We start from the raw sequence: 54,415 nt of genomic DNA, 5'->3' as shown, positions 1-54,415 counted from the left end.
AACTCGCGGACGAACATCGTCCGGGCGCGCTGGGAGCCGCCGCTCTCCCACGTGAACTGGAGGGTCCCGCCCGCGGCGTCCATCAGGGTGCCGAACTCGCGGTCGCGGAGCGCCTCGGAGTTCACCAACACGAGGACTAAGGCGTCCCACTCGTAGGCCGCCTTCTTCAGCCCCTTCATCACCATGGCGACGTCGCTCCAGTCGGTGTCGTCGGAGACCATCGAGACGAGGTCGGTGACGGAGTCGATGCAGACGAGGCTCCGCTCGCCGTGCTTCGAGAGGTAGTCGCCGAACGCGGTGAGCACGTCCTCGTACTCCCCGCGCTCGCCGAGCTCGGTGATCGAGGTCGTCGCCGTCTCGTACCAGTCGCGCGGCACCGGCGACAGCTGGAAGTACTCCGCCGAGAGGTCCCGGAAGGAGATCCCGTCGACCGCCGCGTCGACGATCTCGTCGGCCATCGTGTACCCCATCTCCCGGGTGATCGCCTCGGTGTCGGCGGTAAAGGAGAGGTAGTGGACCGACTCGGGCAGGGTCGCGTCGTCGTCGACGTCGCCGTAGTAGAGGTCGAACAGCTCCTCGTCGGCGTGCGCCAGCGAGTTCATCGCCGCGCTGGTGTACGCGAACTCCCGCGCGCCGGCGCCCGCCTCGCCGGCGAGCAGCACGACGCTGCCGGACGGCGCCCCGCCGCCGAGGATGGAGTCGAGGCGCGCGACCCCGAACGGAACACTGGACATGCCTTACGCCCCGTCGCCGCGGGGCTTAGTGTTACCCCTCTCCGGGTCGGCAGACGGCGGGTCCGCCCCGCCCGCCGCGTCGATCCGCGCCCCTTCGTTCGACGCCCGGACGACCGACACCTCGCCGTCGACGCCGGCCCGATCGAGCGCGCGCTCGCCGGCCGCCAGCGCCGCGTCCGCGCGGGCCGCGTCGGTGACGCCGTAGACGGTCGGCCCCCACGAGGACTGGCCGGCGCCGAACACCGACGCGGCGCCCGACAGCGAGTCGACGACCGCGCCGACGGGCGGCCGGTACACGCCGCCCTGCTCGTCGGCGTACCACGCGCCGTTGAGCCGCCCGATCTCCGCGACCGCGGCCCCGAACGCCTCCGCGTCGCCCGTCGCGACCGCGGGGAGGACGCGCCGGGTGACGGTCCCGCCGATCCGGTCGGCGAGGGCCGGGTCCGCGCGCTCGACCGCGGCGCGCATCGCGTCGTCCTCGGCCGGTCCGCTCCGGCCGGCGTCCGCGCCGGGCTCGACGAGCAGGAACCGCCAGTCGTCGGGGACTTGGTGGCGGGCGGCCACCGGCGGCACGGTCCACTCGCCGTCGGCGGGGCGGTCGGTGGTGAACCGCGCCGTCGGGTGCCCGGCGTCGAGGACGAACCCCCCGTCCTCGAACGTCGCGACGCCCACGCCGGAGCGCCCGCCGCGGCCGAGGGCCGGGGCGCGCTCGCGCACCCGCGCCGGCTCGCCGTGGGCGGTCGCGACCGCGGCGAGCGTCGCCGCCGCCAGCCGCGTCCCGCTGCCGAGGCCGGCGTGCCGCCGGAGCGACTCGCGGACCGCGACCCGGGCGCCGTCGACGCCGAGCAGGTCGGCGGCCGCGGTCGCGTACCCGCGGACGTCGTCGCGCACCGCCGCGGCGGATCCGGTCGACTCGGCGGGGGTCCCCGCGGCCTCGTCGACCGTCACGCGGACCGCCGAGGCCGGCTCCGCGTCGACGACCGCGCGGGGCGCCGCGAGTCCGACGCCGAGGGCGCCGTACAGCCGCTCGTGGGAGAGGCTGAGGTTACAGAAGCCGAAGTGGAGTCGGGCCCCGACGCTCGCGCGTGCCATCTCGGCCACCCTTCGGGGCGGACGGATAAATGGCCCGTGACCGTGGCCGGAGTTGCCTCGGTACGCGAGGACGGGCGCGAGCGAGCCGGAGCGCGCGTCGGCGCCGTGGTCGCCGAGGCGCCGCGGTCGCCGAGGCGGCCGAACTGGTGCGCTTTTGAACGCGGGGGACCTCGGTCCGCGTATGACCGAAACGCTCAGGCTCGCGACCCGCGGGTCGGACCTGGCCCTCCGGCAGGCCGAGACCGTCCGCGAGGCGCTGTCGAGCCGGCGCCGCGACGTGGAACTCCGGCAGGTGGAGACGCGCGGCGACCAGATCCCCGACGAACTGATCCACCGACTCGGGAAGACGGGCGCGTTCGTGCGCGCTCTCGACGAGGAGGTGCTCGCCGGCGACGCCGACCTCGCGGTCCACTCGTTGAAGGACCTCCCGACCGAGGAGATGGCGGACCTCGTCGTCGCGGGCGTCCCCGAGCGCGCCCCCTCCGGCGACGTGCTCGTCCACCCGGAGGGGCTGGGCATCGAAGACCTCCCGTCGGGCGCCGTCGTCGGGACCGGCTCGCTCCGCCGGGGCGCGCAGATCCGCGCGGCCCGCCCGGACCTCACCGTCGAGCCGATCCGCGGCAACGTCGACACGCGGCTGGAAAAGTTGCTCGCGCCCGGCCTCCAGGCGGAACACGAGCGCCGCCTGATCGCGTCGGGCGAGGAGAGCGCGCTGACCGCCGAGGGGGACGGCGGGGGCGACGCGGACGGCGAGAGCGCCGACGGGGAGGACGCGGACGACGAGGTCGACGAGGAGTTCGAGCGCACCGTCGAGGAGTGGTTCGACTCGCTGTCCGACCTCGAACGCTCGGCGATGGAGCGTAAGGTCGAGACGGAGTACGACGCGGTCGTCCTCGCGGAGGCGGGGCTGCGCCGCTCGAACCTCTTCTACGAGGTGGAGACGACGCGGCTCCCGCGCGAGGAGTTCGTCCCCGCGGCCGGCCAGGGCGCCATCGCGGTCACCGCGAGCGACCCGGACGTGGTCGAGGCGGTCCGCGACGCGGTCGACCACCAGCGGACCCGCGTGGCGGTCACCGTCGAGCGGACGGTCCTCGGGGAGCTCAACGGCGGCTGCGTGGCGCCGATCGGGGTCGCCGCGATGGTCCAGGGCGAGCACGTCCACGTCCGGGCGCGGGTGCTCTCGACGGACGGCACCGAGGAGGTGGCCGGGACCCGCGACCTGCCGATCCGGTCGCACGCGACCGCGGCGGCCGAGTTCGCCGCGGACCTCGCCGACCGCGGCGCCGACGACCTGATCGCCGAGGCGCGCGAGGAGGCGGAGACCGATGACTGACGGCGGCGCGACCCCAAGGGAGGACGCCGAGGAGCCGCCGACGCGACGACGCGACGACGGCGTCGGCACCGTCTTCCTCGTCGGCTCCGGGCCGGGCGACCCGGACCTGCTCACCGTCAAGGCGAAGCGCCTGATCGAGTCGGCCGACGTGGTCCTCCACGACAAGCTCCCCGGCCCCGAGATCCTCGGCGAGATCCCCGAGGAGAAGCGGGAGGACGTGGGGAAACGCGCCGGCGGCGAGTGGACGCCCCAGGAGTACACCAACCGGCGCATGGTCGAGCTGGCCCGCGAGGGGAACCGCGTCGTTCGGCTGAAGGGCGGCGATCCGTTCGTCTTCGGGCGCGGCGGCGAGGAGGCCGAGCACCTCGCGGCCGAGGGGGTCCCCTTCGAGGTCGTCCCCGGCGTCACCTCGGCCATCGCCGGCCCCGCGGTCGCCGGGATCCCGGTGACCCACCGCGACCACGCCTCCTCCGTATCGTTCGTCACCGGTCACGAGGACCCGACGAAGGAGGAGTCGGCGGTCGACTGGGCGGCGCTCGCCGCGACCGGCGGGACCATCGTCGTGCTGATGGGCGTCGGGAAGCTGCCGGCGTACACCGCGGAGCTCCGCGACGCCGGCCTCGGCGGAGACACGCCCGTCGCCCTCGTCGAGCGCGCCACCTGGCCCGACAGCCGCGTCGCGACGGGCACGCTCGACACCATCGTCGACGTCCGCGACGAGGCGGGGATCGAACCGCCCGCGATCACCGTGATCGGCGACGTGGCCGCGACCCGCGACCGCGTCGTGGCCTTCCTCGAAAACGCCGACTCGGCCCCAGTTCGGTCGCCGGGCGAGGGGCGCGGCGGCGACGCGACCGGTGGTGACGGGGCGTGATCGGGGGCGCCGACCGCCCGCGCGTGGCCGTCTTCCGCCCGGCCGACGAGCGGATCGAGTCGGCCGTCGAACTGCTCCGCGAACTCGGCGCGGAGCCGGTCCCGGACCCCATGCTCGAAGTCGAGCCGACGGGCGCGGTCCCGGCCGACGCGCCGCTCGTCGTGCTCACGAGCAAGACCGGTGTCGAGCTCGCCGCCGAGGCCGGCTGGGAGCCCGGCGACGCGGACGTCGCCGCGATCGGGCCGGCGACCGCCGCGGCCGCCCGCGAGGTCGGTTGGACGGTGGACGTCGTCCCGGAGGAGTACACCTCGGCCGGGCTCGTCGCCGCGCTGGAGGCGCGCGTGGCGGGCGAGCGCGTCGTCGTCGCTCGCTCGGACCACGGGAGCGACGTGCTCCTCGACGGCCTGCGCGAGGCCGGCGCCGACGTGACCGAGACCGTGCTCTACCGGCTCGCGCGTCCGGACGACGCCGGTGACTCGGCCGAGCTGGCCGCGACCGGCGACCTCGACGCGGTCGCGTTCACCTCCTCGCTCACGGTCGACAACTTCCTCGCGGCGGCCGCCGACCGCGGCGTCGACGAGGCGGCCCGCGCCGGGCTGACGGACGCGGTCGTCGGCGTCATCGGCCCGCCGACCGCGGAGACCGCTCGCGACCGGGGCCTCGGCGTCGACGTCGTCCCCGACGAGGCGTCGTTCGAGGCGCTCGCGGCCGCGGTCGTCGACGCGCTCGACGAGGGGACCGGCCGGCGGAACTGATCCTCTCGGGCGGGCGACCGGCGCCGCCGGGATCGCTCGCACGCGAGTCGAATCTCGTTGGCGGATAACCGACGCTAGGGGCGTCGCCGGCCGACCGGCACCGACGGCCCCTCCGATCCGCGGGCCCGCACGGAGCGGCCGTCGGATCGCTCCGTCGTACGGATTCAAGTATCTGATACGATAATCGGAGAGTGTGGTTTATAGCCAAGCACGTGGGAGGTCGTGTCATGGAACCGAGCGAGCGCTGGCTGCTGCGGGTCGAGGACGAGGTCCTCGTGGTCGAGTTCCCTCACGGGACTGGGCTGAGCCCCGCGGACGGCGAGGCGCTCCTCGATCGCTGGCGGACCGCGACCGATCCCGACGCGATCGACGCCGTCGTGATCGTCGTCCGGACCAGCAGGCCGTGCTCCGACGCCGGCCGGCGGGCCCTCCGCGAGTCCGCGCAGATCGCGGTCGCGCGCGGCGTCGACCGCTTCGCCGTCGTCGGGCAGCGCTCGAAGCGGCGTTTCCTCAAGCGGACCATCGACGTCGAGGGGGTCGACACCGAGGCGTTCAACGACGACGACGCCGCGATGCGGTGGGCGCAGTCCCCCTCCGCGGTCGCCTCGTCGGCGGAGCGCCCCTCGTAGGTCGCCGGCCTCCCCGCGCTTCTCACGACGCGAGAGCGACGGCGACGAGGCTACGGTTCGGCGACGTCGATGCCGGCCGTCTCGGCCACGCGCTCCGCGTGGCGCGTCGCGCGCTCGCGGACCGCGGCGGCGTCGGTCCCGACGTGTTCGCCGTCGGCGTAGCGGACCTCGCCGTCGACCATCGCGAAGGTCACGTCGTCGCCGTGCGCGGCGTACACCAGATGCGAGAGCGGGTCGTGGATCGGGGTCGCCCGGGTCAGGTCGGTCGCGATCCCGATCACGTCGGCGCGGTGCCCCTCGCGGAGGGCGCCGAGGCGGTCGAAGCCGGCGGCGCGGGCGCCGTTCTCGGTCGCCATCTCCAGCACGGTCGCGGCCGGGAGGCGCGTCGGATCGCGGGCGTCGACCTTGCCGAGGAGGCTCGCCTGCCGCATCTCCGTGAACGGGTCGAGCGTGTTGTTACACGGCGGGCCGTCGTTGCCGAGCGCGACGGGGATCCCGCGGTCGAGGTAGTCCTGGACCGGCGCGATTCCCGAGGCGAGCTTCATGTTCGAGGAGGGGCAGTGCGTGACGACCGTCCCGGTGTCGGCGAGCACCTCGCGCTCGCGCTCGTCGGTGTGGACGCAGTGCGCGAGCGTCACGTCCGGGCCCGTCAGCCCGACCTCGTCGAGCCAGAGGACGTTCCGCTTCCCGGTGTCGGCCTCGACGGTCGCTATCTCGTCCTCGTTCTCGCTGGCGTGGGTGTGGATCGTCACGCCGTCGTAGCGGTCGGCCAGCTCGCGGCAGCCGCGCAGGCAGGTCTCGGTACAGGTGACGGCGAACCGCGGCGTCACCGCGTAGCGGACGCGGCCGGCGGCGGCGCCGTGGTACTCGCGGATGAGGGCCTCGCTCTCGGCGAGCGCGGCGTCGGTCTCCTCCAGCAGCCCGTCGGGAGAGTCCCGGTCCATCAGCACCTTCCCGAGCCGCGCGCGGATCCCGGTCTCGATCGCGGCCTCGAACGCCTCGTCGGCGTGGTTCACCGAGAGGTGGTCGACGACGGTCGTCGTCCCCGATTCGAGACACTCCAGGTACCCCAGCTCGGCGGCCGCCCGAGTCGCCTCGGCGTCCATCGCGGCCTCCATCGGGAGGACGGCGTCGAAGAGCCAGTCGAGGAGGGCGGCGTCGTCGGCGATCCCCCGACCCAGCGACTGGACCGAGTGGATGTGGCCGCCCACGAGGCCGGGCGCGACGAGGTCGAACGTCCGCCGCTCGTGGTCGGGGTAGCGGTCGCGGAGGTCGGGCTCCTCGCCGACCGCGGCGATCGTGTTCCCCTCGACGACGACGGCGCCGTCGGGGATGACGGTCTCGGAGTCGGCGACGACGGTTCCGGCGATCAGCATGTCCGTCCGTTCCTGACGGTCGACCGGTAAGAGGCTGTCCCTCGGCGCCTCGGGCGATCGCGTCCCGTCGACGCGACCGAACGAGGCCGTTTAGCCGGCGGACGCGGCCGGCGCGTGCCTGCGAGCGGCCGCCCTCGGCGGCCGCGAGGAGCACACGCGAGGGACGCCGCGAACGCGAGCGGCGCAGCCGCGAAGCGTGAGCGGCGAGGTTGGGGAGGTGTGAGGCTGCGGTGCTGTGTGGGGCGGGTGGGACTCGAAGGGGCAGTCGCGAGGGCGGCGCAGGCGTTCACGAGAGCTCCGCTCTCGTGAGCCAATCAGAACGCAAAGCGTTCTGATGACGAGGTAAGGCCCGCAAGGAGGGAGCGATAGCGACCGACTGAGGACCGCAGCGAGCGTGCGCCGCCCTCGCGACTGGGGCTTTGGAGGTGTTCGCCGTCGGTCTGCTATCGATCGGTAAGGGACCACTCGCGGGAGTGTCTCCGAAATCGACCGTTAGAACTCGTGATCCGACCTATTCCAGTCGCTTGTCGCGGAACGCACGGATCACGTCCTGCCGCGCGATGATCCCGACGATCCGGCCGTCGTCGTCGACGACGGGCACGCGATTAATATCCGGATCGTCGCCGACGAGCAGGTCGAGCACGTCGTCGACGCTCGCATCCGGCGTCACCGTCGCCACGTCGGCGCTCATCACCTCGGAGATGGGGCGGTCAGCGTTGCGGATCAGGTCCACGCCGAGGTCGAGGTCGGCCCACGGGCGCTTCACCTGATACGAGAGCGTGTCCACGAACGGCGGGAGCCCGATGGGGATCCACAGCGTCTCGTCGTCGGGCTCGAAGAGGTCGACGAGGTCTGACTCGGTGATCACGCCCGCAACCCTGTCGTCGTCGTCGACGACCGGGAAGCCGCTGAACGCGTAGCGGGCGAACCGCTTGAACACCTCGGCGACGTCGTCGTCGGGCGAGACGGTCTTCACGTCCGGCTCCATCAGGTCGCGGGCAGTCAGGGACATACCGGACGGTCACCGCGGGAGGCCGTAGGCGTTTCGCCCCTGGGACCGGGGCGCGGGCGCCGGGCGCGGCGGCCGACGCAACGGACTTAGGGGACGGACCCGCACTTCGGGGCGTGTACCGGACGGGTCACGTCGGGGCCTCGCTCGTCGTCTACGCCCCGCTCGGGTTCCTCGTCACCGCCCTCGCCTCGATAGAGGTCGGCGCCGCCGGCGCCGTCGGCGTCGCCTCGCTGGCGATGGTCCCCGACCTCGACACGCGAGTTCCCTTCGTCAAACACCGGGGGATCACCCACACCGTCTGGTTCGCGCTGCTCGTCGGGATCGCCTTCGGGGCCGCCGGGCTGGCGGTCGGTCTCCGGAGCGGACTCGTCGAGGCGATGCTGTTCGGCGGCGCAGGCTTCCTCTTCGGCGTCGTGACGATCGGTTCGCACCTCCTCGCGGACGCGCTCACGCCGATGGGGGTCCGACCGTTCGCGCCCCTGCGAGACACGAAATACACGCTCGACCTGGTCACCGCGGCGAACCCGCTCGCGAACTACGCGCTGCTGGGGCTCGGCGTTGCCGTCGCCGCGGCCGCGCTCGTCGCGGGCGAGGCGGTTCCGGCGTAACGGAATCTCCGTCTGACGGCGCCCCCTCGCCGTCCGTCGCTGTCGCGTCCATCGCTGTTGCACGACCACTCGAATGCGATCCACATCTGTCGAGCTTCGACCGGTCGCCTAAACACCTGTACAAATCGCACACATACCGTGGAACGTTCCCGTGAACCCGGCCCCCGGAGCGCGGTGCGGCGCTCGCGCCGAGGCCGGGACGGTCGACGCGGGAGAGTCCGAGCAGCGGCGGGCCTGATGGCGTCTCGGCCGGTCGTCGTCGGACGGCGCCCGTGCTACGGGGGCAGCGGGAGTAGTGTCGACAAGACGAGAAGTGGCCGGGGTGGGCTCCGAACCCACGATCTCCGCATGTCCCAGGTCCGAGGCTCGGCGGAGCCACGGGAAGGACGCGGACGCTTCCAAGGCGTCACCGCACCGAATCTCCGAACCCTATGAGTGCGGCGCTATGTCCAGCTAAGCCACCCGGCCTCACCATTTCGTACCGCGATGAGACTCTTTAACCTTCCCATCCGTCGGAGGGTTGTGAACCGATCGCAGATCGCCGCGGGCGGCCGCTTCCACGCCGTTCGCGCGGGCGCCGACGGCGATTTCGCGCGCGGGTCGGGCGGTGATCGGCGGTCAGAGCGCGCTCGCGGACGCGGCCGCGACGGACAGAGTCGCCGCCCGCTCGCGGCCGACCCAGCGGATTTATGCCGGGCGCGGCGTATCCCGGGCGTATGAGCCTCCCCGAACTGCTCGCGGCGACCGTCGGCGACGAGGACGTCGTCGCCGAGGTGCCGCTGGGCGGCGACGATCGACTCGCGGTCACGCCCACCCGGACCCTCGTCTTCCGCGGCGACGGGCTCCTGTCCGACGAGTCCGTCGACGAGTACGGCCACGACGTCGAGCGGATCGACGTCTCGACGGGCCGCCGCAAGGCGAAGATCACCCTCGGGTACGGCCTCGACGGCGACGAGACGCTCTCGGTCCCCGCCAAGCGCGTCGACGACGTCCTCCACCCGGTCCTCGCCGGCGTCCTCTCGGCGAGCGGCGTCACCGGCCCCGGCGAGACGGTCGTCCGCACCTTCCGCTTCTCGGAACTCACCCTCATCGTCACCAGCGAGCGGCTTGTCAAACACGTCGGCTCGGCCGTTTGGGACGCCGACTTCGAGGAGTTCCACTACGAGGACATCACCGGCCTCGACTTCGAGGAGGGGACCGTGGCCACCGCGGTCGTCCTCGTCCACGGCGGCCGCTCGGAGCGGTTCAAGGCCCCCAACGAGTCCGCCCGGGCGGTCCGGGAGACGCTCGCCGACGCGGTGTGTTCGTTCCACGGCGTCGACAGCCTCGAAGAGTTCCGCGTCGCCGCCGCCGAGGCCGAGGAGCCGGCCGCGGACGCCGAGCCGAGCGGCACGACCGACTTCGGCGAGGGGCCCGACCCGCTCTCGGCGTCGCCCGCCGCCGACGCCGAGGCCGACGCGGAGGGCCCCGAGGCGGGAGACGCGGCCGGCGCCGGCCGGTCGACCGAGACGGACTCCGCCTCCGGAGACGACGGCGCCGACTCGGCCGAGACCGCGGCCTCGACGGCGGCGGGGTCGGCGTCGGGCGACGATCCGCTGGACGCGGACCCCCTCGCCGCGGACGCGAGCGTCGACGACGCCGCGAGCGACCCGCTGGACGCGGACGCGACGGAGCCGGCGTCGGCCGCCGAGGGGATCGACTCGGAGGGCGCCGGCGAGGCCGCGTCGGCGGTCGGCGCCGAGGGGCGCTCGGCGGACGCGGCCGGCACCGAGTCGGCGGCCGGGGACCCCGTCGGCGACGCCGACACCGTCGCGACCGAGGGCGACGCGGAGGGCCCGATCCGCGGGGAAGACGCCTTCGACGGGTCGCCGTTCGAGAGCGCCGGGGTCGAGGACGCCGACCTCGCGAGCGAGGTCGCGGCGCTGCGCCGCACCGTCGAGGCGCAGTCCGAGCGCCTCGACCGGCAGTCGGCGCTCATCGAACAACTGATAGAGGAGCTCCGCCGAGGGCGGTGAGGGACCGCCCCGCTCCCGCGGCCCGGGTCCCCGGAGCGGGCGCGCCGATTCTCCCGACTGAGACTCGCGTCGGAGCCGTTATCCGACCGGCGGCGAACGGACGACCGTGATCGGCGGACTCGGCGCTCGGGTCGGAGCGGTGCTGAGCGACATCTCGACCACTGAGGGACGGCTGGCGGTCACCGCCGCCATCGGCCTCGGGACGCTCGCGGTCGGGTGGCTGTTGCTGCCGAAGGCCGTCCGCGCCGGCGAGCGGACCGCCGCGAGCTGGATCGAGCGGCTCCTCGACGAGCGGACGGCGGAGTCGACCGAGGGCGCAATCGAGACGTTCCGCGAGGGGGTCCCGACCTCGTTCATCCTGCGGCTGTCGGTCGGGCTCTTACAACTCGCGCTGTTCGCGCTCGCGGGCGTCGCCGTGTTGACGCTGTGGGGGCGTTTCGAACTCGTGGTCGCGGTGTTGCCCGTCGCTGAGAACGCCGCCAGGGTCGGCGCGCAGGTCGTCGTCACGGCGGTGCTGCTCGGCGGCGCCTACGTCGTCAGCGACGTGGTGGAGACGTACGTCGGGGAGCTGTCGGCGGACAGCGACCGGATCACGGCCCACCAGGAACAGCTGCTCACCCGGCTCGCGCAGGTCGGGCTGCTGGTGCTCGCCGGGATCACGGTCCTCGGCATCTGGGGCGTGAACCTCGGCGGCCTCCTCGTCGGCGCCGGGTTCCTCGGGATCGTGCTCGGGATGGCGGCCCGGCAGACGCTGGGGTCGCTCATCGCCGGCTTCGTGCTGATGTTCGCCCGCCCGTTCGAGATCGGCGACTGGGTCGAGATCGGCAGCGAGGAGGGGTTCGTCACCGACATCACGATCATAAACACCCACATGCGGAACTTCGACGGGGAGTACGTCGTGGTGCCCAACGACCTCGTCGCCAACCAGGCGATCACGAACCGGAGCCGCGAGGGGCGCCTCCGGATCCACATGGAGGTCGGGATCGGGTACGACGACGACCCCGACGAGGCGGCCGAGATCGCCGAGGACGTGCTCGACGGGATCGACACGATCGCGAACAACCCGCAGCCGTACGCGATCCCGTCCGGGTTCGGCGACTCGGCGATCCTCCTCGACCTCCGGTTCTGGATCGACCCGCCGACCCCGCAGGCCCGGTGGCGCTCGAAGGCGATCGCGGTCGAGCGGATCCAGGAGCGCTTCGCCGACGCCGGCATCTCGATCCCCTACCCGCAGCGGACCGTCTCGTACCCGCCCGAGACGGCGGAGGCGGAGGAGACGGTCGAGCGCGTCGAGCGGATCGACGAGGACGGCGACGGCCGTTCGCGGGACGGGTCGGTGTGAGAACGGTCGGCGTGCGTCGGCCCGCGGCCGCGCTTACAGGTCTTCCGACGGCCCCGTGTAGCCGCTCGGCAGCTCCGAGCCGCGGCCGGTGAAGAGGCGCTCGAACCGCTCGATGCGCTCTAGGACGTAGCTCAGCGCCGCCGTGAGCGAGTCGGCGCCGATCGACAGGAGGTGGCGCGCGCCCTTCGTGCGGTCGGCGTGGTAGAAGCTGACCTCGCCTTCCGGCTCGGTGTTCCGCTCCGGCATCACCACGAGGTCCTGTCTGCTCGGATCGTGCCTGAAGACGAGTACGTCCGTGAGCGAGTCCGCGCCGTAGGTGACCACGTCGTGGCGGACGCTCCACTTCTGTGGCGTCTCCTCCGCGAGCGCGTCCGTGTCGACGACGTTCCGCATCGTCGTCGCCGTCGAGACGCGCTCCAGGCCGGATCCGCGCCGCTCCCGAAGCCACGCGAGGATCCGCTCCACGACGTCGCGGAGGCCGCCGGGGCCCGAGAACCGGCCCGCCGACCGCTCCGCCGGCAGCGACCCCCGCGTCACGTCGGTCCGCTCTCCCATGCGAGTACCCCCGGTCCCATCGTGTTAATAGGTATCGGTCAGGGGCCCCGTTCGGACGCCGAGCGACCCGGGTTCCTCACCGGTCCCGCCCGAACCCGGCCGCGAACGTCGCCGCGTCGACGGAGAGGACGGTCGGTCGGCCGTGCGGGCAGGCGTACGGCCGGTCGCACTCGCCGAGGCGGTCGAGCAGATTCCGGAGGTCGCCGTCGCCGAGGGCGGCGAAGTCGCCCCGCTTCAGCGACGGGTGACACGCGAGGTCGGCGAGGAGGTCGTCGCGCGCGTCCCGCGCCGTCCCGGAGCCGGCCGCCGAGAGCGCCGCGAGCGCGTCGCGGAAGGCGTCCGCGTCCGCTGTCCGGCCGAACGGCGCGGGGACGCTCCGAAGCCGTCGCGTGCCGCCCCCGAACGGCTCGGTCTCGAAGCCGAGCGCGGCGAGGTCGTCTGCGTGCGCCCGCGCGGCCGCCGCCTCGTCGGTCGACAGCGAGACGGTCGCGGGCGGGTCGAGCGTCGCGGTCGGCACCGGATCGCCGTCGAAGGCGCGGGCGAGGCGCTCGTAGTTCACGCGCTCGTGGGCGGCGTGGCCGTCGATCACGAGGAGTTCGTCGCCGGACTCGACGAGGACGTAGAGGTCGCGGAAGACGCCGATCGGCTCGGCGTCGGCGAAGGCGCCGGCCCGCGAGCCGTCCCCCTCGCCGACCGGTTCGAGGGCGCTGTCGAGGTCGGTGGCGACGTCCGCGGCGCGGCGGAGGTCGGCGCCGGTGAGCGCGTCCGCGACGACCGACGCCACCGCGTCCGCGACCGCGTCGGCGTCGCGCAGCCCCACTTCCCGCTTCGCCGGGTGGACGTTCGGGTCGACGCGCTCGGGCGGGAGCGACACGTCGACCGCGGCGACCGGCTCGCGGCCGTCCGGGAGGAGGCGGCCGTAGCCCTCGCGGACCGCGGTCGCGATCCGGTCGTTCCGGACCGGGCGGCCGTTCACCGAGACGCGGACGTGGTCTCGCGTCGCCCGGGTGACGGAGGGGTACGCCAGCGCGCCCGAGACCCCGACCGAAGTCCCCTCCGCGTCGGCACTCGCGTCGACGGTCGTCGACCGGCTCGCGGCCTCGCGGTCGTACACGCCGAGGAGCGCGTCGGTGCGGTCGGTACCGGGCGTCGACAGCGTCGCCGACCCGTCGTGGTCGAGCGAGAAGGCGACCGAGGGGTTCGCCAGCGCGTAGTCGGCGACGAGCGAGGAGATCCGCGCGAACTCCGCGCTCGCGCCCCCGAGCGACTCCCGCCGGGCGGGCCGCGTCGCGAAGAGGTCCTCGACGACGACCGTCGTCCCGCGAGCGCGGCCCGCGGGTTCGACCTCGACGCTCGGCGTCGCGTCCGGCCCCTCCGGGCCGCCCGGGGGCGGGGCGGTCCCGTCGACGACGACCCGCGTGCCGACCCCGTCGCCGGGGCTCGTCACGAGTTCGAGCCGGGCGGCCTCGGCGATGGCCGCGAGCGCCTCGCCGCGGAAGCCGAGCGAGTCGGCCCCGACCGGGTCGCCGTCGGGCGCCAGCTTGCTCGTCGCGTGGCGCTCGACGGCGCGGGCCGCGTCCGCGCGGGCCATCCCGCGGCCGTCGTCCGCGACGCGGATCCGGTCGGTGCCGTCGCCGTCGACCGCGATTTCGATCCGAGAGGCGCCGGCGTCGAGCGCGTTGTCGACGAGCTCGCCGACGACCCTCGCCGGTCGGGTGACGACCTCGCCGGCCGCGATCCGGTCGACGGTCGCCCGGTCGAGCCGGCGGACGCGACCCTCCTCGTCGCCCGGGTCGCCGGCGCCCGAGGCGCCGTCGCCGCCCGCGGCGCCCCGAGCGGCGTCGCGCTCACCCGTCATCGTCGGCGCGCGACTGGAGGTCGTGGAGGGCGTTCAGCGCCTCGATCGGCGTCATCCGCGCGAGGTCGAGGTCGCGGAGCGCCGCGGCGAGGTCGGGGGACGAGCCGGGCGCAGCCTCGCCGTCGGCCTCGTTCGACGACTGTGCGCGGTCGCCCTCGGTGGGGGTCTCGGCGGCGGAGTCGCTCGCCGCTGGACCGCCGCCGTCGCGCTGCTCCGACGCCTCCTCCGCGAGGAACTCCCGCAGCGACGCGTCGCCGTCGCGGTCCCCGTCGTCGGGCCCGCCCTCGTCGGCCGCCGCCGCTTCGTCGGTCGGACCCTCGGGCTCGGGTCCGCTCGGGTCACGGCCCCGCTCCGCCTCCTCCGCGGCGACCAGGTCGCGGGCGCGGTCGACGACCGGCCCCGGGACCCCCGCCAGCTCCGCGACCTCGACGCCGTACGACGACGAGGAGGCGCCGGGGACGACCCGGTGAAGGAACGTCACGTCGCCGTCCTCGCGGGTGGCGGTGAAGTGGAGGTTGAAGACGCGCTCGCGCTCCTCGGCCAGGTCCGTGAGACCGTGGTAGTGAGTGGCGAAGAGGGCGGTCGCGCCGAGCTCGTCGTGGAGGAACTCCGCGGCCGCGCGGGCGATGGCCCGCCCGTCGGTGGTGGCCGTGCCGCGGCCGACCTCGTCGAGGAGGACGAGCGAGTCGGCGCCCGCGTCGTGGAGGATCTCCGTCAGCTCGCTCATCTCGCGCATGAACGTCGACTGGCCGCCCGCGATGTCGTCGGAGGCGCCGACGCGGGTGAACAGCCGGTCGAACACCGGGAGCGACGCCGCCTGCGCGGGGACGAACGACCCCGTCTGCGCGAGCACGACCGCGAGCGCGACCGACCGCATGTACGTCGACTTCCCGCTCATGTTCGGCCCCGTGATCACGGCGACCGAGCCGCGCGGGAGGTCGGCGTCGTTGGGGACGAAGGAGTCCTCGGTCCGCTCGACGACGGGGTGTCTGCCGCCCTCGATCGCGACGCCGCCGTCCGGGTTCGCGCGCAGCTCGGGCCGGACGTAGTCGCCCTCGACCGCGACCGTCGCGAGCGAGGTCAGGGCGTCGAGCTCGGCGAGCGCGTCCGCGAGCCCCTGGATCCGCTCGGTTTCCGCCGCGACGCGCTCCCGGACGTCGACGAACAGCTCGTACTCCAGGGCGTCCGCCCGCTCCGCGGCGCCGACGATCTCCTCTTCCCGCTCCTTCAGCTCCGGGGTGACGTAGCGCTCGCTGTTCTTCAGCGTCTGCCGGCGCCGGTAGTCGTCGGGGACGCGGTCGAGGTTCGCGTCGGTCACCTCGATGTAGTAGCCGTGGACCTGGTTGTGGCCGACCGACAGCGAGTCGATCCCGGTGCGCTCGCGCTCGCTCGCCTCCAGGTCGGCGACCCACTCGCGGCCCTCGCGCTCGGTGGCGCGCAGGTCGTCGAGGTCGCCGTCGAACCCCTCGCGTATCACGCCGCCCTCGGTGATCTCCTGGGGCGGGTCGGCCGCGATCGCCGCGTCGATCAGGTCGCGGACCTCGGTCAGCTCGTCGAGCCGGTCGCGGAGGTCGCCGAGGTGGTCGGTGCGTGGGAGTGCCGGGCCGTCGGCGTCCGCGTCGGTCGATCCGTCGGCGTCCGCGTCGGCCACCCCGTCGGCGTCGTCCCCCGTCTCGCGCTCCCCCTCCGCTCCCGCGAGCGTCGCCTTCAGCTCGGGGACGACCGCGAGCGTTCGGTGGAGCGAGCGCAGGTCGCGGGCGTCCGCCCGGCCCCGCGAGACCCGGCTCACCAGCCGTTCGAGGTCGTAGGCGGTCGCGAGCGCGTCGGCGACCCCCTCGCGGGCGAGGCTCCGGTCCGCGAGCTCGCCGACCGCGTCGTGGCGGCTCCGGACCGCGTCGGCGTCGACGAGCGGGCGCCGGAGCCAGCGCTCTAGGCACCGCCGGCCGAGCGCGCAGTTCGTCTCGTCGAGCGCGTCGAACAGCGTGTCGCTCGCGCCCAGCCCGCGGTTCTCGAACAGCTCCAGGCTGCGCTGAGCGGCCGCGTCGAGCCGGAGCCGGTCGCGGGGGTCGTACCGCCGGATCCGGGTGACGTACCCGAGCGGCCCGTCGTCGCCCTGGGTGTACTCGGCGTACGCTAGCACCGCGCCGGCCGCCCGCAGCTCCGCGTCCGCGTCGAAGCGCCGCTCGGGCGCCGGGAGGTACGGCTCCAGGCGCTCGGCCGCCCGCCGCCGGTCGAACGCGCCGTCGTCGTACTCGTGAGTCGTCCAGCCGCGCTCGGCGTCCGCGGGGTCGAACGCGGGGGCGTCCGGTCCGGCGATGAGCTCCGCCGGCGCGATCCGGTCGAGCTCGCCCGCGACCGCGTCCCGGTCGCCCGAGGTGACGAGGCACTCGCCGGTCGAGACGTCGACGGCGGCGAGGCCGACGGTCTCGGAGGGGGAGTCGGCCCCACCGCCGGCCCCGCCGCCCCCGTCGGCCGCCACCGCCGCGACGTAGTTCGTCGTCCCGGATTCGAGCAGGTCGTCCTCGACGACGGTGCCGGGGGTGATCACCTCGGTGACCGCGCGGTCGACGAGGCCGGACGCCTGCTCGGCGTCCTCGACCTGGTCGCCGAGCGCGACGCGGTAGCCCGCGTCGAGCAGCGATTCGAGGTACGGCGCGGCGTTGTCGATCGGGATCCCGGCCATCGGGTAGTCGCCCGTCGAGTCGGACCGCTCCGTCAGCGTCACCTCGCAGACGCGCGCGACGGTCTCGGCCGCCTCGCAGAACGCCTCGTAGAAGTCGCCGACCTGGAACAGCACCAGGGCGTCCTCGTGGGCGGCACAGAGGTCGGCGTACTGCGAGAGCATCGGCGTGAGCTCCTCGCGGGCGGCCGCGATCCCGGGCGGCAGCCCCGTGGCCGTCTCTCGGTCCGCCGGTTCCATACCCCGAGTCCGGGCGGCCGCGGGCATAAACGGTGCGGAGCGGCGCGGACCGCTCCGGTCGAGCCCCCGCCGCCGGCGAGAGCCTTACAGTCCTCCGCCCCCGAGTACGGCCGTGACGAATCGAACGATCGTCGTGGGGCTCGCCGGGGCGTTCGTCGGCATGACGGCGCTGCTCGTGATCGGCGGGATCGTCCTCCACCCGATCGCGCTGGCGCTGGCGCTGCCGTTCGGCGCCGTCTCCTACTTCCTCTGGTACCACGCCACCGGGCGCCTCCACGACCAGGCCCGGCGGTCGGCCGAGGCGGCGGGCCCGACGGAGCGCCAGCGCGCCAGGCAGCGCGCCCGCGCCGAGGCCAACCGGGAGCGCGCGTACCGCGCCGCCGGCACCGACGGCGGTCGCGGCGCGACCGGGCGGCGAGCGGGCGCTCGCGGACCGGGCGGGGCCCGCGACCCTCGCGACCGCGCGCCGACGGCCGACCGAATGACCGAGCGCGAGGCGTACGAGACGCTCGGGCTCGACCGCACGGCCGACAGCGAGGCGGTCCGGCGGCGGTACCGCGAGCGGGCGAAGCGGCTCCATCCGGACGGCGAGGACGGCGACGAGGAGGACTTCAAGGAGCTCAACGAGGCGTACGAAGTCCTGAAGGGGTGACGCGGAGCGCGCCCCGCGGCGGCCCGAGAGCGCGACGGTCCGGGAGCCTGACGGAGACGCCGCGGCTCACGCCTCGTCGCTCGCGGCGGCGACCGCCCGCTCCGCCTCGTCGAGGTCGGCCCGCGTGTTGACGTTCGCGAAGGTGCGGTCGGTCGTCAGCGACCGGATCGCCTCGTCGTCGACGACGGCCTCACGCACTCGATCCACCATCGCGAGCACCTTCCGCTCGCCTTGGTCGAGCGCGCGGTCGCAGGCCTCCGCGGCCGGTTCGGTCGCGTAGACGGCCTGCGTCGTCTGGAACCAGCGGTCGTCGAGCCGCGGCAGTACCGCCTCGACGTCGGGCTCTCCGGCCAGTTCGCGCAGCGCCGCGAGGAACGACGGGTCGACGAACGGCATGTCGCAGGCGACGACGGCGGCGTACGGGTCGGTCGCCGCGCGGCAGGCGTTCCGGATCCCCGCCAGCGGGCCCAAGTCGGGCTCCTCGTCGAGCGCCCAGCGAACGGGGAGCGTGACTCCCGACAGCGCCTCGGCGAGCGCCTCGCGCTGGTCGGGGCGGCAGTTGACGACGAACTCGTCGACGACCGGGTCGCCGCCGCTCGCGCGGTCGGCGCCGGGGGGCACCGGGTCGTCGGCCCCCGCGAGCCGGTCCGCGACGCGGCGGATCATCGGCACGCCGGCGATCGGCGCGACGGCCTTGTCGGCGTCGCCGAAGCGCGTCGAGCGGCCGCCGGCGAGGATGGCTCCCGTGGTCACGGCCGCGGCTTGGACGGCGGGGGACTTCGCGGTTGCGGTGGTCGGGGGACGGGGCGGTGGCGGGGCGGAAGGCAGCGCCCGGGCCGGCGGGAGCGCCCCGAATTCGTTCGGGCCGGGAACGCCGCGCTCGACGCTCCATCCGCCCGAAAGCGACCCGTTAAGTGGCCGGCGCCCCAACCGATATCCATGCCAGAGGCAACGGATCTGGAGGAGCTGAAGCGGGGGACCGAGCTGGTCAAGCGCGGCTTCGCGCAGATGCAGAAGGGCGGCGTGATCATGGACGTCGTCAACCGCGAGCAGGCCCGCATCGCGGAGGACGCCGGCGCGGTCGCCGTGATGGTCCTCGAACACGTCCCGGCGGACATCCGCAAGCGCGGCGGCGTCGCGCGGATGCCCGACCCCGAGCGCGTCCCGGAGATCATCGACGAGGTGTCGATCCCGGTGATGGGCAAGTCCCGGATCGGCCACCGGAAGGAGGCGGAGATCCTGGAGTCCCTCGGCGTCGACATGATCGACGAGTCGGAGGTGCTGACGCCCGCCGACGACGAGTACCACACCGACAAGCGCGACTTCACCTCGCCGTTCGTCTGCGGTGCCCGGAACCTCCCCGAGGCGCTGCGCCGCATCCGCGAGGGCGCGGCGATGATCCGGACGAAGGGCGAGGCCGGCACCGGCGACGTGAACCAGGCCGTCAAACACCAGCGCACCATCAAGAACCAGATCCGCACGCTCACCGGCCTCAACTACGAGGAGCGCGAGAAGTGGGCCCGCGAACACGGCGCCCCGCGCGACCTGGTCCACGAGACGGCCGAGGCCGAGCGGCTCCCGGTCGTCAACTTCGCGGCCGGCGGTATCGCGACGCCCGCCGACGCCGCGCTGATGATGTACCACGGCTGCGACGGCATCTTCGTCGGCTCCGGCATCTTCGGCGCGGAGGACCCCGAGGCGATGGGTACCGCCGTCGTCGAGGCCGTCAACAACTGGGACGACCCCGACGAGCTCGCCCGGATCGCGAGCGGCACCGGGAAGGGGATGAAGGGCCAGTCCAACGAGGACATGAAAGAAGAGGAGAAGCTCCAGGGCCGCGGCGTTTAAGTAGCCGATTCCGATTGGGGTGGCGGCTTTCATATACCAACTGCTGTGGCGCGTGCCGGTGAGCGGCCGCCATCGGCGGCCGTGAACCGCACGCGCGAGGGACGCCGCGAGCGACCGGAGGGAGCGAGCGGCAGCGAGGCGCGACGCGCCTCTGGCAGCCGGCGGCGCAGCCGCCGGCGACGAGGCTGGGGAGGCGTGAGGTGCTGTGCGGGGCGGGACGCAAAGGGGCAGTCGCGAGGGCGGCGGAGGCGACGCAAGGACCGCAAGGAACGAGCGGAGCGAGTGACTGAGGACCGCAGCGAGCGTGCGCCGCCCTCGCGGCTGGGGCTTTGGAGGTGTTCGATACCGACCCGCAATCAACGAATTATATGCGAACGATCGAGTTTATTTCGACCCGCTCGTTCGCGTCGACAGCCGACTAACGATCACTCCGACCGCGTACCCGACGAGGCCGACGACGACCGCGAACTGTAGCCCGAGTCTGACACCGATTTCGATCCCGCCGAGCAGTTCCCCACGCGCGGATTGGTACCCGTATCCCATCATTCGCGGGTACGAGTACCGGCCCGCGCCCGTCCAGTTACCCGTGAGATAGCCGACGAGCGGGGGGAAGGCGAACCACCAGAACCCGACGAGCCACAGCGAGCCGACGGTCGGAACGAGGCCCGCACCCGCGATCCCCGCCGCGACGGCGATCCCGAGCGCAAGCGCGATCCACCAGAGGGAGATCCCGGTGTTCAGTCCGACGGCGAACCCGACGGAGGCGAGCAGGAGGAGCCCGACCACCGCCAGCGGGAGCGCCGTCCTCGCCGGAGAACCACCGATGAGATGCGGAGACAGGCAGACATCTCGGAGGGCCATAATCGCTGATTGTCCCGCCGCGCGCAAAAGCCGTTTGGGCCGGAAGTCGGTCGGACCACGGGGAGGGCGGTCAACGAAGTCGCCGGGGACGCCGCTCACCGCACGTCGTCGTCGTACACCCACGCCCCCAAGACCTCCTCGTCGCCGTCGCGACGCCAACGGACCGTCACGAGGTCCGGGAACCGGATCCGTATCCGCAGCGTCTCCCCGTTGATCGCGTCGTCGGGTCCGAGGTCGTCGTCCAGTTCGGCCCACGCGACGGTGTCGTTCTCGCCCGCCTCGTAGTCCACGCTGACATTCGTGACGAACACGTCCCCGGCGCGGAGCCGTTCGGTCCCGCCGGTGTGTTCGATCACCAGTCTGCTCGCCACGTCGTCTGCCCTCTGATGCTCGAACGCGAAACAGGCGAGCTCCTCGCAGTCCGTCAGTTCGCGATACCCGATGGCACCGAATCCGACCGCGCCCGCGCCGAGGAGGAGGACCGCTCGTCGCTTGGGGGACATGGCTAGGGCCGGGACGCGGCGATACATGGGCGTTTTGCCTGAGTCATCGACTCTTATAAATAGCTGATAGTGAATCGACGGGGAACACCGCCAAAGCCCCAGCCGCTCGGCTATACGTGATCGCTCACTCTGCGGTGAACTCCTCCAAAGCCCCAGCCGCGAGGGGGTCGCACACTCGCTGCGCTCCTCGCTCGCTTCGCTCGCTGCGGTGCTTACGTCGTCTGCGACCCCCTCGCGGCTGCCCCTTTGAGTCCCACCCCGCACGGCGACCGCAGCCTCACGCCTCCCCAGCCTCGGCGGACGGCCCGGCGCGGGCAGAGCCGCGCCGGGCCGCCGCCTCCCTCGCGGGCGGCTCGCGCCCTCCGGGCGCTCGCCGGCGCGCCGTTCGGAGTTTAAATGGTCGAGACGATTCGGATTATCGGGCACCCCACAGAATCAGTTCCGCAGCGCCTCGACCGGGCGCTGGTTGGCCGCCTTCCACGCGGGGTACGCGCCGCTGACGAGCCCGACGCCGACGCCGAACACGAGCGCGAGGAGGAGGTAGTACCCGTTCGTCGGGTCGATCACGAGCGCGGCGTCGACGGCGGGCGTCGCGAGGACGAGCCCGGCGACGAGCAGGACGGTGAGGAGGGTGCCGGCCGCGGCGCCGGCCGCGCCGATCAGGCCGGCCTCAGCGAGCAGGACGCGGAGCACGTCGCGGCGGGCGACGCCGACCGCGCGCATCACCCCGATCTCCTGTCTCCGCTCGACGGTGCTCATCAACATCACGTTGAGGATTGAGACGCCGGCGACCACGAGGGAGATGGCGCCGAGCCCGAGCAGGAACGTCGAGAGCAGGTCGAAGAACTCGTTGATCTCGTCGACGAGGGCGGCCAGCTCGAACAGGTCGACGCGCTCCTCGCGGGCGTTCACCTCCTCGCGGATGGCGTTTGCGGCCGCGCGCGCCTCGGCGCCGGTGTCGGAGATGACGAGCGCCTGCGCGTAGCCGTCCGCCGAGAAGGCCGACTCGGGGAGGAAGACGGCGTCGTCGGGCGCCACCGGGCTGAACGTCTGGCTCTCGACTAACACCGCGATCACCCGGACCTGCGAGCCCGCGATCTCGACGGTGTCGCCCGCGCCGGCGTCGAGGTCCGCGGCGATGCCCGCGCCGAGAATCGCCCCCTGCCGGTGTCGCTCGGGGAGCCTGCCCTCGGCGGCCTCGTACGCCAGCGCCGGCTCCTCGATCCCGTACACGGTCGCGAACGTCTGGTCGCCCTGCCGCGCGACCGTGGCGCTGTCCGAGTACAGCGGGACGACCGCGGGCTCGCCCACCGCGCGCCGGATCGAGGCCACGTCCGCGTCCGACAGCGACTCCACGCCGGCGTCGGCGTTCGGCGAGACGACGACCTGCGTGCCGATGTCGCCGATGGCGTCGTCGGCGCCGAGCGCCAGCACGTTCCCGAAGATGCCGAGCGCGGCGACCGCGAGCACGCCGATACAGACGCCCAGCACCGCCAGCACCGTCCGCACGCGGTTCCGCCGCAGGTTCCGCGACGCCATCGACACCGCGGGCCGCCAGCCGCGGAGCCAGCCGGCGGATCCGGCGCCCGTCCGGTCGCCGTCGCTCATCGGTCGTCCCCCGCGTCCGGCAGCCCGCCGGTCAGCACGCCGTCGGTGAGGTCGACGACGCGGTCGGCGTACTCCTCGACGAGCGGGTCGTGCGTGACCGCGACGACGGCGACCCCCTCGGCCTTGACGCGCTCGAACTCGCCGAGGATCGACTCCCCCGTCTCGGTGTCGAGGTTCCCCGTCGGCTCGTCCGCGAGCAGCACGGCGGGCTCGTTGATCAGCGCGCGGGCGATGGCGACGCGCTGCTTCTGCCCGCCGGAGAGCTCGCTCGGGTCGTGGTCGAGGCGGTCGCCGAGCCCGAACCGCGCGAGCAGGTCGGCCGCCCGGCCGCTCGCGTCGCCGGGGTCGAACGCGGTCGGCATCGCGACGTTCTCGACGGCCGTCAGCGTCGGCAGCAGGTGAAAGTCCTGAAAGACGAACCCGATCGACTCCTTCCGCGCCCGGGTCCGCTCGGCGACGGAGAGGTTCGTCACGTCGGTCCCGTTCAGCAGGCGCCGGCCCGCGGTGGGGTCGTCGAGCAGCCCGAGCACGTTCAGCAGCGTCGACTTCCCGGAACCGCTGGGGCCGACGACCGCGACGAACTCGCCGGGCCGGACCGCGAAGTCGACGTGATCGAGCGCGACGACCGGATCGCCGCCGCCGCTCGGGTAGCGCTTCACCACGTCCCGCAGCGCGACGCCGAACTCGGCGTCGCCTGCGGAGTCCGTCGTTCGGTCGACCGCACCCTCGGCGGTCACGGCGTCGTCCCTCGCGTCGCTCCCGGAGTCGCCGTTCACCGCGTCGCTCCCGGAGTCGCCGTTCACCGCGTCGCTCCCGGAGTCGCCGTTCACCGCGTCGCTCCCGGAGTCGTCGTTCACCGCGTCGCCCGTCGCGTCGGCCGCGGCGTCCCCGCTCACGGCGCCGACCCGCCGCGTCGCCGCCCCGTCGACCCGCCGATCCGTCCGGTCCTGACCGCGAGGCCGACCGCGCCGGCCAGGCCGACGAGCGCGAGGCCGCTCGCGACCGCGCCAGCGGCGCCCACGCCGCCGACGCCGATCCGACCGAGCGTGCCGCCGCTCTCCCCGTCGTCGTCGGCCTCGGGCGCCGCCACCGTCAGCGTCTCCGTGTACCGGACGCCCCGCTCGGTGTAGGTGACGCGGATCGGTATCTCGTCGGCGACGGAGGCGTTCACCGCGGTCGTCAGGTCGAACCCGACGAAGTCGCTCGCGCCGAGGGTGCCGACGAAGTACTCGCCGCCCGCGGCGGTCGGCTCGACGCCCGGCGCGTCGCCGACAGAGACGACCGCGCCGGTCATCTCGCCGCCGCCGGCGTTGCCGAGGTTCGCGTCGACGACGACGCCGGCGGCGGTCTCGCGCACGGTCGCGTCGGTGACGGTCGGGGCCGCCTCGCGGACCGGGTACGTCACCGTCGACTGCGCGCTGCGGTCCGCGCCTCGGTCGTCGAACCGGTCCGTGTCGGCGCGGAAGGCGGCGGTGACCGTCACCTCCGACCGTCGGTCGAGCGGGCCGAGGTCGACGATCACCCGCCGCTCCTCGCCGGGCGCGACGTCCTCGACGACGAACGGGCCGACCGAGACGGTCCGCTCGTCGCCGTCGACCGCGGTCCCGACCGCGCGGAGGCTCACCCGGTCGGCGGTCGTCGTGCCGGTGTTGACCACCGTCACCTCGACGGGCGAGTCGGCGACCGGGGGCGCGTCGCCCTGGCCGTCCGCGTCGCCGGTGTCGAGGCCGCCGCCACCGCCGAAGATGCCCTGGATGCCGCCGACGCCGAGGTCGCCGGCCGAACTCTCACTTCCCTCGTCGCTCTGGAGGTCCTCTGGGTCGAGCGCGCGGGTCCGCAGGTCGAGCGCGACCTGGGTCGGTCGGACCTCGATCACGGTGTCCCGGCTGACGGTCACGAACTCGCCGGTCGTCGACTGGTTCGCGACCGCCTCGACGGTGAGCCGCTTCGCGCCCGGCTCGTCGAACGACGTCCACAGCGTCGCGTCGAGCGAGTCGCCCGCCGAGAGCGCGCCGACGCCCGTGACGCTGTCGAGCACGTCGCCGTCGGCGTTCCGGACGCGGACCGTCGTGACGTTCGCCGCCGCGTCGCTGCCGCCGGAGTTCGAGACGGTGACGTTCAGCGCCGTCCGCTCCCCGACGGTCGGGTCGCTCGGGGAGGCCCCCACCTCGCCGACGGTGATCCGCGCGTCCGGGACCGCCGCCGCGCCGCCCGCCGCGAAGGCCCCGCCGATCGTCGCGAGAATGGTCACGGCGGCCAGTAGCGCGGCCGCGGATGGTGTACGAGTCAAGGTCATACGAGTTACGCGATACCCGTGGATATATCCGTCGGCGACGGAAGCGACGCGCGCGCCGCCTCGCAGCGACGGGCGCGACGGAAACTCCATCGGCGGTCGTTCGGGGGCAGGGGGCCGCCGGGCTCGGGGTTTCGGCGGTCTCCGAGACGTACCGGTTACGGATGCTTTTTCAACGGGCCGACGTAAGTAGCGGTAATGAGCGAACGCGACACCGCGCGAGCGGGTGATGGACGATGATGGGGAACAACGACCAGCAGGCGTACGACCGCGGCACGTCGCTGTTCTCGCCGGACGGGCGCATCTACCAGGTCGAGTACGCCCGCGAGGCGGTCTCGCGCGGCGCGCCGAGCGTCGGCGTCCGGACGACCGACGGCGTCGTGTTCGTCGCGATGTCCCGCCCCTCCTCGTCGCTGATGGAGGCCGAGAGCATCGAGAAGCTCCACAAGCTCGACGACCACGTCGGCACCGCGAGCGCCGGCCACGTCGCCGACGCCCGCCAGCTGATCGACCTCGCGCGCCGCCAGTCGCAGGGGAACCGCCTGCGCTACGGCGAGCCCGTCGGCGTCGAGACGCTGACGAAGTTCGTCACCGACCACATCCAGGAGAACACCCAGCGCGGCGGCACGCGCCCCTACGGCGCCGCCCTCCTCATCGGCGGCATCGACGACGGCGAGCCGCGCCTGTTCGCGGCCGACCCCTCGGGCACCCCCAACGAGTGGAAGGCGACGGTCATCGGCGGCGGCCGCCAGGAGATCCAGGGCCACCTCGAGTCGGAGTGGAGCGACGACCTCTCGCTCGCGGCGGGCATCGAACTCGCGGTCGCGGGGCTGGCCGCTCACGACGACGAGTTCGAGCCCGCCGACCTCGCGGTCGCGACCGTGACCGAGGCCGACGGCTTCCGGACGGTGCCGGCCGAGGAGGTCGAGACCGCGTTCGAGGCGGCCGGCCTCGACACCGACGACGAGACGGACGCTGACGGCGAGGCGGGCAGCGACGCCTCCGGAAGCGACGAGTAGCGACCACGCCGATCGGCTCACGTTCGGCGCTCGGCGACGGAGTGCGTGGAATTGTACATCCCACACACAACACTTTTAGCGGCGGAGCGCCTCATGTACGACATAAAATGCCCGATTCGATGTCAGAACAGCTCCAGCGAGACATGGAGTGCGAGGGGTTACTCGAGTGTTTCCACGGCCTGAAGCAGTTGGACAAGGACTGTTACCAGGCGCTCGTCTCGGCGGACGAGGCACTCACGATCGACGAGGTGGCCGAACGCGTCGACCGGGAGCGCTCCACCGCCTACCGCGCGGTTCAGCGGCTCCTCAAGGCCGGCTTCATCCAGAAGGAGCAGATCAACTACGACCACGGCGGCTACTACCACGTGTACAGCCCGACGGACCCGTCTCAGATCGCCGACGACATGCAGCGGATGCTCAACGACTGGTACGCGAAGATGGGCCAGCTCATCGGCGAGTTCGAGGAGAAGTACGACGAGCCAGAGCGCGCCGTCGTCGAGGGCTGAGCCGAGCGTCGCTCGACAGAGGCCGCTCGCGAGACGGTCTCGACGCAGGGGGAGTCGGCGCCGCGGAGTTTCGCGGGAGGCCTCGGGTCGCTACACTGCGTAGACGAGGGCCCGTCGGCACTCGGGACGCACGCACGGGACCGGCGTGATGATCTCGCCGGCGCTGAGGCCGCCGAGGAGCCCGTCGTTCGGTCCGTCGGAGACGACCGAGAGCGTCCCGAGCGCGTCAGTCCCCTGTAGCTCCACCGCCTCTAGCGGCTCTCCGCAGTCCGGACGGTCTCTTCGGCGGGACAGGTGTGCGTTTCGAGCACTTCGTAAGGTGGTTGTGATCCGTGCGTCTCCGATTAAAGCTAAGCCCGCTCGTACACCGATTCGGACGCACCGGTAATGAAGAGCAGTCTCGAACGGCAGGGGAGGGGGTTCGAAGATCGAGGGCGTTTCGGACGGCGATGCGGCTACGGGGCGCACGCGCACTAAGGGGGAGGTGGAATGGAGCGGACCGACGCGACGCCGGCGTTCAGAACGTGAACACGTGGTCGGCCTCCTCAGCGGCCTCGAGGAAGGTGACCGCACCGGCGAACTGCGTCGTCAAGTCGTCGTCGATGGCGTCCTGCTCCCACTGGAGCATGTCCAGCGTGGTCGTACACGCGACCGAGGTGACCGCCTCTCCGCCGTCGGCGATCAGTTGGTCGAGCATGTCGTAGGGGTTCGGCATCCCTTCGTCGAGCAGCGGCTGGACCGACGAGAGGTCTTTCTCGCCCTCCAGCAGGTGCGTCAGTCCGTCGAAGGTGAAGTAGAGGAACACGTCCGTGTCCATCGTCAGCGCGACGTGCCCGAGGTTGGTCGCCATCGCGAGGTTCTTCGGGTCGTCGCTGGAGACGATGATGCCGATCTCGTCCATACTCATGCCTCCTTGCGGACGTAGTGGGTGTACACTTCGTCGCCCTCCTCCTGCTCGAGGAGCGTGACGCCGTCGGTGCCCGTCGCCCACCCGTCGATGTCGCTTACACTCCCGGGATCGGTCGCGACGACCTCCAGCACCTCACCGGGGGCGAGGTCGTCGATCGCGCCCTTCGTCTTCACGATGGGCATCGGGCAGCTCAGTCCTTTCACGTCCAGCGTCTCCGCGATATCGATTTCGGTGCTCATGGTCGGTTGTTTGTACGCACTAGACAATACTGCGCGCGTCGGTTTTAATCTTGTGTGTTTAGTCCAATACGGATGCGGGAGGCGCGGCGGTCTGTCCCCGGACCACTCGGCGCAAGAGCCGATAGCGGCACTTACCACGGTCGAGACCGAACGGGAAGCCATGCCGACGACAGTTCGCGTCCGCTGTACCGACTGTGCGTACGACGAGACGTTCGACTCGCTCCGGCGGGCGCGGACCGCGCTCGACGACCACGAGCGCGCGACGAGCCACGCCGTCGACTGGGAGATCGGTGGGCTCTCGCCCGGCGTTGAGCGGGCGGGCGACGACGCCGGCGTCTGCGGTCGAGATGGGTGCGCGAACGCGAGCTCGCCGCTCCTCGATCACGGACCGGCCTCCGCGCCCGACCGGGACGTCTGAGGCGAGTCGCCCCGGCGGCGGCGACCGGTTCCCGCCGGGGGTGCGCCGACGCCGGTCGGTCGCCGTGTCGTCTCTCCGAATACCCTATATTGTACAACAAAAGCAATATTACTCGGGGGCACGAACGGTCACGTATGAGGATCGTATTCGCGACGGACCTCTCGGACGCGAACGAAGCGGCGATCGAGTCGCGGACCTGTCTGGAGTGTCTCGACAACATCGGCGTCAGGGAGGTTCACCTGTTGACGGTCGTCCCGGACAACGTGTCCAGCGGGCTGCCGGGGATGGACGCCGCCAGCGACGCCAGGGAGGCGCTCGCCCCGCAGCGGAACGTGTTCGAGCGCGCTGGATTCGAGGTGGAGACGCACGTCGCCCGCGGGACACCGCACCGACGGATAAACGGATTGGCCGAGCGGCTCGACGCGGACATGATCGTCGTCGGGTCGCGCGGACAGTCTCCGCTCCGGAATCGGCTCATCGGCGGCACCGTTCGCAACGTCGCGCGGACGGCGGTCAGGCCGTTGCTCGTCGAGCGGATCGAGGAGACGGCGAGCGGGCACGCGGTCAGGAAGGAACACCTGTTCCAGGACGTGCTGTACGCGACCGACTTCTCGGAGAACGCGGCGCGCGCCTACGACTACTTCCCGTCGCTGACGGGCGCGACAGAACGGGCGTACCTGCTCCACGTGGGCGATGGGGACGCGGAGTCGACGGCGACCGCCGAGGAGCGACTGGACGAACTGGCGACGGATCTCCGTGACCGGACCGGGTTCGATGTCGAGACCAACGTCAGGTCCGGGAACCCCGTCGACGAGATCACGGCCGAAGAAGAGCGCGTGGGCGCGACGACGACGCTCATCGGCGCGCGCGGGACGAGCCGACTCCGGCGGCTCCTCCTCGGGAGCACCGCGGAGTCGATCGTCGCGCGCGGGACAAACAACGTCTTGCTCGTCCCCCCCGAGGCGGCCGCGCCGCGCTGACGCGGCCGGAGTTTTTACTCCCGGAGCGACCAGGAGAGCCTGATGGCGCGAGAGACGGTCACACACCGCGACGGCCACGTGTACGAGTTCGGTCCGGAGATGGACCCGGTGTACGAGGCCGCGGACGGCGAGTCGCTGACGATCGAGACGGTCGACAGCCTGAACGGCGCGATCCAGGAAGCCGACGACCTGCTCGACGCGATCCCGGAGGAGGTCAACGCCGCGACGGGACCGATCGCGGTCGCCGGCGCGAGCCCCGGCGACGTGCTCGCGGTCGAGATCGAGGTCGTGCGCGTCGCGGAGGACCGCGGCCGGGTGCTCACCGCTCCCGGGTTCGGACTCCTCCAGGACGACCCCGAGATTGACCACCCCGCGACGCGGATCACCGAGGTCGACGCCGACGCGGAGGCGGTCGACTTCGAGGGGATCGACGTGCCGATCGAGCCCGTGATCGGGACGATCGGCGTCGCCACGGAGGGCGAGACGGTCTCGACGCTCACGCCCGACGACCACGGCGGGAACCTCGACACGACCGACGTGACCGGCGGGACGACCGTCTACTTCCCCGTCTTCCAGGAGGGGGCGATGCTGGCGCTGGGCGACGCGAAGGCCGCGATGGCGGACGGCGAGATGTGCGGGACGGGCGCCGAGATAGCGGTCGAGGTCGACGCGACGCTGTCGGTGATCGAGGACCCCGCCGTCTCGCCCGCCCGCCCCCTCCTCGACACCGGCGACGCCGTGAAGACGGTCGCGAGCGCCGAGACGATGGAGGCGGCCGTCGAGCTGGCGAACGCCGACATGCTGGACCTGCTTTCGCACCACCACGGGTTCTCGCGCACCGAGGCGTACCTCTTCTCCAGCCTCGTCGGCGGCCTGGAGGTCAGTCAGGTGGTCGACCCGCAGGTGACGGCGCGGAACGCGGTGCCGAGCGAGTACCTCTCGCTGCCGTTCTGAGCCCCTACACCGCGGCCTCCTGAGTCGTGCCCGTCGCGTCGACCGGCCGGCCTCAGCGCTCGGACCGCTCGGCGAACCGCCGCGCGGCGTCGCTCAGGCCCCCGTCGGTCGGCGTCTCGGCCCGCTCCGACTCGGCGGCTTCGCCGGCCTCGGCCGCCGCCTCTGCGTCGGCGTCCGTCGCGTCGGCTTCGGTGACGACCCCCTCGGTCTCCTCTGGTGCCGCGTCGGCGCCGTCTCGGGCGGCCGCACCGTCGTCGGGGACGGCGGCCGCCCCCTCCCCGACCTCGGCCGGGTCCGCGTCCGGCGGATAGCTCAGTTCGGCGGGGGGGACGAAGGCGGTCTCGACCGCGCGGACGATCTCGCGGACCTGCGCCTCGTCGAGGCGGTCCGCGTACGCCTCGCGGACGAGGTCCGGGACCGCGTACGCGTAGTGGCCGCGGCCGGCGTGGCGGATGAGCCCCGCCCGCCGGATCGGCCGGTGGCGGCTGTAGGCGTGCCCGGAGTCGCCGTCGCCGCCGGCGTCGATGTGGGCCGCGACGGGGTCGCTGGCGCCCTCGCGGCGGTAGTGACGGAGCATGCCGCGCGAGAGCTCCGAGAGCGCCTCGATCCGCGAGCGCAGCTCCTCGATCACCGCCTCGCGGGTGCCGAGCTCTATCGCGTCGTCGAACCGGAGCGCGCTCTCGGCCACGTCGTCGCGGGTGACCGGGTCGACGTCGTCCGGCGGGGCGGGGTCGGACTCGGCCGCGGGTTCGGCGTCCGCGGCGTCGCCGTCTGCGGCCGCGGCGTCCGTGTCCGCGGCGTCCGGATCCGACGAAGCGCCGTCGGCGGACGCGGCCGGCTCCGGGTCTCCCTCGGCGCCGCCGTCGGCGGAGGGCGCCGCTCCGCTCGCGTCGTCGTCGCTCTTCGTGGCGGCGACCGCCTCGTCGTACGACTTGAGCACGGACTGCCCGTCGTCGCCGTCGGCCGCGGCGTCGGAGGGGTCGGCGCCGACCCGGGCCCGGCCGCCGCCGCTCCGGTACGGCGCCTCGGCCTTGCCGAGGAGCGCCTGCGCGAACTGGTCGGCCATGTCGCTCAGGTCGCGGGCCTCCTCCAGTTCGCGTTCGAGGTCGGCGATCCGGCGATCCTTCTTCTCTAGCTCCTGTTTGAGGTCGGCGATCTCGGACTCGCGGCGCTCCTTCTCGTCGGAGATCGACTGGAGCTCGCCGACGAGGTCGCTGGAGACGGACTTCAGCTCGGGGCGCTCGAAGTCGTCGAGCCCGGGGGTCGCGCCCGCGTCGAACGTCTCCTTGCGGTGGAACTGGATCCGGCGGATCGACTCGTCCCAGTCGGTCATCAGGAAGGCCTCGCCGTCGCCCAAGTCCTCCACGGCGCTGGCGTACTTCGAGCCGAGGATGCGCCCGACGACCTTCGTGTCGTTGTCCCACGTGAGCCGGTGCCAGCAGAGCCAGTCGCACTGGGTGATGAAGTCCTTTTTCACGTCCGCGGGGCGCTGGCTGATCCCGACGATGCCGAGGCCGTGTTTCCGGCCGCGCTTGCCAACCTTGATCAGCATCTTCCCCGTCTCGTCCATCCCGCCGCCCTCGGGGATGTACTCGTGGCACTCCTCGACGACGAGCAGGAAGGGCTTCTTCAAGCGCTTCTCCTTCGCGAACAGCTGCTTGACGACCTCCAAGAGCAGCTCGTTGGCGGTGTCCTCTTCGAGGTAACCGGAGACGTCTAAGATGATCGGGACGTTCTGCTCTAAGGCGAGGTTCGCGAGCTTCTCGGCGTGTTCCGGGGAGACGACGATGTCGCACTCCTCGTCGGCGCCGGCGTGGAGGATCTCGTATTCCTCCTTAAGTCCGTAATATTCACCGTCTGTATCCACGATGAGAACCGGGAAGCCGCTGTCGAGCAGGTTCTCGATGACGACGCTCGCGGTGTTGCTCTTCCCGGAGCCGGATTTGCCCGTGATGAAGGACCGGCCGGTTAGCACGTCGACGACCGGGAGCTCCACCGGGGAGCCGGGGTCCGCCGTCGCGTCGCCGCCGATCCCCTCGCTGACGTCCGCGACGTGGATCGTCTCCTCCTCGCTCATACCCGTGAGAGGTGGCGCCCGCCTCATAAACTATCGCCTCGTCGCCGCCCGGGCGGGCCGCTCTGCCGGCGGTCGCGTCGCCGACCGACGGCGACCGGGCCGCCTTCGGGCGTCCGCAAGACGTATGTCGTCCCCGAGAGTTCGACCGCACATGGACACCGAGAACACCCTCCTCAACGCGGTGGTCGGCGCGATCGCGTCGGCCCTCCTCTCGTTCACCGGCATCTCACCGCTCCTCGGCGGCGCGGTCGCCGGGTACCTGAACGGCGACGACGGGCTTCGGGTCGGCGCGCTCTCCGGCGCGATCGCGTCGATCCCGATCGTCGGACTGCTGCTGCTCGCGCTGGTGGTCCTTCCGTTTCTGGGATTCTTCGGGTTCCCGCTCGAAGCGGGTCTCGCGGCCGGCGGGGTCTTCCTGGTCGCCGCCCTCATCGTGTTGGGCGGCGTCGCTTACAGCGTGGTGTTGAGCGCGCTCGGCGGACTGCTGGGCGTGTACGTGAAAGACGAGCTGTAGGTCGATCGCTGTTATTTATAAATAGTTGAATCTGGACCGGCGATAAACACTACCGTAGTCCCAGTCGTTTGTTTATAACTAGTTGCTGGCAGACCGGCCACGAACACCGCCGAAGCCCCAGCCGGGAGGACAGCGCACGCTCGCTGTCCTCCCGGCTGCCCCTTCGAGTCCCGCCCCCGCACAGCGACCGCACCTCACGCCTCCCCAGCCTCGTCAGTCGCCGTCGCTTCGCTCCGGCGACTTGACTCCAGCGAGGGACCGGAGGTCCCTCTGGCAGCCGGCGCGTAGCGCCGGCGACCTCGCGCGTGCGACTCGCACCCTGCGGGCGCTCGTCGGCACGCACCACCGCACTGTCTATTTATAAAGAGACGGCGTGAGAATCGGCTCGCGGCTCAGCGAAGACGCCTCAATGCTCGCCGCCGGTGCCGCGCCGGTCGGAGTCGAGGTCGATGTCGAGGTTCTCAAGCAGTTCCTCGGCCTCCTCGCGCTTCTCCTGGTGGTCTTCGAGGAACTCGCGCATCAGCTCGGCTGCCTGCTCCTTACAGCCGCCACAGAGGCGGTCGCCGTTGACGCACTCCGAGTACACCTCCTTCGTCAGCTCGTCGTCGTCGCCCGCGAGCAGGTAGGCGTACAGCTCGTACACCGGACACTCGTCGGCCTCGCCGCCGAGCTCGCGCTGCTCCTCGGCGGTGTCGCGGCCACCGGTCGTCGCCGCCTTCACCTTGTCGTACCCGTCCTCGGGGTCGTCGAGCAGCGAGATGTGGCTCGCCGGGATCGACGAGGACATCTTCCCGCCGGTGAGCCCGGTCATGAACCGGTGGTAGATCGAGGAGGGCTGCCGGAAGCCGAACCCGTCGTGGTCGATCTCGACCTCCCGGGCGACCGACTCGGCCTCTTCCCGCGTGAGGTCGAAGGCGTCGACGTGGCCCTCGAACACGCGCTTCTCGCCGTCGACCGACTCGATCAGCGCCTCGAACGCCTCGTCGGTCGCGTTGCGGTCGAAGAAGCGCACCCGGGGGCGGAGCGGCTCCTTCCCGCCGGCTTCGAGCTTGTCGAGCGCGCTCGCCTTCGCGGCCGCGAGGTCGACGCTCTCGCGGTCCGACTCCGGCGGCTCGTAGTCGGCGAGCCACTCGGCGGCGTCCTCACAGCGCACGTCGGGGTCGTCGCCGGCGGCGGCGCGCTCCGCCGCGAGCGCGTCGTAGGCGGCCCGGACCAGCTGCCGCTCGTCGTCGTCCAGCTCGAAGGAGGCGAACGCCTCGGTCACCTTGAAGTAGCGCACGCGGGTCGCCAGGTCGCGGGTGAGCCGGACGTGCGGGTCCTGGTCGGGGCCGACCGGGATCACCGTGGGCTTCGGCTCGTCGACGAGCTGCGGGTAGAGGATGTCCGCCGTCTGGGTGATCACGCTCTGCATGTGCGAGATATTCGTTTCGCCGTCGAAGCCGTAGATCGCCTCGAACTCCGAGAAGTTCGCCTTCGAGCCGAGCTCGAAGCCGAGGTCCTGGACCTCGCGGTTGTCCGACTGGCGGTAGATCTCGCCCTCTTCGGCGTCGAAGCCGAGCGCGAGCAGCGAGAGGAGGTAGTTGCGCGCGTGCCCGTCGATCTCGGACCACGACATGCCGCGCGCCGAGTGGGCTTCGAGGTCGGCGATCAGTCCGAACGCGTCGCCGCCCATCTCCTGGTGCCAGATGATCTCGTCGAACACGAGCTTGTGGCCGATGTGCGGGTCGCCGGTGGGCATGAACCCGGACAGCGCCGCGAACGGCTCGTCGTTCGCCATCGCCTCGGCGACCGCGTCGTACTCGCGGTGGCCGAAGATGACGCCGCGGCGCATCAGGTAGTGCGGGTCCGGGACCCCGTCGGCGACCTCGTCGAACGCCTCGATGCCGAACTCCTCGAACAGGTCCGCGTAGTCGCCGACCGACGCCGACCCCCACGGGTCGAGCGCGACGTCCTCGGTCGGCTCGTCCGCGCGCTCGGTCCCGCCGTCGGTCCGAGGGGGCGCCGACGGCCCGGGGGCGGGGTCGGACCCGCGCCCGTCGCCGTCCGGCGTCGCCCCCTCGGGGGTGTCCTCGTCCATACCACCTCTCCCGTCGGTCGACGCAAAAACCGTTCGCTTGCGCGAGAGCGGTTCCCACGCCCCGGCGGGCGACCGACCTCACCGAAACGGACGACCCCACCGACGGGCGAGCCCACCGGACGGCGTCACGCCGCGTGCGCCACCAGTCGCGTCGCGGTCGCCTTCCAGCGGATCGAGACCGAGTCGCTGGGAGCGAGGCCCAGCCGCTCGATGCTCTCGGCGGTGATCAGCGCGGCCACCTCGACGTCGGTCGCGTCGGCCGAGCCCTCGGCCGCCCCGACCGCGATCCGGACCGTCGACACCGTCTCGCCGGAGTCGACGCGCGAGACGCGGCCGGCGAGGCGGTTCCGGGCGCTCGTCGCGTCGGGGTCCACCGCGTCGGCCGCGTCGTTGACCGTGACGGCGTCGGCGCCGATCCGGACCTGGACCGCGTCGCCGACGTTCACTCCGCTCGCGCCGTCCCCGACGCCACCGTTCTCGTTCCCGCCGTCCGCGTCGTCTCCCGTTCCCCCGTGAAGCCCGGACAGTTCCCCGACCGGGGTGTCGACGACCGCGAGTTCGCCGTCGACGGCCGTCACGGTTCCCTCGAGCACCGTCTCTGGGACCGCCGCGGCCGCCGCGAGGACGGCCTGGAGCCGGTCGTAGCGGTCGAGGAGCGCGCGGCCGGACGCGGCGAGCCGGCTCCCGCCGCCGCCCTCGCCGCCGCGGCGCCGCTCGACGAGCGTCCCGTAGGCCTCCTCTAAGGCCTCGATCCGCGAGAGTGCGCGGGCGCGCGAGCGGCCCAGGTCGGCGGCCGCGCCCGCGACGGACCCCGCCGCGTCGACCGCGCGCAGCAGCGCCGCGTCGCGGCCGTCGAACTCGACGCCGTCCTCGATGAGCGCGGCCCGCCCGCGTCCCGCCGCCGCGTCCGGACCGGCTTCGGTCGGCTCTCCCATGCCCGGAGAATGCCCCCGGGCCGTCATGGCGTTTTCGCCCCGTCGCCCGCCGCGGCGCGGAAGTTATATGTAGCGTCGACCCACCGTTGTATCTATGTCGATACAACGGAGGCGGTTCGTGGCCGCGCTGGGCGCCGGAGCGATCGCGAGCACGGCGGGCTGTTCGTCGACGAGCGGCGACAGCGGCGACAGCGGCAACGGCGGGAACGGCGGGAACGGCGGGAACGGGACCGACGGGAGCGGAAGCACGACCGAGTCGGTCGGCGTCGCCGGCGAGACGCTGACGCTCACGACGACGACGAGCACGTACGACACCGGCCTCCTCGACGCGATCCACACGGACTTCGAGGAGATGTACGGCGTCACCGTCGACGCCGTCGCGCAGGGGACCGGCGCGGCGTTGGAGACCGCCCGCAACGGCGACTCGGACATCGTGATGGTCCACGCCCGCGGGCTCGAAGACGAGTTCATGCGGAACGGGTACGGGGTCAACCGGCGGGACCTGATGTTCAACGACTTCGTGATCGTCGGCCCCGAGGCCGACCCCGCCGGGATCGAGGGGATGGACTCGGCGACGGCGGCGCTCACCGCCATCGCCGAGGCGGAGGCGCAGTTCGTCTCGCGGGGCGACAACTCCGGCACGCACACGAAGGAGCTGAACCTCTGGGAGGCGGCCGGCACGGAGCCCGGCGGCGACTGGTACCAGGAGACCGGCACCGGAATGGGCGAGGCGCTGAACATCGCCAACCAGCAGGGCGCGTACACGCTCTCCGACCGCGGGACCTTCATCTCGCAGCGCTCGGAGATCGACCTGACGATCCTGGTACAAGGACCGATCGAGGGCGGGCCGGAGATCCTCTCGAACCCGTACGGGGTGATGGCGGTCAACCCCGGGGTCCACGAGAACGCCAACTACGACCTCGCGATGGCGTACATCGGCTGGATCACCAGCCCGGGCGTCCAGGAGGCCATCTCGGAGTACCAGGTGAACGGCGAGCAGCTGTTCTTCCCGGAGGCTGTCTCCGAGGACCCGAACTTCCAGCAGTACGTTCCGGAGGGTTGGAGTAGCGAGAGCGACGACTCGTAGTCGTGCCGTTCGAAGCGACCGTCCAGTCGGTCCCGGCGCTGCTCGACGCCGCGCGGCCCGCGGTGTCGCTCCTCGGCGTCTCGTTCAGGGACGGGTACGTCGGGAGCGTCATCGCCGTCTCGCTGTACGTGAGCCTGACCGCGGTGGCGCTGAGCACGCTCGTCAGCGTGCCGGCCGCCGTCGCCATCGGGCTCACGGAGTTCCCGGGCAAGGGGTTCGTGAAGTCGGTGGTCAACACCGGGATGGGGTTCCCCAGCGTGGTCGTGGGGCTCGTCGTGCTGTTCGCGGTCTCGAACCAGGGGCCGCTCGGCTCGCTGGAGCTGATCTTCACCCGCGAGGCGATGATCATGTCGCAGTTCGTCCTCGCGACGCCGCCGATCACGGCGATCAGCCTCGCCGCCGTGAGCGGCGTCGACGACGGGGTCCGCGACGCGGCCCGCGTCCTCGGCGGGACGCGCGTCGACGTGGCGCTCGTCGTGATCAAGGAGGCGCGGTACGGGATCGCGACCGCGGTGCTGGCCGGCTTCGGCCGCGCGATCAGCGAGGTCGGCTCGGTGCTCATCGTCGGCGGGAACATCACGAGCGCGGACGGCATCTCGAAGACGCGCACCCTGACGACGGCGATCCAGCTCGAGGCGCGGCAGGGGCAGTACGAGACCGCCATGCTGCTCGGCGCCGTCCTCGTCGCGCTCGTGTTGACGGTCAACGCGATCGTCGTCCGCTTCGGCGACCGGGGGGTAGCGGGCTGATGCCCCGGGAGGTGACGGACTGATGCTCCGCGCGAACGACGTGTCGCACGCGTACGGCGAAGAGCCCGTGTTCAGCGACCTGTCGATCGACGTGGGCGCCGGCGAGGTCGTCGCGGTCATCGGTCCCTCCGGCGTCGGGAAGACGACGCTGCTCCGGACGCTCGCCCTCTCGCTCGAACCCGACGAGGGGACCGTCGCGCTCGACGGGACCGACGCGTGGGCGGTCGACGATTCGGAGCGCCTCGCGCTGCGCCGCCGCGTCGGCATGGTGTTCCAGGAGGCGAGCCTCTTCGGCGGGTCGGTCGCGCGCAACGTCGAGTACGGGCTCCGCGTCCGACGCTCGTGGGGCGACCGGCTCGCTTCGGTCCTCCGCCTGAACGACGCCGCCGACGCGGTCGAGGAGTCCTTGGCGGTCGTGGGGCTCGAAGACGAGATCGACCAGCCGGCAGACGCGCTGTCGGGCGGCGAGGCCCAGCGCGTGTCGTTCGCCCGGGCGCTGGCGTACGACCCCGACGTCCTGCTGCTCGACGAGCCGACCTCGGACCTGGACCCGCGGAACACGGCGGTCATCGAGGAGGCGATCGGCGAGGCGAAGTCGCGGGGTATCGGGGTCGCGCTCGCGACCCACGACATGCACCAGGCCGAGCGCGTCGCGGACCGCGTCGCGGTGCTGCTCGACGACGGGATCACGGAGGTGGGGCCGACCGAAGCCATCTTCGAGGACCCCGAGAAGGAGCGCACCCGGAAGTTCATCTCGGGCGAGTTGGTGTACTAATGAATCCCGAGTGAAGCCGGGACCCGAGTCGAAGCCGGCGATCTGAGATCGATGAACGACGACGCTGCGGTCAACATTCCAAAGTCCCGCCTCGCACCGCTCCGCACAGCACCTCACGCCTCCCCAGCCTCGTCGGACCGGCGCGGCTGCGCCGGTCCGACTCCCTCGCGCGTGCGATTCGCGCCCGCTGGGCGCCCATCGGCACGCGCCACCGCGCCGGTGATTATGAGTAATCGACGCCGCCGGCTCAGACGTCGAAGTCGAGTTCGACCGCGTCGCCCGCGTCGGCGTCTCCCGAATCGACGACGTGCTCGCCGGCCGCGAACCCGTCGTGGAGGTGGTCGTAGGTGCGCTCTATCGCCTCCACGATCACCTTCGTGTCGCCGGTGACGGGCATGAAGTTCGTGTCGCCGCTCCAGCGCGGGACGACGTGGGTGTGGAGGTGGTCGATCGAGCCGCCCGCGGCGTCGCCGCCGAGGTTCTGCCCGGTGTTGACGCCGTCGGGGTCCATGTCACGTCGCAGCGCTGCGAGCGTCGCCGCCTTCAGCCGCGCGTGATCGAGGAGGGCCGCGTCGTCGAGGTCGGTCGGGTCCTCGACGTGTGCGTCGGGGATCACCATCGCGTGGCCGGGGTTGTACGGCGCGTTGTTCAGGATGACGTAGTTGCGCTCGCTCCGGGCGACGATCCGCGCCTCGCGGGCGTCCTCGCGCTCGGGCAGGACGCAGAACGGGCAGCCGTCGATCGGGTCAGCGTCGCGCTCGACCCACTCGATCCGCCACGGCGCGAAGATCCGGTCCATCAGTCGTCGAAGCCGTGGATCCCCGCGGTCGTCACCTCGACGCCGTCCTCGGTGATCAAGAGAGTGTGTTCCGCCTGGCTCACTAAGGCGTCGTCGTCCTCCTTCAGGACGGGGTACCCCTTGATCGCGTTCGCCTGCTTGAGGCGGCGCAGCGCCATCTCGGCGCGGTCGGTCTCCAGCCACCGCGCCGCGAACGGGAGGTCGTCGAACCCCTCGATCTCTTGGAGGGCCTGTCGGGCGCGGCGGTCTCGCACGCTCGCGGAGCCCTGCTGCTCGAAGATCTCCTCGTCGGTCCCCTCGCCGACCTTTCCGCGGCCGTCGGTGGCGAACGGCTCGATCGCGACCGCCTGCCCGGGCTCCAGTTCGACCGAGCGGTCGACGCCTCGGTTCGGCACCGTGGGGCCGGTGTGAGCGTCGTACCGCTCGACGCCGTGGCCGGAGAGGTTGAGCACCGGCGTGTAGCCGTACCCGCGGATCACGTCCTCGATCGCCTGTCCCACGACGCCGACCTCGACGCCCGGGCCGGCCTCGTCGAGCGCGGCCTCCAGGGCCATCTCGGCGGCCTCGACGAGCTCCGGAGTGCCGGTGTGGTCGACCGTCACCGCGGCGTCGGCGATGTAGCCGTCGACGTGGACGCCGACGTCGAGACACACCATCTCCTCGCCGAACGCCGCCTCGTCGTCGCGGCTCGGAGTGGCGTGGGACGCCTCGGGGTCGACGCTGATGTTCACCGGGAAGGCGAGACCGGCCCCCTGCTCGCGGACGAAGTCTTCCGTCCACTCGGCGACTTCGAGGTGGGTCCGGCCCGGTTCGACCATCTCGCGGGCCTCGTTCATCGCCTCGACCAGCACCGCGCCGGCCTCGCGGTAGCTCTCGACCGCGTCCTCGTCCAGAGGTCCGTGACTCATGGACGCGGGTTCGGCGACCGCGCGCAAAGAGGTTGCGGAGAGCGGTCGACGCCGCGGGAGCCGAACCGGCCAGCCGGCCGGGGCTCAGGGGCGCGTGATCTCGACGTGCCACTCGTCGTCGGCGAGGTTCGCCGTCTCGTGTTCGGACCCGCGCTCCGCCAGCACGTCGTACGGCGGCACCGGCTCGAAGCCGTTCACCAGACAGAGCGACTCCCCCTCGTCGAGGCCGTCGAGCGCGGCCACGACGTCGCCGAACGGCTCGCCGTCTATCTCGCGGGCGTCCAGCCGCTCGTCCGCGTCGTCGAACGGGTCGGGGCTCATGGCTGGGTCGTTGGGTCCCGCGGTGATGTAACTCCTCCCGAAATCGTTCGGGAGGGACCGTCGAGCGCCGGGACGCCGCTCGAACATGTTCGCTCGAAGACGGACGGTGCTCGAGCGCTTGAGACGAGACATGTCGAGCACACCGTCCGACCCCGACGACGAACACGACCACGGCGCCGACCCGGTGACCGACCGCGTCCACGAGAACTCCTGGTCCGCGAACCTCGAAGGCCCGGAACACGCCGCGGACCGCGACCTGCTCGTGCGACAGGCGATCGACGCGGTCGAGCACACGGCCGCGGGCAACCGCGTCAACCTCGTCGCCCACGGCGACCACGGCCACCCGGAGGAGTACCTCTCCGTGGCGCTGGAGTCGGCGTTCGGCGACGCCGTCGACATAGGGTACGTCGAGCAGTGCGGCGGCGGCGGCCACGTCGTCCGCGGCCACGTCTGAGCGGGAACGCCGCGGTGGCGGGCGGGCCTATTCCCTTGCCTCGGCCGCCCGGGGGAGCCACATCCGGACCACCGTGCCGGTCGGCTCGCGCGTGTCGATCTCCATGTCGCCGCCGGACTCCGTGACGATCCAGTGGACGAGCCAGAGGCCGAGCCCGCTCGCGTGTTCGAGCGCCGTCTCCCGCGCCTCGGAGAACACCGTCCGCTCGACCGGCGGGATCCCCGGGCCGTCGTCGGCCACGTCGAGCCGGAACCGGTCGCCGTCGGCGACGACGGTCGCCTCGACGCGAGGGTCGTCGCCGTCGTTGTGGACGACGGCGTTCTCCAGCACGTTCCGCACCGCCGACTCCAAGAGCTCGTCGGCGGAGACGAGGGCCGACTCGGGGACGGACACCGTCACCGTCGCCTCGGGGAACGACGACGACAGCGACGCGCAGAGCCGCTCGACCAGCTCCGAGAGGTCGATCTCGGCCCGCCCCGCGTCGCTGTGGAGCGCGACGTCGATCTCCCGGGCCTGGTCGCTGAGGTGCGTCAGCGTCCGCACCTTCCGGTCGATGATGTCGAGGTACGGGTCGCCCTCCTCGTCGACGTGGTCGCGGAGCAGGTCCGCGTAGCCGCCGATGACGTTGGTGTCGTTCTTCAGGTCGTGTCGCAGCACGCGGTTCAACACCTGAAGCCGCTGTTCGTACCGCCGGGCGTCCGTCACGTCGGTCGCGCTGATGACCACCTCGCCCGCGTCGGCGAACAGCCGCTCGATCACGGTCTCGAACCGCCGCCAGCTCCCGTCGGCGCGCGCGATCCGGTGTGTGAGCGACTGCGGCTCGGCGCTGTCGAAGGCGCGCTCGAAGGCCTGTTGCGCCTCGCGACGGTCCTCGGGGTGGACGAGGTCGATGATCGGTCGGCCCTCGATCTCCGTCGGCCGGTGGCCGAGCAGCCGCTCTATCGACGGGCTCACGTAGCGGAGCAGGCCGTCATCGCCGCAGACCGCGATCACGTTGGGCGACTTCTCGATGAGCGCGCGGTAGCGACGCTGGAGCGTCTCCCGCTCGGTGACGTCGCGGAACAGCAGGACGGTCCCCCCGCGAGTCGTCCCCGGCCCGGTGATGTCGTGGGCGTCGACCGTCAGGAACCGCGGCGCGCCGTCCCCGTCGACCGTCACGCGGAACTCGTCGTCGGCCGCCGAGTCCGTCACCGCGTCGGCGACCGCGGGGACGTCGTCGAACGCCTCGTCGGCCCGGGCGCCGAGCGCTGCGTCCGGGAACAGCGCCTCCGCCGGGTCGTTGGTGTCGACCACGCGGCCGTCGGCGTCGCAGACGACGACGCCGTCCGAGAGGTTCGCGAACACCGCGTCGCGGGCGATCGGCGAGACGTCGAGGAGCCGGTACCGGAACACGACCCACGCCAAGAGCGCCGAGGTGCCGCTGAAGGCGATGGGGGTGAAGTCGACGAACCCGGCGTCCGGACCGACGACGCCCGCGATGCCGGCCGCGCTGAGCGCCATCGGCGCGACGCCGGCGACGAAGAGGACGGCCGCCTGCCGGCGGAACACGCCGTCGCGGGAGACCGCCGCGTAGCCGAGGACCGCGAACGTGAGCAGGTTGACCGCGTAGGTGTAGCCGACGAACCCGAGCAGCGCCGGCGTCGGCGTGTAGCTGAGGACGCGGTACCCGCCGGCGTCGACGAGGGAGGGATCGGCGTAGAAGAGCGGGTCGACGCCGGCCGTCCAGACGGCGACCGCGACCGCGACGGGGACGATCCAGAGGAGCGCGAACCGGCGACCACCGAGCCACGCGGTCCGGTCGACGTACGAGAGGACGAACGCCGGCCACGCGACCGCCAGGCCGGCGGAGCCGAGCCGGACGAAGCGGTTGAAAAGCAGCGTGGGCCCGAGCGCCGTCGCCGACAGCTGGGCCGCGTACGCCAGCGACCAGACGCCGGCGGCGACCGCGACGGCGACGAAGCTCCACAGGAGGGCGTGCCCGCCGCGCGACCGGTTGGCGGCCCCGTAGGCGGCGAACCCGAACGACGCGACGGCCGCGAGGAGCAGCGGGGCCGTGTACGGCGTCGGTTGCCACGCCATCGATACCGGTAGGATGCGAGTATCCGGTAAAAAGGGACCGAATCGCCTAACCCCTTCGAGACGGGCAGATACGTATGCTCGAACCGGGCGACTCCGCACCCGAGATCACGCTCACCGACCACCGCGGCGAGACCGTCACCGTCGACCCGACCGCGGCCGATCACACGGTGGTGTACTTCTACCCGCGGGCCGACACGCCCGGCTGCACCGCCGAGGCGTGTGGCTTCCGTGACGAGTGGGACGCGTTCGAAGCGGAAGACGTCGCCGTCGTCGGGATCAGCGACGACCCCGTCGAGGACCTCGAACCGTTCGCCGCGGAGTACGACCTCCCCTTCACGCTCCTCTCTGACCCCGACGGCGCGGTGTCGAGCGCGTACGACTCCTACGGCGAGAAGCAGATGTTCGGGAACACCTTCGACGGCGTGTTCCGGAACACGTACGTCCTCGACGACGAGGGAACAGTGGTCCTCGCGTACGAGGGGGTCTCCCCGGAGGACCACGCGGTCGAGATCATCGACGACGTCCGCGGGCTCGACGGCTGAGCGCCGGCCGGCACGGCACGAATCCACCGACGACCGCCACTCGGTAGTATTATTGCCTGTCAGGAGTCAAGTGAAACGATGCCCTCCAAGCGAACGTTCGCGAAGCGCATAGCGGCGCTCGCGGCGACCGGGCTGGGAGTCGGCGGACCGATCGACGCCCTGACCGAACCCCCAGCCGACGCGGCCCTCGCGATCGAATCGGCCGCGACCGGAGCCGGCGCGCCCGACAGCGATCCGGCGGACGACGGCGCGACGAGCGCCCGCGACCGCGCCGGCTCCTCCGGCCCCCGATCGGCGGTCGCCGCCGGCGCCTACGAGCCGGCCGCGGCCGCGTCGGGCGCCGTCGACACCGTCGTGACCGGCCGGGTCGACCCCGCGGTCCTGACGGCGACCGGCCTCCCGAGCGGGGTGGGGAGTCGACTCCGGCGGCTCCTCGGCCGGTACGAGAGCGCGTCGCTCGCCGACGTGCGGCAGGCGACCGGCGGCGCCGCCCTCACCGCGGACGGCCCGGAGGGGTGCGCCGCGGCGGTCGGCGACGTCGACGCGACCGCGCTCGCCGCCGAGCTCGACGCCGACCCAGCGGTGACCCGCGAGCCGGACGTCGGCTCCGGGTTCGCCCGGTTCCGGGCGGGAGCCCTCGGGTCGGCCGTCGCCGTGACCCCCGGTGAGGTCGTGGCCGCCTACGGCCCGACCGCCGCCGCCGCGGCGGCGCACCGCGACGCCGGAATCGGCGGGAGCGTCGGTGGCGGCGCCGGACGACGGGCGGGAGCGACCGCGAACTACGGCCCGCTCCCCTCGCTACTCGGGGGCGACGCGACGGTGTGCGTCGACCTCGGACCGGACGCCCGCGGCCGCCTCCGCGACCTGCTCGCCGACGCGCCGGACGCGCTCCGCACCGCGGTCGACGCCTCCGGCGCGGTCGGGGCGTCGCTCCGCGTGACCGACGGCGGAGCGCCGGCGGAGAGGAGCGACGCGAACGGCGACGCGGGCGGCGACGAGACCGGAGACCCGGCCGTCGCGCTGCGGTACGGCGCGGTGGCGGACCCCCGACGCCTCGACCAGGAGACCGCCGAGGCGGTCGCGCAGGCCGCTCGCGAAGGAGAGACCTCCCTTTCCGACGCGGAAGTCACGCGACACGGGCGAACCGTGATCGTCGACGCCGCGGCCGAGCGCGACCTCTTCGCCGCCCACGCCTCGCTGTTCGGGGGGACAGTCGGCGACCCGATAGCGGTGGTCGACGCGTGAGCGACCCCGTCGACCGCCGGAATCCCGGCCGCGAGAGCGGCGCCACCGGTCCGGCGGAGCGCGGTGCGGCGCGGTGCGACGGACTGCGGTGGTAACGCCCTTCTCTCAGCCCGGGAACCGGATCCCGGCGGCGGCTATCTCGCGGCGCTTCAGCAGGCCGAACCCGAGGACGATGACGACGAAGCCCGCGACCGTGTACGGCGTCACCGGCTCGGCGAGCAGCAGGGCGCCCGCGACGGTGGCCACGATCGGAACGACGTACGAGACGAGGTTGATCTCGAAGGGGCCGAGCCGGTCGAGCAGCGTGAAGTAGATGGTGTACGCCACCGCGGAGGAGAGCAGCCCGAGGAACCCCAGCGAGAGGAGCGCGGGCGGGGCGGCGGCCGGGAGCCGCTGGCTCTCCCCGATGCCGAGGCTGAGCGCGTGGATGGCGAGCGCGCCGAACCCCATCGCCCACCCGGTGAGCGCGACGCTCGTGAACGACGTCTCGACGGTTCGGAGGCCGACGCTGCCGACCGCGACGGCGATGACCCCGACCGCGATCAGCCCGACGCCGACCGCGACGCCCCCGCCGAGGTTCGCGGGGTCCGGCTGCGCGACGAGCCCCACGCCGAGGAACGCTAAGACGACCCCGACAGCACCGCGACGATCGAGGTCGGCGCCGCCGATCCACAGGGCCGCGACCGCCGCGGTCGCGATGGGCACGAGGCTGTAGGTGATGGAGGCGATGCCGCTCGTCGTGTACTGCTGGCCGACGAACAGCAGGGCGTTGTTCGCGGCCACGGAGAGCCCGCCGCTGAACCCGATCGCGGCGAGGTCGCCGCGCGTCCGCGGGAACGAGTCGTCCTGCGTGACCAGCACGTACGACAGCAGCGCGAGCGCCGCCACGTCGAACCGGTACGCGGCGTACAGCACCGGCGGGTAGTAGTCGAGGCCGACCTCGATGGCGACGAAGGAGCCGCCCCAAAGCAGTGCGAGGGTGAAAAACAGGAGGACGTTCCGGTACCGTGACACGGCCGACCGAACGGGGGCCGCTGGTAAAGCGGTGTCCGTCCCGGCCCGGACCGCCGGTGCCGGGTCCCCGGACGGGACCGGCCGCCGGCGCTCGGCTCAGTAGCCGCGGACGATGAGGTAGTCCGCGAGGTCTTCCAGCAGGCCGCGCGAGCCGCTCTCGGGCAGCAGTTCGAGGTGCTCTTTCGACCGCGCGGTGAGCTCCTCGGCGGTGTCGCGGGCGTACTCGATGGAGCCGACCTCCTCCAACGCGGCGACCGCGTCGTCGATGGCCGCCTCGGTCACCTCGGCGGGCGTGTCGGCGTCGACGAGGCCGTCGACGTCGACGCCCTGCTGGCGGGCGTGGAGCGTGATGAGCGTCTCCTTCCCCTCGACGAGGTCGGAGCCGCGCTGCTTGCCGAGGTCCTCGGAGGGGACCGTCAGGTCGAGCACGTCGTCCTGGATCTGGAACGCGCGGCCGGAGTCGATCCCGTACTGGTAGAGCGCGTCGACCACGTCCTCGTCGGCGCCGAGCAGGAGGGCGGGCGTCGCCGCGGACGCGCCGTACAGCACCGCCGTCTTCAGCTCGACCATCTCCAGGTACTCGTCCGGGAGGATGTCGTCGCGGTTCTCGAAGGCGACGTCGAGCGCCTGGCCCTCGCAGATCTCGGTACAGGTCGACGCGAGCATCCGCATCGCTTCGAGCCCGTGCTGCGGGTCCGCGCCCGTCTCCGTCATGAACTCGAACGCCTTCGAGTAGAGCGTGTCCCCGGCGAGGATCGCCGTCGAGACGTCGTACGCCTCGTGGACCGCGGGGACGCCGCGCCGCAGGTCGTCCTCGTCCATGATGTCGTCGTGGATCAGCGTGAACGACTGGATCACCTCGATGGCGACCGCGGCCCGCATCACGTCGACGTCGTCGCCGTCGAGCGACGGGAACGCGCGGAAGTCGGCGCCCATCGGCTCGGTCCCGGTGACCGCCTCCGCGGCCAGCGTGGTCACCGTCGGGCGGAGCCGCTTGCCGCCGGCTTCGAGGATGTATCGGGTCGCCTCGTACAGCCGCTCCGGTTCCTGGACCGGCAGCTCCTCGTCGATAGCGGCGTTGACGAGTTCACGCCGCTCGCGGATGGCGTCGAGCACCCGCGCCTCCTTCGTCTCGCTCGTCATTCGACGAGCTGGATGGTGGACCCGTTCTGCGTGACGTGCACGTCGCGTCCGAGCTTGTACCCCTGCGAGGTCGCGAGGTCGACGTACGGCGAGCGCCCCTCCAGCGTCTGGTGGCCCGGGATGAGGTGCTGGGGCTGGAGCGCCTGCAGCATCTCGTAGTGGCCCTCCTCGCGGAGGTGGCCGGAGACGTGGATGTCGTCGTAGAGGCGCGCGCCCTGCATCCGGAGCAGCTGTTCGCTCTGGTAGCGCTGGCCCTCGTTGGTGGGCTCCGGGATGACGCTGGCGCTGAAGACGATCTTGTCGCCGTCGTCGATTTCGTACGGCGTCTCGCCGCGGCCCATGCGGGTGAGCATCGCGCGGGGCTCGCCCTGGTGGCCCGTCACGATGGGGAGGAAGTTGCCCTTCCCCTCCTTCATGATCCGCTTGAACGCGCGGTCGACCGACTTCCGGTGGCCGTACATGCCGACGTCGCCCTGGAAGTCGACGAAGTCGAGCCGCTCGGCCGTGCCGGAGTACTTCTCCATCGAGCGGCCGAGCAGGACCGGCTGGCGGCCGATCTCGCGGGCGTACTCGACGAGGGTCTTCACGCGGGCGATGTGGGAGGAGAACGTGGTGGCGACGATGCCGCCCGAGTAGTCCTCCATCGACTTCAGCGTGTCCTCGACGTGCTTCTTCGCGTACGACTCGGAGGGAGTCCGGCCCTTCCGGCCGGCGTTCGTACAGTCCTCGATGTACGCGAGGACGCCCTCGTCCTGGCGGCCGATCTCGCGGAACCGCTCCATGTCGATCGGGTCGCCGATGACGGGGTCGTGGTCCAGGCGCTTGTCGAGGCCGTAGACGACCGCCCCCTCGGGCGTGTGGAGGACCGGGTTGATCGCGTCGATGATCGAGTGGGTGACGTTGACGAACTCCAGTTCGACCTGCTCGGAGTCGCCGATCGCCATCGACGCGCCCGGCTTCATCTTCACGAGGTCGTTGTCGACCTGGAACTTGCCCTCGTCTTCGATCTGCTGGCGGACCAGCTCGATCGTGTACGGCGCCGAGACGATCGGGGCGTCGTAGCGGTGGGCGAGCTTCGGGATCCCCGCGATGTGGTCGAGGTGACCGTGGGTGGGAACGATCGCCTGAACGTCGCCCTCCAGTTCGCTCATGACCCGGTCGTCCGGGATGGCGCCCATGTCGATCAGGTCGAGGCTGTGCATGCTCTCGGTCTCCACGTTGTCGTGGATGAGGACCTTACTGAGGTTCAGGCCCATGTCGAAGATGACGATGTCCTCGCCCGCGCGGACCGCCGTCATCTGTCGACCGACCTCTTCGTAACCGCCGAGTGTCGCAATTTCGATTTCCATGGTGTGTTCGTGTCTGACGCCGTGGTCGGCGCCGGTCACTGAAACCCCGCAAGGAGCCGTCGGCGCACCGTCGTACCGCGCGTCGTTGAGGCCCCGCTACGGCCGAGTCGTCGCGACTCACCGTGTCCCGCGGGAGTGTGGTACCTCGGCGTACTCTCGCCCACGTTAAAAACTCCCGGGTTCGGCCCCGCGGCGACGGTTCGCGTCCGAACGGTGCCTCGGCGGTCCGACGCGGGAGGGTCGCGTCCCACAAAGCGTTTCACGCAGTCGGGCGAATCGCCGCCGATGTCCGAGGTTTCCCGCCGCCGAGTCCTCCTCGCGGCCGCGTCAGGGATCGCCGCCCTGGCCGGCTGCGCCGGCAGCGAGACCGCGTCGAACAGCTACCCGACCACCGGTCCGCCGCTGGAGAACGTCGAGGTCGAGCGCGTCCGCGACGAGGACGGCGGCGCGCTCGTCGCCGACGGCGAGACGGTGCCCGCGCTGTCGACCGACGAGCGCGCGGTCCAACGGCGGACCACGTCGCGAGTGTTGACCTCCGACGGCGATCGCTCCGCGCTCGCCTTCGCCGAGACCCCGCCGGCCGAGCGGCTCCGCGAGTTCTGCGCCGCCACCGACTTCGCGTCCTCGTCGGTGTCCCTCCACACGATGCCGGTCGAGGCGTGTCGCGAGGTCCGGTTCCGGTCGGTGCGCGTCGAGCGCGGGCCGCTGGCCGAGGGCGACCTCCAGCCGCACGTCGACTTCTGTCGCGCGTATCGCCCGGCCGACGTCGACTGCGAGCGCGACGCGATCCACGCCGTCGGGTTCGCGATCCGGATGCCGGTCGCGGCCGGGCGGTCGCGCGGGAGCGGCCGGAGCATGGCCGGCTCCTGCGGGACCGGACGGCGCCCGGCCGCGTTCAACGCGTCGAGAGCGACCGACGGCTCGGACCCGACCGGCGCGTCGACCGCGTTCGGCTCATCGGCCGAGGCCGGGGGTGAGGGCTCGTGACCCGCGATTCCCGGTCGCGCCGAGGCTTCCTCGCGGGGCTCGCAACGGCCGGCGCAGCGGCGGTCGCGGGCTGTGCCGCCTCGCCGCTCGCCGACGGTGAGACGAATCGCGGCGAGGCGACCGCGGTGCCGCCGGGCCTCGTCGATGCGGTCGAGTGGCCCCCCGCGCCGTTCCCGGCGACCGTCCCCGATTCCCTCGCGGCGGCTCACCAGTCGCGCGCCCGCGACCTGCTCGACGCCGTCCCCGCGGAGCCGTCGCTTCCGAACGCGGCGGTCGCGGCGGCGATCGCGGACGACAGGGCGCGGGCGGTCGAGCGGGTCGACGCGGAGCCGACCGACCCGTGGCCGACCGAGGCCCTCGCCGCGCGGCGGCGCGCCCGCGGAACGGCGGCGACGGTCCGCGGCGCCTACCGGGCGGCCACCGGCGTCGACGAGAGTGCCGACCTCGCCGCTCGCCGCCGCACAGTCCGCGAGGACCGGGCGGCGCTCGCGGCCGGCCTGGAGTACCGCGCCGAGTCGACGGCGGCGGCGGCGCTCGCGTACGAGCCGGTCGAGTCGCTGCTCGCGGCGTGCGCGCGGCACCTCGTTCCGACCGTCCGGTACCCGGACGACCCGGTCGCGGCGCCGTTCCGTGCCGGCGACGCGGTCGGCGACGTCGAGCGGGCGCGGGCCGCCGCCACCGACGCCGCGGGCCTCCGCGACGCGTTTCACGGAGACCGCGAGGGGATCGACCCGCAGTGGGCGTCGCTGGTCGCGGCCGCGGAGACGCTGGACGGCTCCGTGCGCCGGACGCGCGCGGAAGTGCGTCGACGCACCGGCGACGAGGCGGTCCCGACCGACGAGGACCTGAGCGGGACCGTGGCTCAGGAGCTGGCGGTCGCGACCGAGCGGCGGACGGCGTCGGCGGTCAGAGGCGTCGAGCGGGCGTCCGACGACGGGAACTACGCCACCGCGGTGATCGAAGCCGGGACCGCGCTGGCGACGGTGGAGGCGCGGCGGCGGGCCGTCGAGGCGATCCGCGACGGCGGCCACCGGAACCCGCCGTCGGAGTCGTCGCTCCGGTCGGCCGCGGAGCGGGCGCGCGAGGCCGTCGCGGCGGTCGACGGCGGCGACCCGCTCGCGGCGCGGTTCGTCCGCCCGGCGCTGGCCTCGCTCGGACGCGTCGCCGACGAGGTCGACGCCGGGTACGCCGACCCGAGACGGACCCAGGCGGAGCTGACGTACGCGGCCCTGTACGCGCGGGCGGTCCCGCCGGCGACCGCGTTCGTGCGCGAGCGACTGGGGTGAGTGCCGGGCCGAGAGGGGCGGGCCCGCGGTCGTGTCAAACCGACCGGCCTCGGGGGCTCCGTCCCGGTATTTTTATTACCGCGACGGGCGGCGATCCGACAATGAGTGGACGACCCCTCGACGTGCTCGAAGCGTCGCTCGAGGAGCCCGTGACGGTACACCTGAAGGACGGGACGACCTACTACGGCGTCCTCGGCGGCTACGACCAGCACATGAACGTCGTCATCGAGCCCGAAGCCGACGTGGACGACCGCGTCGACGGCGACCTCGACGGCGAGTTCGCGGTCGCGATCGAAGACACAACGATTATACGCGGCGATAACGTCGTTACCATCAAAGCATGACCGGCGCAGGTACGCCCTCTCAGGGAAAGAAGAACAAGACGGTCCACGTGAAGTGTCGACGCTGCGGTGAGAAGTCCTACCACGTCAAGAAGGAGCGCTGCTCCTCGTGCGGCTTCGGCGAGTCCGCCTCCCGGCGCGACTACGCCTGGCAGTCGAAGAACGGCGACAACTGAACCGGCGTCTCTTCGGTTTCTTCTCGCTTTCGCTCGCGTAGCTGTGCGTGCAACGGTCGCTCAGTTATAACTGAGTGCTGACGGATCGGCGGTGAACGCTGCCAAAGCCCCGGCCGCGAGGACGGCGCAGGCGACGTAGGCACTGGAAGGAGCGAACGGAGTGAGTGACTGAAGCGCGCAACGAGCGTGCGCCGTCCTCGCGACTGCCCCTTTGAGTCCCGCCCCGCACAGCACCGCGCCTCACACCTCCCCAACCTCGCGGCTCCCTCCGCTTCGCTCCGGTCGCCGCGTCCAGCGAGAATCGAAGATTCTCTGGCAGCCGGCGCTACGCGCCGGCGACCTCGCGCGTGCGACCCGCGCCCTTCGGGCGCTCGTCGGCACGCGCCACCGCGGGTCGGTTTATAAACGGAGACGTGGTCGTGATCGAACCCGCGCCGCTACTCCACGCGCTCGCGGGCGGCGGCGACGAGCATCGGGAGCATCACCGTCGCGTCGCCGTGGACGGAGGCGTTGCGGGCGTCCTTCTCAAGCTTGCCCCACGAGCGCGCCTCGTCGAGGCTGGCACCGGAGAGCCCGCCGGTCGCCTCGGGGTCCATCGTGACCTGGACCGCGTAGTCGTAGGCGCGCGGCGTGACGAGCATCGTCTGGAGTGTGAAGTTCTTCGGGACGCCGCCGCCGACGAGCAGGCAGCCCGCGTCGTCGGCCTCGAACGCGAGGTCCGTCAGCTCGGTCATGTCCGCGAGGGCGTCGATGGTGAAGTCGGCCGTCTGGGCGTACATCCACGCCTGAAGCCCTAACACGGAGTCCTGGACCGCCGGGCAGTATATCGGCACGTCGTGCTCGTAGGCGGCGGCCGCGACGCCCGGCCCCTCGGGGACGTCGTCGCGCTCGTTGACCGCGGCGTTCGCGCGGCCGAGCTCGCGCGTGAGGTCGGCGATGGAGACGGCGCCGCTCCCCGCGTCGTCCGGGTCGGCCTCCAGCGCCGGGAACACCTCCTCGCGGAGGTGGCCCTCGAAGTCGGCGAAGTGCTCCTGTGGGAGGTAGACGTTGTAGATGCGGTCGACCCCCTCGTCGCGGAGCCCCTCGTCGTGCTCGCGCGGCGTCTTCTCTGGGTCGCGGGTGCGTCCGTGGTGGTGTTTCCCGCCGATGGCCTCGATGGCGTCGTGGGTGAGGTTCGCGCCCGTGGTCACCAGGGCGTCGACGTAGCCGTCGCGGATCAGGTCCGCGACGATCCGGCGCATGCCGGCGGGGACCATCGCGCCCGCCAGCGAGAGGAAGACGGTGCAGTCGTCGTTGTCGAACATCTCCGCGAGCACGTCCCCGGCCTCGTTGACCGCGGCGGCACCGATCCCCGCGTCCCCGTAGCCGTCGACGAGTTCGCTCACCGTCATCCCGGCGGCCGCGCGCGTGTGGCCGACCGGGTCCTCGTGGAACTCCTCGCGGTGCGGGTCGTGGCCGCCGTCGTCGCCGTGGTCGCCCTCGTCGCTGTCGGTCATGGCTCCGGATGGGGTCGGCGCGCGTTTGAAACGACCGATCTATCGGACGGAACGGCCGCCGCTCACGGGCGGGAACAGCGCGAGCTCGTCGCCCGCCTCCAGCGTGGCGTCGAGCCCCTCGTCGTGGCGGACGCTCCGCCCGTTCCGAAGGACGTTGATGTGGTCCGCGACGGCGCCGTCTTCCATCACGCGGTCCCGCAGGTCGGGGTGTGCGTCAAGCAGCGCGTCGAGCGCGTCGCCGACCGTGTCGCCCGGCCCCGCGTCGACCGCCACCGTGCGGTCGCCCGCGATTTCCGCGAGGTCGGCGAACAGCTTCCACTCCATGCCGGATCCCCGCGCGGACGACTCAAGAGCGTTGCGTCCCGTCGGGGTCCGCGCCGCCGTCGTCTGTGTCGCCGGCGCCCCCGACCGCGGCGGCGGTCTCGAACCGCCGGATCGCGCCCGGGCGGCCGACGAGGTACACCAGGTCTCCGGCGCCGAAGACGTACGCTCGCGGCGGGATCGGCTCGACGGAGCCGCCCGCCGGTCGGACCGCGGCGACGACGGCCCCGACCTCCCCGACGGTGCTCCCGTCGAGCTCGCTGCCGGCCGCGACGGTGACGGAGGCCATGGTCTCGTCCGCGTTTCGCAGCAGGGAGGCGAACTCGCGGTCGGCCTGCGGCTCCGCGGGCAGCGTGACGAGCCGGTAGCCGCCCTCGTCGGTCAGCCGCTCGGCGTCCGACTCGTCGAGCGCGACCGTGACGGCGTCGCCGGCGACGCCGCGCAGCTCGCCGGTCGCGACCCGCTCCGGCTCGGGGTCGTCGCGCCACAGCTGGACCGTGTCGCCGACGGTGGCGTTGTTCGGGGGGTCCGCGGCGACGGCGACCGCGGCCGACCCCGGCGCGAGCGTCGGGCCGAGCCCGGCGGCGCGGGAGCCGACCGCGAAGTACTCCACGGTCCCGTCCGGTCCGAGGTCGACGTCGACGTAGCCGACCCCGTACTCGTCTTTGAGCCGGGCGATGAGCCGCTCGCGGAGCTCGGTCTCGGAGAGCTTCCGCGGGAACAGCAGGGTCGTCTCCGCGAGCTCCGCCTTCTTGTCCGCCGAGACCGGGTCGTACGTGTCCATGTCGCGTATCTCGTCGACCGACGGGAGCGTCACCGCCGTGAAGCGCCCGACCGCGCGGACGATACCGCTCAGCTCGCCGTCGAGCTGTTTGGCGCCGGAGAGCGCGAACACGTCCACCGCGAGCCGGTCGCCGGCGTACCGACCGACTGGCGCGGTCACCGCCGCGACGCCGAGCGAGACGAGGTTGAAGAAGACGCTCTCGGGCGCCAACAGGGCGGGGTTATCGCCGACCGCCACCGACCCCAGCGAGGTCGTGTTGAGGTACAGCGCGACGACCGAGACGCCGAGGAGCCAGGTCACCCCCTCCGGGATCTCCGTGCGGAAGTACCAGCGGTAAGCCAGCGCGGCGCCGGCCGCGACGAGCACGGCGACGGCCGCGAACGTGACGAGCGTGACGGCCGCCTGCCGCGGGCGGGCGAAGCCGACGTCGACCGCCCCGACGGCGAGGTCGGCCGCGACGACGCCGGCGTCGAAGCCAACGGCGAGCGCGTCCGCCCCGGCGGGACTCACGCCGCCACCTCCGCGAACCGGTCGAGCGCGTCGCGGCTCCCGACGACGAACAGGTCGTCGCCCGCGGACAGCGACTGCGAGCCGTCCGGCGCGACCGTCCACGTCTCGTGGCGCGCCGCGAGGACGGCCACGTCGTACGCCTCGCGGACCTCGGCCTCGCCGATCGTGTGGCCGTCGAGCGGGCCGTCGGCGACCACCGAGACCTTCCGGAAGCGCTTCCCGGCCCGACGCAGCAGGGCCGTGAGCTCGTACTCGCGACGGGTGCCCCGCGACAGCACCAGCACGCGCCCGCGGTCGACCCGGAGGAGCGCCGTCGCCTCCGAGCGGTCGAGCGCGAGCGTGACGCGCCCCTCGCCGCCGGTCGTCGTGGGCGCGGTCGCCGCGGGGGGCGCGGCGACGGCCGCCTCGCCGCCGTCCGTCCGGGCGTCGTCGTCCGGGTCCGGGTCGTCGCCCGCGGCGGCGGGCGTCGACGCGGCGGCGGCCCCGGGCTCCGGCTCCCCGCTCGACCGGGCGGCGATCACGGCGCCCTCGGCGTCGAGGTCCGGGGTTATC

The 54,415-nt window shown here is 72.5% G+C and carries 55 protein-coding genes and 1 tRNA gene (2 of these 56 running past the window's edge); 25 read left to right on the top strand and 31 right to left on the bottom strand.

Going from position 1 to position 54,415, the window contains the following annotated elements; translation table 11 throughout:
- A protein-coding gene (locus DVK06_RS10500) for an HTR-like protein (RefSeq protein WP_121600221.1) crosses the window boundary here: on the bottom strand, positions 1-734 show its 5' portion. The gene continues 103 nt to the left of window position 1, outside the view; the window shows 734 of its 837 coding nt (coding positions 1-734); the start codon lies at positions 732-734; its stop codon lies beyond the left edge, outside the window.
- 3 nt (positions 735-737) lie between these two features.
- A complete protein-coding gene (locus DVK06_RS10495) occupies positions 738-1,826 on the bottom strand; it encodes a beta-ribofuranosylaminobenzene 5'-phosphate synthase family protein (RefSeq protein WP_121600220.1) in 1,089 nt (362 codons plus the stop codon).
- A gap of 181 nt (positions 1,827-2,007) precedes the next feature.
- Between DVK06_RS10495 and hemC the strand changes: the two genes are divergently transcribed.
- The 4 genes from hemC (at position 2,008) to DVK06_RS10475 (ending at position 5,417) form a co-directional block, all read left to right on the top strand.
- Positions 2,008-3,159 (top strand): hydroxymethylbilane synthase, encoded by a 1,152-nt coding sequence (gene hemC, locus DVK06_RS10490; RefSeq protein ID WP_121600219.1) that lies wholly within the window; start codon positions 2,008-2,010, stop codon positions 3,157-3,159.
- Positions 3,152-4,033 carry a uroporphyrinogen-III C-methyltransferase gene (gene cobA, locus DVK06_RS10485; protein WP_121600218.1) on the top strand — a complete coding sequence of 294 codons (882 nt, stop codon included), beginning with the start codon at positions 3,152-3,154 and terminating at the stop codon, positions 4,031-4,033. Before hemC ends, cobA begins: the two co-directional genes overlap by 8 nt.
- Positions 4,033-4,788 (top strand): uroporphyrinogen-III synthase, encoded by a 756-nt coding sequence (locus DVK06_RS10480; protein WP_394345511.1) that lies wholly within the window; start codon positions 4,033-4,035, stop codon positions 4,786-4,788. The genes cobA and DVK06_RS10480 overlap by 1 nt, the downstream gene beginning before the upstream one ends.
- Positions 4,789-5,015: 227 nt before the next feature.
- A complete protein-coding gene (locus DVK06_RS10475; protein ID WP_053770798.1) occupies positions 5,016-5,417 on the top strand; it encodes a hypothetical protein in 402 nt (133 codons plus the stop codon).
- A 50-nt stretch (positions 5,418-5,467) separates the two neighbouring features.
- Here DVK06_RS10475 and DVK06_RS10470 read toward each other — a convergent pair whose 3' ends face one another.
- Together DVK06_RS10470 and DVK06_RS10465 are read right to left on the bottom strand one after the other, a co-directional pair.
- Positions 5,468-6,793 (bottom strand): 5'-deoxyadenosine deaminase, encoded by a 1,326-nt coding sequence (locus DVK06_RS10470; RefSeq protein WP_121600216.1) that lies wholly within the window; start codon positions 6,791-6,793, stop codon positions 5,468-5,470.
- A gap of 511 nt (positions 6,794-7,304) precedes the next feature.
- Complete coding sequence (locus DVK06_RS10465) at positions 7,305-7,805, bottom strand: HPP family protein (protein ID WP_121600215.1); 501 nt, start codon at positions 7,803-7,805, stop codon at positions 7,305-7,307.
- 113 nt (positions 7,806-7,918) lie between these two features.
- On the opposite strand from DVK06_RS10465, the gene DVK06_RS10460 reads away from it, so the two are divergent.
- Positions 7,919-8,413 (top strand): metal-dependent hydrolase, encoded by a 495-nt coding sequence (locus DVK06_RS10460; RefSeq protein WP_121600214.1) that lies wholly within the window; start codon positions 7,919-7,921, stop codon positions 8,411-8,413.
- Positions 8,414-8,727: 314 nt separating this feature from the next.
- Here DVK06_RS10460 and DVK06_RS10455 read toward each other — a convergent pair.
- Positions 8,728-8,881 (bottom strand) — tRNA-Met (locus DVK06_RS10455).
- Positions 8,882-9,129: 248 nt separating this feature from the next.
- On the opposite strand from DVK06_RS10455, the gene DVK06_RS10450 reads away from it, so the two are divergent.
- Positions 9,130-10,428: a hypothetical protein gene (locus tag DVK06_RS10450; protein ID WP_121600213.1), complete on the top strand. Its 1,299-nt coding sequence runs from the start codon at positions 9,130-9,132 to the stop codon at positions 10,426-10,428.
- A 106-nt stretch (positions 10,429-10,534) separates the two neighbouring features.
- Complete coding sequence (locus DVK06_RS10445) at positions 10,535-11,770, top strand: mechanosensitive ion channel family protein (protein ID WP_199718629.1); 1,236 nt, start codon at positions 10,535-10,537, stop codon at positions 11,768-11,770.
- Between the two features lie 33 nt (positions 11,771-11,803).
- Here DVK06_RS10445 and DVK06_RS10440 read toward each other — a convergent pair whose 3' ends face one another.
- The 3 genes from DVK06_RS10440 to mutS all read right to left on the bottom strand — a co-directional run bounded on the left by DVK06_RS10440 (position 11,804) and on the right by mutS (position 17,103).
- Positions 11,804-12,325 (bottom strand): hypothetical protein, encoded by a 522-nt coding sequence (locus DVK06_RS10440; RefSeq protein ID WP_053770793.1) that lies wholly within the window; start codon positions 12,323-12,325, stop codon positions 11,804-11,806.
- A gap of 76 nt (positions 12,326-12,401) precedes the next feature.
- Positions 12,402-14,183, bottom strand: coding sequence for a DNA mismatch repair endonuclease MutL (mutL, locus tag DVK06_RS10435; protein ID WP_121600212.1), 1,782 nt, complete (start codon positions 14,181-14,183; stop codon positions 12,402-12,404).
- The gene (gene mutS / locus DVK06_RS10430) at positions 14,173-17,103 is read right to left on the bottom strand and encodes a DNA mismatch repair protein MutS (protein WP_121600211.1); all 2,931 of its coding nucleotides are present in this window, start codon (positions 17,101-17,103) and stop codon (positions 14,173-14,175) included. Before mutS ends, mutL begins: the two co-directional genes overlap by 11 nt.
- Before the next feature lie 112 nt (positions 17,104-17,215).
- Between mutS and DVK06_RS10425 the strand changes: the two genes are divergently transcribed.
- Positions 17,216-17,755, top strand: coding sequence for a DnaJ domain-containing protein (locus DVK06_RS10425; RefSeq protein ID WP_053770789.1), 540 nt, complete (start codon positions 17,216-17,218; stop codon positions 17,753-17,755).
- A gap of 66 nt (positions 17,756-17,821) precedes the next feature.
- Here DVK06_RS10425 and DVK06_RS10420 read toward each other — a convergent pair whose 3' ends face one another.
- On the bottom strand, positions 17,822-18,508 hold the full coding sequence (locus DVK06_RS10420; protein ID WP_121600210.1) for a molybdenum cofactor guanylyltransferase: 687 nt from the start codon (positions 18,506-18,508) through the stop codon (positions 17,822-17,824).
- Between the two features lie 186 nt (positions 18,509-18,694).
- On the opposite strand from DVK06_RS10420, the gene pdxS reads away from it, so the two are divergent.
- Positions 18,695-19,603, top strand: coding sequence for a pyridoxal 5'-phosphate synthase lyase subunit PdxS (gene pdxS / locus DVK06_RS10415; RefSeq protein ID WP_121600209.1), 909 nt, complete (start codon positions 18,695-18,697; stop codon positions 19,601-19,603).
- 384 nt (positions 19,604-19,987) lie between these two features.
- On the opposite strand, the gene DVK06_RS10410 is transcribed toward pdxS, so the two are convergent.
- The 5 genes from DVK06_RS10410 to DVK06_RS10390 form a co-directional block, all read right to left on the bottom strand.
- Entirely contained in the window at positions 19,988-20,464 is a 477-nt protein-coding gene (locus DVK06_RS10410) for a hypothetical protein (protein WP_121600208.1), read from the bottom strand.
- Between the two features lie 95 nt (positions 20,465-20,559).
- The gene (locus DVK06_RS10405; RefSeq protein WP_053770994.1) at positions 20,560-20,967 is read right to left on the bottom strand and encodes a hypothetical protein; all 408 of its coding nucleotides are present in this window, start codon (positions 20,965-20,967) and stop codon (positions 20,560-20,562) included.
- A 435-nt stretch (positions 20,968-21,402) separates the two neighbouring features.
- Entirely contained in the window at positions 21,403-22,575 is a 1,173-nt protein-coding gene (locus DVK06_RS10400; protein ID WP_053770785.1) for an ABC transporter permease, read from the bottom strand.
- Positions 22,572-23,351 (bottom strand): ABC transporter ATP-binding protein, encoded by a 780-nt coding sequence (locus DVK06_RS10395; protein WP_394345510.1) that lies wholly within the window; start codon positions 23,349-23,351, stop codon positions 22,572-22,574. Before DVK06_RS10395 ends, DVK06_RS10400 begins: the two co-directional genes overlap by 4 nt.
- 116 nt (positions 23,352-23,467) lie before the next feature.
- Positions 23,468-24,871: a hypothetical protein gene (locus tag DVK06_RS10390; protein ID WP_199241368.1), complete on the bottom strand. Its 1,404-nt coding sequence runs from the start codon at positions 24,869-24,871 to the stop codon at positions 23,468-23,470.
- 233 nt (positions 24,872-25,104) lie between these two features.
- On the opposite strand from DVK06_RS10390, the gene psmA reads away from it, so the two are divergent.
- Together psmA and DVK06_RS10380 are read left to right on the top strand one after the other, a co-directional pair.
- Entirely contained in the window at positions 25,105-25,887 is a 783-nt protein-coding gene (psmA, locus tag DVK06_RS10385) for an archaeal proteasome endopeptidase complex subunit alpha (protein WP_199718627.1), read from the top strand.
- Positions 25,888-25,994: 107 nt separating this feature from the next.
- Positions 25,995-26,393 carry a helix-turn-helix domain-containing protein gene (locus DVK06_RS10380; RefSeq protein ID WP_053770783.1) on the top strand — a complete coding sequence of 133 codons (399 nt, stop codon included), beginning with the start codon at positions 25,995-25,997 and terminating at the stop codon, positions 26,391-26,393.
- A gap of 90 nt (positions 26,394-26,483) precedes the next feature.
- Here DVK06_RS10380 and DVK06_RS10375 read toward each other — a convergent pair whose 3' ends face one another.
- From DVK06_RS10375 to DVK06_RS10365, 3 genes are all read right to left on the bottom strand, one after another.
- Entirely contained in the window at positions 26,484-26,639 is a 156-nt protein-coding gene (locus tag DVK06_RS10375; protein ID WP_233561658.1) for a hypothetical protein, read from the bottom strand.
- A 271-nt stretch (positions 26,640-26,910) separates the two neighbouring features.
- The gene (locus tag DVK06_RS10370) at positions 26,911-27,294 is read right to left on the bottom strand and encodes a DsrE family protein (RefSeq protein ID WP_053770781.1); all 384 of its coding nucleotides are present in this window, start codon (positions 27,292-27,294) and stop codon (positions 26,911-26,913) included.
- Between the two features lie 2 nt (positions 27,295-27,296).
- Positions 27,297-27,542: a sulfurtransferase TusA family protein gene (locus DVK06_RS10365; RefSeq protein WP_121600206.1), complete on the bottom strand. Its 246-nt coding sequence runs from the start codon at positions 27,540-27,542 to the stop codon at positions 27,297-27,299.
- A gap of 160 nt (positions 27,543-27,702) precedes the next feature.
- On the opposite strand from DVK06_RS10365, the gene DVK06_RS10360 reads away from it, so the two are divergent.
- The 3 genes from DVK06_RS10360 to DVK06_RS10350 all read left to right on the top strand — a co-directional run bounded on the left by DVK06_RS10360 (position 27,703) and on the right by DVK06_RS10350 (position 29,894).
- Positions 27,703-27,960 carry a hypothetical protein gene (locus DVK06_RS10360; RefSeq protein WP_199241369.1) on the top strand — a complete coding sequence of 86 codons (258 nt, stop codon included), beginning with the start codon at positions 27,703-27,705 and terminating at the stop codon, positions 27,958-27,960.
- A 134-nt stretch (positions 27,961-28,094) separates the two neighbouring features.
- On the top strand, positions 28,095-28,940 hold the full coding sequence (locus DVK06_RS10355; protein ID WP_121600205.1) for a universal stress protein: 846 nt from the start codon (positions 28,095-28,097) through the stop codon (positions 28,938-28,940).
- Positions 28,941-28,982: 42 nt separating this feature from the next.
- Positions 28,983-29,894, top strand: coding sequence for an acetamidase/formamidase family protein (locus DVK06_RS10350; protein WP_121600204.1), 912 nt, complete (start codon positions 28,983-28,985; stop codon positions 29,892-29,894).
- A 52-nt stretch (positions 29,895-29,946) separates the two neighbouring features.
- Here the strand turns inward: DVK06_RS10350 and DVK06_RS10345 are convergent, their stop codons facing one another.
- Positions 29,947-31,971 carry a helicase HerA domain-containing protein gene (locus DVK06_RS10345; RefSeq protein WP_121600203.1) on the bottom strand — a complete coding sequence of 675 codons (2,025 nt, stop codon included), beginning with the start codon at positions 31,969-31,971 and terminating at the stop codon, positions 29,947-29,949.
- Positions 31,972-32,122: 151 nt separating this feature from the next.
- On the opposite strand from DVK06_RS10345, the gene DVK06_RS10340 reads away from it, so the two are divergent.
- Positions 32,123-32,485, top strand: a complete 363-nt coding sequence (locus tag DVK06_RS10340; protein WP_053770776.1) for a DUF5518 domain-containing protein — start codon at positions 32,123-32,125, stop codon at positions 32,483-32,485.
- Between the two features lie 406 nt (positions 32,486-32,891).
- On the opposite strand, the gene DVK06_RS10335 is transcribed toward DVK06_RS10340, so the two are convergent.
- Positions 32,892-34,562 carry a tryptophan--tRNA ligase gene (locus DVK06_RS10335; protein WP_121600202.1) on the bottom strand — a complete coding sequence of 557 codons (1,671 nt, stop codon included), beginning with the start codon at positions 34,560-34,562 and terminating at the stop codon, positions 32,892-32,894.
- A gap of 125 nt (positions 34,563-34,687) precedes the next feature.
- Positions 34,688-35,497 (bottom strand): TOBE domain-containing protein, encoded by an 810-nt coding sequence (locus DVK06_RS10330; RefSeq protein WP_053770774.1) that lies wholly within the window; start codon positions 35,495-35,497, stop codon positions 34,688-34,690.
- 94 nt (positions 35,498-35,591) lie between these two features.
- Between DVK06_RS10330 and DVK06_RS10325 the strand changes: the two genes are divergently transcribed.
- Genes DVK06_RS10325 through DVK06_RS10315 form a run of 3 tightly spaced genes read left to right on the top strand, consistent with a single transcriptional unit; the run spans position 35,592 to position 38,108 of the window.
- On the top strand, positions 35,592-36,584 hold the full coding sequence (locus tag DVK06_RS10325; protein WP_121600201.1) for a substrate-binding domain-containing protein: 993 nt from the start codon (positions 35,592-35,594) through the stop codon (positions 36,582-36,584).
- Between the two features lie 2 nt (positions 36,585-36,586).
- Positions 36,587-37,333 carry an ABC transporter permease gene (locus DVK06_RS10320; protein ID WP_121600200.1) on the top strand — a complete coding sequence of 249 codons (747 nt, stop codon included), beginning with the start codon at positions 36,587-36,589 and terminating at the stop codon, positions 37,331-37,333.
- A 22-nt stretch (positions 37,334-37,355) separates the two neighbouring features.
- Positions 37,356-38,108, top strand: a complete 753-nt coding sequence (locus tag DVK06_RS10315; protein ID WP_121600199.1) for a phosphate ABC transporter ATP-binding protein — start codon at positions 37,356-37,358, stop codon at positions 38,106-38,108.
- A 247-nt stretch (positions 38,109-38,355) separates the two neighbouring features.
- Here DVK06_RS10315 and DVK06_RS10310 read toward each other — a convergent pair whose 3' ends face one another.
- The 3 genes from DVK06_RS10310 to DVK06_RS10300 form a co-directional block, all read right to left on the bottom strand.
- Complete coding sequence (locus DVK06_RS10310) at positions 38,356-38,907, bottom strand: HIT domain-containing protein (protein WP_121600198.1); 552 nt, start codon at positions 38,905-38,907, stop codon at positions 38,356-38,358.
- Positions 38,907-39,815: a type II methionyl aminopeptidase gene (gene map / locus DVK06_RS10305; protein ID WP_053770769.1), complete on the bottom strand. Its 909-nt coding sequence runs from the start codon at positions 39,813-39,815 to the stop codon at positions 38,907-38,909. The genes DVK06_RS10310 and map overlap by 1 nt, the downstream gene beginning before the upstream one ends.
- An 84-nt stretch (positions 39,816-39,899) precedes the next feature.
- Entirely contained in the window at positions 39,900-40,136 is a 237-nt protein-coding gene (locus tag DVK06_RS10300) for a DUF2249 domain-containing protein (RefSeq protein WP_053770768.1), read from the bottom strand.
- Positions 40,137-40,266: 130 nt separating this feature from the next.
- Between DVK06_RS10300 and DVK06_RS10295 the strand changes: the two genes are divergently transcribed.
- On the top strand, positions 40,267-40,590 hold the full coding sequence (locus DVK06_RS10295) for a CGCGG family rSAM-modified RiPP protein (RefSeq protein WP_121600197.1): 324 nt from the start codon (positions 40,267-40,269) through the stop codon (positions 40,588-40,590).
- Between the two features lie 27 nt (positions 40,591-40,617).
- On the opposite strand, the gene DVK06_RS10290 is transcribed toward DVK06_RS10295, so the two are convergent.
- Positions 40,618-42,669: a histidine kinase N-terminal 7TM domain-containing protein gene (locus tag DVK06_RS10290; protein WP_121600196.1), complete on the bottom strand. Its 2,052-nt coding sequence runs from the start codon at positions 42,667-42,669 to the stop codon at positions 40,618-40,620.
- Positions 42,670-42,743: 74 nt separating this feature from the next.
- Here DVK06_RS10290 and DVK06_RS10285 point away from each other — a divergent pair, with 74 nt between their 5' ends.
- Together DVK06_RS10285 and DVK06_RS10280 are read left to right on the top strand one after the other, a co-directional pair.
- Positions 42,744-43,211 carry a peroxiredoxin gene (locus DVK06_RS10285; RefSeq protein WP_121600195.1) on the top strand — a complete coding sequence of 156 codons (468 nt, stop codon included), beginning with the start codon at positions 42,744-42,746 and terminating at the stop codon, positions 43,209-43,211.
- Between the two features lie 78 nt (positions 43,212-43,289).
- Positions 43,290-44,456, top strand: a complete 1,167-nt coding sequence (locus DVK06_RS10280) for a hypothetical protein (RefSeq protein WP_121600194.1) — start codon at positions 43,290-43,292, stop codon at positions 44,454-44,456.
- Positions 44,457-44,561: 105 nt separating this feature from the next.
- Here DVK06_RS10280 and DVK06_RS10275 read toward each other — a convergent pair whose 3' ends face one another.
- From DVK06_RS10275 to DVK06_RS10265, 3 genes are all read right to left on the bottom strand, one after another.
- Positions 44,562-45,470 (bottom strand): DMT family transporter, encoded by a 909-nt coding sequence (locus DVK06_RS10275; protein WP_121600193.1) that lies wholly within the window; start codon positions 45,468-45,470, stop codon positions 44,562-44,564.
- Positions 45,471-45,566: 96 nt separating this feature from the next.
- A complete protein-coding gene (idsA3, locus tag DVK06_RS10270) occupies positions 45,567-46,613 on the bottom strand; it encodes a geranylfarnesyl diphosphate synthase (protein ID WP_053770762.1) in 1,047 nt (348 codons plus the stop codon).
- The gene (locus DVK06_RS10265) at positions 46,610-47,962 is read right to left on the bottom strand and encodes a ribonuclease J (RefSeq protein ID WP_053770990.1); all 1,353 of its coding nucleotides are present in this window, start codon (positions 47,960-47,962) and stop codon (positions 46,610-46,612) included. Before DVK06_RS10265 ends, idsA3 begins: the two co-directional genes overlap by 4 nt.
- A gap of 285 nt (positions 47,963-48,247) precedes the next feature.
- Here DVK06_RS10265 and DVK06_RS10260 point away from each other — a divergent pair, with 285 nt between their 5' ends.
- The 4 genes from DVK06_RS10260 (at position 48,248) to DVK06_RS10245 (ending at position 50,752) form a co-directional block, all read left to right on the top strand.
- The gene (locus DVK06_RS10260) at positions 48,248-48,949 is read left to right on the top strand and encodes a hypothetical protein (RefSeq protein ID WP_121600192.1); all 702 of its coding nucleotides are present in this window, start codon (positions 48,248-48,250) and stop codon (positions 48,947-48,949) included.
- On the top strand, positions 48,946-50,235 hold the full coding sequence (locus DVK06_RS10255) for a twin-arginine translocation signal domain-containing protein (protein ID WP_121600191.1): 1,290 nt from the start codon (positions 48,946-48,948) through the stop codon (positions 50,233-50,235). The genes DVK06_RS10260 and DVK06_RS10255 overlap by 4 nt, the downstream gene beginning before the upstream one ends.
- A gap of 101 nt (positions 50,236-50,336) precedes the next feature.
- Positions 50,337-50,579, top strand: a complete 243-nt coding sequence (locus DVK06_RS10250; RefSeq protein ID WP_053770759.1) for an LSM domain-containing protein — start codon at positions 50,337-50,339, stop codon at positions 50,577-50,579.
- Complete coding sequence (locus DVK06_RS10245; RefSeq protein ID WP_053770758.1) at positions 50,576-50,752, top strand: 50S ribosomal protein L37e; 177 nt, start codon at positions 50,576-50,578, stop codon at positions 50,750-50,752. The genes DVK06_RS10250 and DVK06_RS10245 overlap by 4 nt, the downstream gene beginning before the upstream one ends.
- Positions 50,753-51,189: 437 nt before the next feature.
- Here DVK06_RS10245 and DVK06_RS10240 read toward each other — a convergent pair whose 3' ends face one another.
- The 4 genes in view from DVK06_RS10240 to DVK06_RS10225 are tightly spaced (at most 39 nt apart) and all read right to left on the bottom strand, a layout consistent with a single transcriptional unit that may run on beyond the window.
- Positions 51,190-52,248 carry a deoxyhypusine synthase gene (locus DVK06_RS10240; protein WP_053770757.1) on the bottom strand — a complete coding sequence of 353 codons (1,059 nt, stop codon included), beginning with the start codon at positions 52,246-52,248 and terminating at the stop codon, positions 51,190-51,192.
- Positions 52,249-52,287: 39 nt separating this feature from the next.
- Positions 52,288-52,572, bottom strand: coding sequence for a ubiquitin-like small modifier protein 1 (locus DVK06_RS10235; RefSeq protein ID WP_053770756.1), 285 nt, complete (start codon positions 52,570-52,572; stop codon positions 52,288-52,290).
- 22 nt (positions 52,573-52,594) lie between these two features.
- Positions 52,595-53,863: a cation:proton antiporter regulatory subunit gene (locus DVK06_RS10230; protein WP_121600190.1), complete on the bottom strand. Its 1,269-nt coding sequence runs from the start codon at positions 53,861-53,863 to the stop codon at positions 52,595-52,597.
- Positions 53,860-54,415, bottom strand: partial view of a potassium channel family protein gene (locus DVK06_RS10225; protein WP_121600189.1) — the 3' portion only. Its footprint extends 710 nt past the window's final position; the window shows 556 of its 1,266 coding nt (coding positions 711-1,266); its start codon lies beyond the right edge, outside the window; the stop codon is at positions 53,860-53,862. Before DVK06_RS10225 ends, DVK06_RS10230 begins: the two co-directional genes overlap by 4 nt.

It is taken from the genome of Halorubrum sp. Atlit-28R (genome assembly GCF_003665955.1).
GTDB lineage: Archaea > Halobacteriota > Halobacteria > Halobacteriales > Haloferacaceae > Halorubrum > Halorubrum tropicale.
The sequence above is the reverse complement of the archived record's forward strand: the minus strand, read 5'-3'. Positions and strand labels throughout refer to the sequence as shown.

Bases quoted from the DNA above. Each gene is read 5' to 3' on its own strand.
- DVK06_RS10495 (WP_121600220.1), bottom strand. From the start codon at position 1,826: ATGGCACGCGCGAGCGTCGGGGCCCGACTCCACTTCGGCTTCTGTAAC.
- hemC (WP_121600219.1), top strand. From the start codon at position 2,008: ATGACCGAAACGCTCAGGCTCGCGACCCGCGGGTCGGACCTGGCCCTC.
- cobA (WP_121600218.1), top strand. From the start codon at position 3,152: ATGACTGACGGCGGCGCGACCCCAAGGGAGGACGCCGAGGAGCCGCCG.
- DVK06_RS10475 (WP_053770798.1), top strand. From the start codon at position 5,016: ATGGAACCGAGCGAGCGCTGGCTGCTGCGGGTCGAGGACGAGGTCCTC.
- DVK06_RS10470 (WP_121600216.1), bottom strand. From the start codon at position 6,793: ATGCTGATCGCCGGAACCGTCGTCGCCGACTCCGAGACCGTCATCCCC.
- DVK06_RS10465 (WP_121600215.1), bottom strand. From the start codon at position 7,805: ATGTCCCTGACTGCCCGCGACCTGATGGAGCCGGACGTGAAGACCGTC.
- DVK06_RS10450 (WP_121600213.1), top strand. From the start codon at position 9,130: ATGAGCCTCCCCGAACTGCTCGCGGCGACCGTCGGCGACGAGGACGTC.
- DVK06_RS10440 (WP_053770793.1), bottom strand. From the start codon at position 12,325: ATGGGAGAGCGGACCGACGTGACGCGGGGGTCGCTGCCGGCGGAGCGG.
- mutL (WP_121600212.1), bottom strand. From the start codon at position 14,183: ATGACGGGTGAGCGCGACGCCGCTCGGGGCGCCGCGGGCGGCGACGGC.
- mutS (WP_121600211.1), bottom strand. From the start codon at position 17,103: ATGGAACCGGCGGACCGAGAGACGGCCACGGGGCTGCCGCCCGGGATC.
- pdxS (WP_121600209.1), top strand. From the start codon at position 18,695: ATGCCAGAGGCAACGGATCTGGAGGAGCTGAAGCGGGGGACCGAGCTG.
- DVK06_RS10410 (WP_121600208.1), bottom strand. From the start codon at position 20,464: ATGGCCCTCCGAGATGTCTGCCTGTCTCCGCATCTCATCGGTGGTTCT.
- DVK06_RS10405 (WP_053770994.1), bottom strand. From the start codon at position 20,967: ATGTCCCCCAAGCGACGAGCGGTCCTCCTCCTCGGCGCGGGCGCGGTC.
- DVK06_RS10400 (WP_053770785.1), bottom strand. From the start codon at position 22,575: ATGAGCGACGGCGACCGGACGGGCGCCGGATCCGCCGGCTGGCTCCGC.
- DVK06_RS10390 (WP_199241368.1), bottom strand. From the start codon at position 24,871: ATGACCTTGACTCGTACACCATCCGCGGCCGCGCTACTGGCCGCCGTG.
- psmA (WP_199718627.1), top strand. From the start codon at position 25,105: ATGATGGGGAACAACGACCAGCAGGCGTACGACCGCGGCACGTCGCTG.
- DVK06_RS10380 (WP_053770783.1), top strand. From the start codon at position 25,995: ATGCCCGATTCGATGTCAGAACAGCTCCAGCGAGACATGGAGTGCGAG.
- DVK06_RS10370 (WP_053770781.1), bottom strand. From the start codon at position 27,294: ATGGACGAGATCGGCATCATCGTCTCCAGCGACGACCCGAAGAACCTC.
- DVK06_RS10365 (WP_121600206.1), bottom strand. From the start codon at position 27,542: ATGAGCACCGAAATCGATATCGCGGAGACGCTGGACGTGAAAGGACTG.
- DVK06_RS10360 (WP_199241369.1), top strand. From the start codon at position 27,703: ATGCCGACGACAGTTCGCGTCCGCTGTACCGACTGTGCGTACGACGAG.
- DVK06_RS10355 (WP_121600205.1), top strand. From the start codon at position 28,095: ATGAGGATCGTATTCGCGACGGACCTCTCGGACGCGAACGAAGCGGCG.
- DVK06_RS10350 (WP_121600204.1), top strand. From the start codon at position 28,983: ATGGCGCGAGAGACGGTCACACACCGCGACGGCCACGTGTACGAGTTC.
- DVK06_RS10345 (WP_121600203.1), bottom strand. From the start codon at position 31,971: ATGAGCGAGGAGGAGACGATCCACGTCGCGGACGTCAGCGAGGGGATC.
- DVK06_RS10340 (WP_053770776.1), top strand. From the start codon at position 32,123: ATGGACACCGAGAACACCCTCCTCAACGCGGTGGTCGGCGCGATCGCG.
- DVK06_RS10335 (WP_121600202.1), bottom strand. From the start codon at position 34,562: ATGGACGAGGACACCCCCGAGGGGGCGACGCCGGACGGCGACGGGCGC.
- DVK06_RS10330 (WP_053770774.1), bottom strand. From the start codon at position 35,497: ATGGGAGAGCCGACCGAAGCCGGTCCGGACGCGGCGGCGGGACGCGGG.
- DVK06_RS10325 (WP_121600201.1), top strand. From the start codon at position 35,592: ATGTCGATACAACGGAGGCGGTTCGTGGCCGCGCTGGGCGCCGGAGCG.
- DVK06_RS10315 (WP_121600199.1), top strand. From the start codon at position 37,356: ATGCTCCGCGCGAACGACGTGTCGCACGCGTACGGCGAAGAGCCCGTG.
- DVK06_RS10310 (WP_121600198.1), bottom strand. From the start codon at position 38,907: ATGGACCGGATCTTCGCGCCGTGGCGGATCGAGTGGGTCGAGCGCGAC.
- map (WP_053770769.1), bottom strand. From the start codon at position 39,815: ATGAGTCACGGACCTCTGGACGAGGACGCGGTCGAGAGCTACCGCGAG.
- DVK06_RS10300 (WP_053770768.1), bottom strand. From the start codon at position 40,136: ATGAGCCCCGACCCGTTCGACGACGCGGACGAGCGGCTGGACGCCCGC.
- DVK06_RS10295 (WP_121600197.1), top strand. From the start codon at position 40,267: ATGTCGAGCACACCGTCCGACCCCGACGACGAACACGACCACGGCGCC.
- DVK06_RS10290 (WP_121600196.1), bottom strand. From the start codon at position 42,669: ATGGCGTGGCAACCGACGCCGTACACGGCCCCGCTGCTCCTCGCGGCC.
- DVK06_RS10285 (WP_121600195.1), top strand. From the start codon at position 42,744: ATGCTCGAACCGGGCGACTCCGCACCCGAGATCACGCTCACCGACCAC.
- DVK06_RS10280 (WP_121600194.1), top strand. From the start codon at position 43,290: ATGCCCTCCAAGCGAACGTTCGCGAAGCGCATAGCGGCGCTCGCGGCG.
- idsA3 (WP_053770762.1), bottom strand. From the start codon at position 46,613: ATGACGAGCGAGACGAAGGAGGCGCGGGTGCTCGACGCCATCCGCGAG.
- DVK06_RS10265 (WP_053770990.1), bottom strand. From the start codon at position 47,962: ATGGAAATCGAAATTGCGACACTCGGCGGTTACGAAGAGGTCGGTCGA.
- DVK06_RS10260 (WP_121600192.1), top strand. From the start codon at position 48,248: ATGTCCGAGGTTTCCCGCCGCCGAGTCCTCCTCGCGGCCGCGTCAGGG.
- DVK06_RS10250 (WP_053770759.1), top strand. From the start codon at position 50,337: ATGAGTGGACGACCCCTCGACGTGCTCGAAGCGTCGCTCGAGGAGCCC.
- DVK06_RS10245 (WP_053770758.1), top strand. From the start codon at position 50,576: ATGACCGGCGCAGGTACGCCCTCTCAGGGAAAGAAGAACAAGACGGTC.
- DVK06_RS10240 (WP_053770757.1), bottom strand. From the start codon at position 52,248: ATGACCGACAGCGACGAGGGCGACCACGGCGACGACGGCGGCCACGAC.
- DVK06_RS10235 (WP_053770756.1), bottom strand. From the start codon at position 52,572: ATGGAGTGGAAGCTGTTCGCCGACCTCGCGGAAATCGCGGGCGACCGC.